Origin of the sequence: Turicibacter sp. GALT-G1 (genome assembly GCF_025594995.1) — a bacterium.
Taxonomy (GTDB): Bacteria; Bacillota_I; Bacilli_A; order MOL361; family Turicibacteraceae; genus Turicibacter; species Turicibacter bilis.
Genome location: NZ_JAMQUS010000056.1, coordinates 1 through 57,671 on the forward strand (window position 1 = coordinate 1; position 57,671 = coordinate 57,671).

The following is a 57,671-nucleotide window of genomic DNA, read 5'->3' on the forward strand; positions in this document are numbered from 1 at the left end:
CCATTTCTGGTGAAGACTCTTAATCATTTAAATGATTAAATATCTTTCGTTATAAACTGTAACTATATAGGAGGTTATTTATGACTCATGAACAAATCTTAGAAATCTTAAATTTCCGTCATGCCTGCAAAGAATTTGACTCGTCGAAAAAGATTTCAGACTCAGATTTTGAAATTATCTTAAAAGGTGGTCAATTATCACCAAGTTCAATGGGAATTGAACCATGGAAGTTTCTTGTCATTCAAAATGAATCGTTGCGAGAAGAGTTAGCTACTGTTTCATGGGGTGGAAAAAAACAAATCCCTTCATGTTCGCATTTAGTAATTTTATTAAGTCGTATGCCTAAAGAATTAAAACATGATTCTTCATACATCCATCATTTATTAACAGAAGTTAAACAAATGCCTCAGGAAGCTGTTGAAAACTTCAAAGGGGTTGTTAAAATGATTGAAGATACACGATTTCAAAATAATGAGAAAGCCCTCTTAAATTATTCATGTTTACAAACATATATAGCCGCAGCCAATATGATGACAGTATCAGCTATGCAACAAATTGATTCTTGTGCAATGGGGGGTTACGATCAAAAAGCCGTTGAAGAGATATTAATTAAGCATAACTTATTAAATAAAGACGAGTTTTATCTAACATTAATGATAGCCTTCGGTTATCGCATCAACGAGCCTACACCCAAAACACGTCAATCGCTAAATGATTTAGTAGTTTGGGTAAAATAAAAGGACTGATTATTCAGTCCTTTTATTTATAAGTAAATTGACATTAAGATAACAATCCCCAGATTTAAAAATGGAATCATATGATCCACAATATAATCAACCATAAAATATCCTTTTTTCTCACTACCCGCTAAAATTTGTTCTAAGCAGTAATTCCCAACTAAATAGGCCATCGATAATCCAAAGGCTACTAAAGTTAACAATGGTTTATGATAAACAAATGCCCCAACAACAGGATGAAAAACAAAAAGAACGCCTGTTAAGATTCTTAAATTATTAATTAAGACACTTGCATCAACCATCTTACCAGCTTCATCGTACATTTGAGTTACTTCTTGAACCATATCAACATTAATTTCATTCACAGCTTGCTTAACATGTCCTACATATTTTGAATAGGAAACAAATCGCTTACGCTTAATAATCGATTGAACATTTTGAACCATAAAAAAAATAAAACTAAATAAAATAATTGATTTTAAAATAAACATACGCTTCCCTTTTCCCTCTATCAGTCAAATTTCGATAATATACATCTATCATAAAAAATTAATTTCAGATAATCAAGTCTCAAGCTAATTTTTATTCATTATTTCATATAGAGTCCGACTAATTCCATCTGTGGATTATAACTTAACGTAAGTTGTAATGTCCCCTTTTCATATTTGGCTAATACAACAACTACAGCATACTCCTCTTTTCCAGAGATAATATAATTAGAAATAGCATCAAAAGTTCCTAACTTTTCATATAATGGTATCCATGCCTGTTTAATAACATCCGCACTTAAATCATTTTGTAAATCTAAACTTACCGAATCTGTGATTGCTTGATACTCGCCTGCATTTAACTGTTCTAGAACCTTCTGTGCTGATGATTTCAAAGTGGCTTCATCGTAATCGTCACTTAATACTGAATTAGAACACCCAACTACCCCTAGCACCAAAACAAATAAACAAAGGATTTTTTTCACCTTAATCCCCTCCCCCCTTCAATCTTATGATTAAAATGAAGATATAATTAAATAAATTTTATAATCTTTACAAACAAATCCATCATATTTATAACTATTTTCCAAGCTAAAATCTTAAAACATCCTAAATATAAGCCTCCTATAAAAGCCATAAAGTTTTTATGCTGTAAAAAATTGATTACTTCTTAGCTAATTTTGTCGAATTTATGATAAACTAGCGCTAGAAGTTATTTGGAGGAGATTATATGAGAAAGTTTATTATTGATACAGATACCGCATCAGATGATGTGATTGCAATTATTACTGCACTTCGTGAACCAAGTATTGAAGTTTTAGCGTTAACAGTTGTTGCTGGAAACGTTGGCTTAGAACAATCAATTCAAAACGCTCTAACAGCCATTAAGGTGGCTGATACTTATCAACCTGCTGTTTATGGTGGGATGAGCAAACCATTATTCCGTAATTTATTCACAGCAGCTGATGTTCACGGTGAAGATGGTCTTGGAAATATGTTTTTACCGAAATCAAATATTCCAATCGAATCTGAACATGCTATGGATGCCCTAATTCGTTTAATTGAAGAACATCCATATGAAATTGAATTAATTACGCTTGGCCCATTAACAAATATTGCAATGGCTGCATTAAAGGCACCAGAAACAATGAATAAATTAAAATCAATTACGTTAATGGCAGGAACAGGACTAGGACCTGGTAATACAACTGAAACTGCTGAATTCAATGTCTATGTCGATGCAGAGGCACTTTCAATTGTATTAGGAATAGATGTTCCAAAACTATTTGTTGGTTGGGATGTTATTGAAAAAAGAGCCTTCATTACTGAAGATGATTTAGCCCATTTAGATAATAGTGATTCTCCAATTGCGAAATTCGCTGTTCGCTGTACAAAATCACTTCATGACTTCTGTAAAGGACTTGGTCTAAATGGATTTGAATTAGCAGATCCAACCGCAATGATTTGTGCGATTTGGCCAGAGGTCATGACCAACTGTATTGAAGCTCACGCAACTGTGGAAACAAAAAAAGAAGAGAACTACGGACAAATTTTCTTAGACCAAGAATCAGCGACACCCAACTCTACTACTTGTATCGACCTTGATGGTGAGCTATTAAAAACATATCTATTTAATACTTTATTAATGAAGGAAAACAAATAAAGAAAAATTTAAAAGAATAGATTTTAATCAAAAGCTCAACCATTATGAGAGACTATTGTGTTTTTACAAAACATAGTTCCTCGCTTTTTTGATAATAAATTATATCAGTCCAGATAAGTTTTTTACATCGTAAAAACTTTTAGCTGGACTATAGTCTGCCTTGCACGGCATAGCCATTCCATATTTCGGTTGCTGTATTAAATGTAGAAAACATTTCTGTTTATATATAGATTTTTACTTTCATAAAAAGCGATAGCCTCATGACTATCGCTTTAATTTATGAACTGATAACTTACAAGGCAGAATATCTAAAAGGCCTTGTAACGAATCGAACTAACTTATAAATGATGTACGCTGGAACCCCATATTGAAGCCCAATCACTACAACAAAGAATGATAATTTAACAATAAAGATTAAAAGCATAAATAAGCTAACTAATAAGCTAATTAAAGCACTCATCATTGAGCCCTCCTATAATGAAGTTATATCCTATCTATACTATGCAGATAAATATGAACGTGTGCTATCTTTTTTTATATTACCCTCGCTTTTAAAATCACTAACTCTTTGTTAAAATGAATTGATAAACATTAGCGCATTAAAGAGAGGAAGTAGATTTTATGAAATATAGACACTTAAATAAATGGATTAAACAGCTACCAACGCCTGCTAAAGCTCTCGTTATTATCGGTTTAATTATTTTAACAATAGTATTCGGTGAACCTGCGATCGATAAAATCGAGCAACTATTTAATAATAGTAATATTCAATTAGAAACTGTGACATTAAAACGCGTTGTTGATGGTGATACAATTATCGTCACTAATCAAGCAGGCTCTGATCTTCGTGTAAGACTGATTGGTATAGATACGCCTGAGAGTGTTCATCCAGATGCAAATAAAAATACTGCTGAAGGTCAACTTGCGAGTGATTATACAAAAGAACAACTTAAAAAAAATCAAACATTATATTTAGAATATGATGAAGAACTTCATGATCAATATGGACGAACATTAGCTTATGTATGGTTAACTAATAACGTTGATTCAAATGATATTGAGGATATCTCAAATTATATGTATAATGCTAAATTAATCATTGATGGATACGCTGTTGCAAAGAAATTCCCACCAAATATAAAATATGCCGAAATCTTTAAGCAATTAGAAACTAAATAATAATAAAAGGACAGATTAAAATTGAGTCTGTCCTTTTACTTTCGATATTTTTTTAAAAACTGATCATTCCATTTCATATGATGGCGAATATAAGGACTCATACTTTTCCCTTTTAAATTAGCAATTAACATAGGTGTTAAAGAAACTAAAGCATCTCGGTACCCTGTTTGAATCTTTTCAGTGATAGAGGCTTGATTAAAATTCAATGTTCCCGATCCATTAATTAACTCAAGTGATGATGATGGATAGATTTCTATAATATTAAACTGTTGATATAAACGCTTATCAACTTGATCAGTATAGGTTAAGTGAACAACAATAATTAAATCCAAATCATGATTCATTAATGGAGAAATAGGAACATTATCAGCATTTGCAGAAGCATAAAGTGGATTATTAATTCCTCCATCAGCATATTGCTTGCCCTTGAACGAAACAGGTGGAAAAATATACGGAACTGCACATGAACCGAGCGTAATATCAATAATCTCCTCTTCAGAATAATCATTTAATCGGAAATATTCTGGATGCCCATCTGTCACATTATAAGCACAGCTATATACATCGATATTTGTTTTATGTAAGATGCCAACATCAACAAATTCCTTAATATAATCCCGAATTCCTTTTTGAGAGATAAGGCCTAATGCACCTAAATCAATACTATCAACAATTGGCTCTCCCTTATGAATTGTAATTTTTTTAATCAAATCACCAATATCACTAATTTTAAGTCCATCCCCTTGGGTTACAATTTTTGAATAAGAGAGCGACTTCCAACTTTGATCAATCAAATCGCGATTTTTCATGCATAAACAAAGAGCATTTAATGTTCCAATAGACACGCCTGATACGACATCAATATTATCAATTAAGTCTAAATCCCATAATGCACGAATTACCCCCGCTTGATAAGCTCCTTTAGCCCCTCCACCTGCTAGCACTAATCCAACCTTTAATCTAAACAACTGCCGCCCTCGAAATATCATTACTAACACCTCACATTTATTGTTATTATAGTGTATGTAGGTGTTTGCCATCTAATATATAAATTTGATGAATTGATAAAAAAAGTCTAACTAGTTGTTAGACTTTTTCATTTTATAATAAGTATATTTAATTAATCCACAGACTACAAATAAAAAGACAATAATAATGATACTTAACAGCATAAACAATTGTTCTGGTAATGCTAGGATAACAGGATCTGTTCGATAATCAAATACCCAGTAATCATTTCTAAAAAAAATCTTATGGAACATTGTAAATGTATTAGAGAAATTAAACGTAATTAAACAAATTAATACTCCAAAAACAATGAAGACTAGATTAGCTCCTTGATTGAAAATTGATAAAATACATTTATCTTTATGCTGATGCTTCATAACAATAAAGATTCCCAGGGCAACAATAAATAATAATACAATGATATATAAAGCTAGAAAAATATTTTTAACATCTGCGAAATGAATCATTCCCGCTTCACTCATTACGAAATCTGGTAATTCTAAATAACCTCCGCTTGGCCTTTGTAAGTAAGAAATAATACTTTTATAGTTTAACATTAACTTTTCTGCTGATAGACCTGTGATTAGCGATAATTGATACTTATCAATCACATATTGATAAATTGGAGTACAATTTAATACGATCAAAACAATTGTTGATACGAGCGCTAGAAAGAACCAAATGGCACCTACCCCTTCTACAACTATTTGTTTGATTGTCTTCCTCTTTAACATTTTTCAACGTCTCCCTTTTTTTAACAATAAAATTCCGATACATCACACAAGTGGAAAGATGATTGCTACTCCTCACCTAACCTTTAATCCAACTTGTTCTGATGTTAAGTTTACCATCTTTTTACTAATATCGTCTATACAGAAACAGATGAATAGCGTACATTGGCTACACCAGGTTTAAGCTTATTAAACAACTTTAATAAAGATTTCTACTTCTTATACAACATATTATTAATCACTTACTTTAATAATGCTTAATTTTTGTGATAGTTTTATTCAATAGATGATCGTGAGTATAGACACCCTATCGCTAATAAATCATTGGTTTATTCCTGAATCGTTCATCTAAATTAAGTAAACATTTATCAAAAATTAACTAACTGATATCCTAATATAGAGCAATCACTCATACAACTTCTCATTTGTATCTTTTATGTTTTACAGATAGTGTAAATATATGTCAATTAATGTAGAGTGGTATTCTATTAGAAAACATGTCAAATAGCTTGAAATATGATAAAATAATACTATTATCGCTAAATGCTTAAATTGTTTCAAAAGGGAGTGGTGAATTTGGATTTCAACCAACTAGCATCAACTTTGGATACCGATATCCGCATCAAGCGTGCTCAAGCAGTGAGTATTGAAATTGAAAGTTATATCGGTCATGGACCGCTTGAAGTGATGGAATTCGGATGTGGAACAGGTCTAATCTCCTTAAATCTAAAAAAGAAAATTTCAGAAGGGTTAATGGTGGATAGCTCTAGCAAAATGATTAAAGAGCTTGAACAAAAACTAGTCGACCAAAATATAACTAATATACAAACTTATACAGGGGATATCTTAGAATCAGACTTTGATCGAAAATTTGATATCATCTATAGTTCCATGGTGATGCATCATATCAAAGATTTTCAATCGGTCATTAAGAAATTAGTTAGCTATTTAAAAACAAATGGAAAGCTGATTATTGTCGATTTACTTCCTGATAACGGGGAATTTCATCGTGAGCATGAAAACTTTGAGGGACACCATGGATTTACGATTAATGAAATGGTTAGTGCCTTAACAGAAGCAGGACTAAAAGAAGTTAGTGGACGTAAATTCTATTCAAGTTATAAACCAGTTGAAAATAAAAAGCATCCCTATAGTTTATTCAGCGTTGTAGGCATTAACTAATCACATACAAAAGGCGTCGTTTTTAAAAACGACGCCTTTTGTATTTAGTTATCAACTTTAAACTGTGTTACAAACTTAAGAATGGCTTGTTCTAATGTTTGACTTTCATCTCCTCTATAATAGAAATGTCCTGATTTACAAAGTTCAATCAATTCATAATTATCGCCCGTTAATTTCTTTTTCAAAATTTTCGTTGTTCTATTTCTAACAAATTCATCACATTGACAGTGAATGAATAATAACGGCTTTTTAATCATAGGTAATTGTTTTTTCGTCTCATATATTAAGTGGAATAAATCTAAATATCTTGGAATCCATTTAAGATAATCCCCCCACGTTCCTTTTGAAATACTCCAAGCCCGATAACTGGCTAATACATATTCATCATCTTGACTATAATGTCCTGTTAATACCTTAAGTGAACAAACAAATCCTTTTAAGCTAACCTTAACCGATAACGGAGTTGCCAAACAGACAACCCCAACGACAGCCTCATGCTTTTCACATACTAATAATGATAATAACGTCCCCATTGAATGTCCCACAAGAATAATCTGTGGATATTTCTTTGAAATCTCTTCAATCTGGCAGTTAACGTACTTTATCCACTGCTTACGATGACTTTTAGCAAACTCTCGTGCACTGCCACCATGTCCAGGGAGTAAAATTCCGAAAGATGACATTCCTTGATCTAAAATCTTTTCAGCTAATCCATGAAATTGATACGGTCCTTCTAAAATCCCATGAATAAAAATCACTGCTGTTGTTGCTCCTTCTAATTCACATGAAAATGGTTGATGAGCTACCTTCTTTTTTAAATTCATAATATCATTCCCTCTTTAATCTACCCTTAGTCTTACAATTTTTCTCAATAATTATTCTTAATTTTGTTACATTATGAACAACATTACCACTTTAAAAAGAGCATAAGTGATATAACAAGGGGATTATATCACTTATGCTCTTTAAATCATTTGTAATTTCTTTGATACAATCTTCTGCTTGTGGATAAAGTCCTGACTTTTGAACTACTCACGACTAAGGTTACGGGTATATAGGGGCTATTTAATCAATTGATTCTCTAATTCAAAAAATAATCATAACCTTCTAACGCATCCAGCACGTGATATTGTGGTGTATACGGACTCCCATTAGCATGTGTTGTCACTAATGCATATTCGTTCTTGCCATCCGTAGCATAGCTAGCTAAACATAGCCCAGCTTCTTCCGTATAACCTGTTTTTCCACCTAAGACTTCTCCTCCATCAAAAACTGGATCCCCCATACGATCAAACATACGACTCGTAAAAGTTAATCGGCTCGAACTTGTAGTTGTATAGGATTTAGCAGAAAAAATTTCTCTAAACTCATCATTCTTTAAAGCGACTTTCTCTAAAATAGCTAAGTCCAATGGTGTTGAGTAATGATTATCGTCATGAAGGCCTACGACATTTGTGAAATGAGTATCTTCCATTCCCAATTCTTGAGCTTTCTCGTTCATCAGCGCGACGAATCCTTCCTCTGAACCAGCGACTACTTTTGCAATCATAAGTGCCGCGTCTGCTCCAGAAGGTAGCATCGTTCCATATAATAAATCGTCATACGAGACGCTTTCTCCATTTACGAATCCTGCAATCGCGGCTCCCTCTTCTGCAAGCGTATTATAATCGATATCAATAGTAATCGGTCCATCTAGTCTATGTTCGATACCCACTAATACGGTCATCATCTTCGTCAATGAAGCTGGGTAAGTTCTTTGGTAAGCATTTTTCTCATAGATAACCTCATTGGTCGTTAAATTAACAAGTAGCGCATAATCACTGACAAGATTTAAGTCAACATCTGAAGCGGTTAACACGTGATTAGTCTTAAATCCATACCCATGATGAAGCATAAATAATAGATCCTCATGATTGAGACCATAAAATAAATTATAATGATTATATAAATTAACGTCCTCTGCTATTGGGGCGGCACTTACTTTCAATAAGAAGCCCCCCACTAATAAACTGGCAATGACTAGCGTTTTTGATATAACTGATTTAAACATAAAAAAAAATCAACTCCTCTTATATGACTATTAAACCATATAATTGAAATTGATTCCTTATGAATTTTTTGTAATTATCTTACTTAATTCGCCAATAAAAGCGTTATTGATGCTTTTCTTGTAATTTTTTAAAGAAACGATAAATACTCTCTAAGGCTTGAACTAAATCTTCACGGAATTCTAAATCTTTTAACGCCGCGTTGACTAATTCCTCATGGAATTCTTCATGAATTTCAAAAACCTTTTGCCCTTTTTCAGTTAAATCTAGTAAAACAACACGACGATCATTGACATCACGCTTACGTGTGACATAACCTTTTTCAACTAAACGGTTAACTGAAGTTGTCAAAGTTCCCATCGTAATCATTAAACGTTTAGAAACTGTCCCCATTGTGGCTGGTTCACACTTACGAATCGCTTCAATAACATGAATCTCTGTCATTGTCACATCGACCGCATCGTGCTCAGTTAAGTTACGTTCTTCTAAAATTAAAATTTGGTTAAAAACATCTGTTAATAGATCATTAACTACTTTTCTTGAACGTTCCACCCTTGCACCTCCTAATTTAAAGTCAAGCGAAATCGCTCATATTTTTTTATATTTCCAAGTAAAACACAACCGCTTACATTATATCATCTATAAATTTAGATTGAGCGAAATTAAATGAATTATGACCGTTTTTTTATTTTGTTTAAAAAACTAGGAGAATGGGTTTAATCACTCTCCTAGTTAAGCTCAAATTATTGATGGCTTTCGATATATTCAACGATATTTTTTACGCTTTTCATTGATTTTGCATCTTCTTCAGCGATTTCTAAATCGTATTCTTCTTCTAATGCCATGATTAATTCTACAGCGTCTAATGAGTCAGCTCCTAAATCTTCTAACGTTGATTCAATTGATACTGCTGCCTCATCCACACTTAATTCATCTACAATAATTTCTTTAACGCGATCAAATACCATTTTAACTTCCTCCTTCATCTAACTATAGTATTATTATAAATAGTTTGAAAAACAAAGTAAATACTTTTTTAAGCTTTTTCTACTGTATATTTAGATTTTAATCCTTGAGTGAAGTTAGAGTACATTTCGTTTTGTTTTTTAGATGTTAAGTATTGTTGAATTTGACCTTTTACATCAGTGAATGGAACAACATCTTTTTTATCTAATAATTTGATTAAGTGGTAACCGAATTGTGTTTTAACCACTCCTGAGATTTCTCCGATATTTAAAGCGAATGCTGCTTGCTCGAATTCAGGAACCATTTGTCCACGACCGAAATCTCCTAAATCTCCACCACGTGATCCAGATGGACATTTAGAGTTTGCGCTTGCTAATTCATGGAAGTCTGCTCCACCTTCGATTGCTGCTAATAATTCATTAGCTTGCTCCTCTTCTTCAACTAAGATATGAGCCGCACGAATCATTTCTTCTTTGAATTGTTCTTTATTTTCGTTGTAGTATGCTTCACATTCTTCATCTGTTACATTGATTGTTTTAAACATTTGTCCAATGCTGTGTTGGAAAACAAATTCACGATATAATTTTTGGAATTCTTCTGTTTGTGTTAATCCTGACTCAATTGCATCTTCAACAACTAATTGGCGTGCAATTAATTCGTCTAATAAATCTTGTTTTTGTTCTTCTGATGTAATATTAATATTTTGTTGAGTACGTAATGCCTCAACTGTTTCATTTAACATTTCTTCAGTGATAGCATAATCTTTAACTTTGGCTAATACTTTTGACATGATCGTAACATCCTTTCGGGTTCTTTTTATAGACCTATTGTATTATTTATTTCAACTTTAGTAAATATATATACCAAATTATTCATCGGTATTTCAATATTATCCACAATTCCCTATATATAAATAGGTATAACACCTTTTTAACATCCAAACATTTCATAGCATTAGTGTAATACACTAATCCTGTCATGTTCGAACTTAATATTACAATTGGTGAATAAAAAAGAACGCTGGATTCTTTGGTCAAAATTATGAGAGATATAATAAAGATAAAAAACTTTCATCTATTGTACTTATACTCGATAATAACTATTATCTGTTTTTAGTTCTTTATAAATAAGGCACTCGTTTTATTTTGATGTTTTAGCATGGTATCCAGATGTTGAATCGTAAGATCTTGTAAATTGATAGTTTTTACAATCGGCTTTTCAGGTTCGCTCACTCAAATCTTCCAAAGCTCCACTGTTGTTCCAGGCTTCATATTTTCATAAAGATAACAAAGTAAGGCCTCATAGTGACACTTACATGACCCTAAATGAACATCATTCAGATAAGATTTTTTCGTATGAGTGCGAACTACTTTATCATTAATAAAATCACTAGAATGGATCATGAGCTCATCAAACTCTTCCTCTGTTTCATAGATTAAAACTTCTGAATCTAAGGGTAAATCATATTCATTCGTCATCAGCCCTCTATCAACTGCTTCTTTAACCGTCATTCGATGCTTATCTGTATTATCTACACCTGGCATTTCATAATCTGAAGCAATGAAGTTAAAATAACTCATCAAACTCTCCTCTCATGATTAAAAATCACCTTACCGTTACATCGATATTGTAACATTTTTTACCATATATAGTATACTACGCCTAAAGAAAGGAGCAGAATAACATGGAAATAGTAGGAGAAACAAACTTTATGATGAGTTTCTTTTCTTCCATCTTATTTAGATTACCTAATCTATTAAACTTGATTAGTTACTTCTTAGTTATTTATGCACTCATTCTATTGATTAAATGTTTAAAAATTTATATCAAAAATAATTCGAATTAATCTAAAGCCAAGGTGCAGTAAATAAACAAAGAGGGATTACGTCTAGTTAGACATAGTCCCTCTTTGTTTATCTAAAAATATTATTGTGCTTCTGGAGCAATCATAGTCAGAGCTAATCGTTTACGTTGTAAATCGACTGAGTCTACCCACACTTTAACGATATCTCCAACTGAAACAACATCCATTGGATGTTTAACGAATTGCTTGCGCATTTTTGATAAGTGAACGAGTCCATCTTCTTTTACTCCACAGTCAACAAAGACTCCAAAGTCTACGACGTTACGCACTGTTCCTTGTAATTCCATTCCTGGTTTTAAATCTTCTAATTTTAAAACATCAGAGCGTAAAAGTGGTGCTTCAATATCATCACGAGGATCACGGTTTGGTGCGACGAATGCATCTAAAATATCATTTAATGTATGCTCCCCTACTCCTAATGTTTGAACTAAATCCTGACGATCTGCTTTCTCAACCGCAGACTTTAATGCAGGAGTTCCTAAATCATCTTTCGTAAATCCTAACGTTTCAAGCACTTGTTCTGCTACTTTATAACTTTCAGGGTGAATTCCTGTTTTATCAAGTGGATTCACTCCATCAATGATACGTAAGAATCCAATCGCTTGCTCATACGTTTTCGCCCCTAAACGAGCTACTTTCTTTAATTCTTCACGCTTTGTAAACTTCCCAACCTCATCACGGTGTTTAACAATATTATTCGCGATAGTTGCTGAAAGTCCCGCTACATATTTTAATAACGCAGGTGATGCCGTATTAACATTAACCCCTACCTGGTTAACCGTTGTTTCAACGACGAAGTTTAACGAATCATTTAATTTTGATTGCGTCACATCATGCTGATACTGTCCAACCCCAATTGATTTTGGATCAATCTTAACAAGTTCGGCTAATGGATCTTGTAAACGACGTGCGATCGATACCGCTGAACGTTCTTCGACCTGTAAATCAGGAAACTCTTTTCGTGCCAATTCTGAAGCAGAATAAACCGATGCCCCCGCTTCATTTGTAATAATATAATAAATTGGATGTTTAATTTCTTTCAAAACATCAACGATAAAGCTTTCTGTCTCGCGTGAAGCTGTTCCATTTCCGATAGAAACAATCTCAACTTGATACTTATTAATTTTATCAATGACCTTCGCACGAGCTGCCGCCACTAACTTTGGATCAGCCGTTGAACCTTTAGATTTTTCATGTGGATAAATCACATCAATATCTAAAACTTTTCCTGTTTCATCAACAACAGCTAATTTACATCCGGTACGGAATGCAGGGTCCACTCCTAAAACCACTTTTCCTTTCATTGGTGGTTGTAATAATAATTGGCGCACGTTTTCTGAGAAGATATGAATCGCTTGGTTTTCAGCCACTTCTTTTAAATTGGCACGAATTTCACGTTCAATCGATGGTTTAATTAAACGCTTATAAGCATCTTCAATCGCTAATTTCACTTGTTTTGTTGATTCTGTCACTTCGCGAACAGGAATCACTTCTTTTACTAAGTAACGATGTACCCCTTCTGCATCATCTAAAATAGAGATACGTAAAATTTTCTCTGATTCTCCACGGTTCATCGCTAAAATACGGTGAGGAACAATACGTGAGATGGGTTCACTGTAATCATAATATTGTTCATAAACTTTACGCTCATCTAATGATTCATCGCGTACTTTCGATTGAATCTCACCTTTTTTCGTCATATACTCACGAATCCATTTACGATAATCAGCGTTATCGGCAATAATTTCAGCAATAATATCACGTGCCCCTTGTAAAGCCTCATCAACGCTTTTAATTTCTTCATTGATATATTTTTCAGCCTCAGCTTCAACACCGCTTGCTGGATATGTTAATAAATAGTGTGCTAATGGCTCTAACCCTTTTGCTTTCGCCATCGTTGCACGCGTTTTTTTCTTCTCTTTAAACGGACGGTATAGATCCTCAATTTCTGTTAACTTCTCTGCTTTTAAAATTTGTTTCTTTAATTCAGGTGTTAACATCCCTTTTTCATCAATTAAACGAATGACATCATCTTTACGTTGTTGTAAGTTTACCCCGTACTCATACGTTTTAGAAATTTCACGGATTTGTTCTTCATCAAGGGCCCCTGTTACCTCTTTACGATAACGAGCAATGAATGGAACCGTCGATCCCTCTTCTAATAATTTAAGTACTGCATTAATTTGGTTCGTTGTAATATTTAATTGTTTCGCAATTTGCTTATATAAATCATTCATAAATTGTTGTTCCATAGAAGAAAAGCCCCTCCTTTTTATATACGCATCAGTTGATAATTATTTAAAACTTTAAGCGTAATGCTATAAATATAAACTTTCATTTGTTTTCCTAAACAAGGACGTAAAATATTGTATCATAAAAATGAGACCTTCTTCACATTTTAAGAAAAATATTCCAAACATAGTAACGAAGAAAGACAAATCTACTATACGATAAAAACAATAATTAATAAATGACATACTACAAATAGTAAAGTTAACTTTAGATTTTTGATTGACCTGTTAAAAAGGAGTGCATTTCTATCAAGATTAATAAATAATGAAGAGCACCATATTGAAAAAATAGAAATAAATGACGAAATAAACACAATAGCAATTCTATTTGTAAACTTAATCGTATTAAAATATGTACACTATAAAATTGAAAAAGAAATGTAATATTTGAAATAAAGTGAGGGATTAAACGATGATTGAATACTGGGACATTTATGATGAAAACAGAAATAAAACAGGGCGAATTTACCGTCGAGGTGATGAGATGCAATCAGGTGATTATCATCTCGTTATCCATGTCTGCATTTTTAACAGTAAAAATGAACTCTTAATTCAAAGACGTCATCCTGATAAAATTGGTTGGCCGGGAATATGGGATATTTCTGCAGCAGGTTCAGCACTACAAGATGAGGATAGTCGCATGGCAGCCATCCGCGAAGTCAAAGAAGAACTAGGAATTGAGATTAATCTTGATGGCTTACGTCCTCATTTTACGATCAACTTTGACCAAGGATTTGATGATTATTGGTTCATTGAACAAGAGATTGATCTTAAAGATATCACACTCCAACCGGAAGAAGTAGTCGATGCTAAATGGGTTAAAGAAGATGAACTGATAAAGCTACTTAAAGATGGTCAATTCATCCCTTACTGGTTCGGAGCAAATATTTTCAAAATTAGAAAATTAAAAGGAGCATGCTAAAATTCAAGAGAAATTAATGATTAAAAAACCCTGATAAAATGAACTGACTTATCGCTCTTTTATCAGGGTTTTCTTTATGTATAATTTTTAAAATTTTAGTATCTTCGGAATAAATAATCTTTTACTATCTAAATAGTGTGATAATAAATGTACTCCCTTCATTTAATTGACTTCTCACTTCTATCGTTCCACCATGGGATTCAACGATGGACTTGGCAATCGTTAAACCAACACCAATTCCTCCTGTTTCTTTATGGCGCGACTTATCCACACGATAAAATCGTTCAAAGATATGATTTAAGTCAGCTTCTGGAATTCCAACTCCATTATCTGAAACGAAGATTTTAACTTCATGATCTGTCATGTCATTATAAACACAAACAATTCCACCTTCTGGTGTATATTTGATTGCATTCGATAATAAATTAATCATTACTTGAGAAAATTTTTTGACATCAATTTTAATCATCGTTTCGATTAGGTTCATTTCAATCCTAATCTTTTTATCATATGCCTGGGCTTGAAAGTTATAAATAATTGGTTCTAAAAATTCAGTGATTAAAATGTCTTCTTTGTTTAACTTTACTTGTTCCTGATCAAACTTAGCAAGCTTACGAAGTTCATCAACAAGTTGGCTAATTCTAGTGACTTCCTCACTAATACTTTGCAAGCGTTGTGGAGTTGGTTCCCAAATCCCAACGATAATTAAATCTAAATGACCTTTAATTGTTGTGAGTGGTGTTCTCAATTCATGAGCAATATCAGTTGTTAGCTGCTTTCTTAACCTTTCTTGTTCATTAAGTGCTATAGCTAATTTATTAATCGAAAAAATGAGTTCGTCGACTTCTTTAAGATGACTTTTATAACCAAGCTCCTTTTTATTTTGGCCTGTTGATAACTCCTTGGCCATCTTGGACACTTTAGCAATCGGATTAGAAATCGATTTAGCGATAAAGGCCGATAAGACTATAACACTTCCAATTGAAATCACACCAATAAATAAAATCATTTTATTGACCGAGTTAAAGAGTTCAATATCATTGTCCATATAATACGTTGAGGCATAGCGAGAAACGTGAGCCATCCCCACTTTCCCTTGTTGTGGATGAATAATAGGAACTTTATAATCCTCAATCGTATCCTTCCAACCTTTATCAATACTTTGCATATTCTTACTGATTTCATTTAAGGTGTAATCAGATAAGACCTTTTCATCTTGAAAGACATCCCACACATCATGACCTTGATCATCATAAACTTGAAGAACAATTCCTTTACGAATGGCATCGACCCCTAGGTCTTTAATTAATTGTAAGTCCCAATCATCAATATAAATATTATTTAAATCAAATTGAATAAGATGTTCAAACTCAACTTGATTAGATTCATCCACATATTGCTCAAACGCTTTTTGAAAGATATTCGTCACGAATAAATAAATAGCAAGCATCGTCAGTACTATGATAATGGAAAAAGTCATCATTAAATTTTGATTAATCGATAAACTTTTATTTTTGTAGTCCAAATCGATACCCCACTCCATAAACCGTTTTAATCATCTGTGGATGAGATGAATCTAGTTCAATCTTTTGACGAAGATTTTTGATATGACTATCAATCACACGGTCATATTTCTCATAATATCCTTCAATGACACAGGCTAATAATTCTTCTCTTGTATAAATCCGAGTAGGATTTGAACTTAAAGTCAGTAATAATTTATATTCGGTATTGGTTAGCGGAACTTCTTTTCCTCTAATTTTTAATTGATGAGAATCTATATTCAACTGAAACTCATGACCATACTCAATGATTCGAGTCGATGGAATACGCTTTAAGATAGCTTTCACTCGTAATAAAAGCTCCATGATATTGAATGGCTTACACACATAATCATCACACCCTAAATGAAATCCTTCAATACGGTCCTCTTCCTCAATCTTAGCTGTGAGCATAATGATTGGAATATCTGATGTTTCACGAATCATGCGACATACATCTTCTCCATTTATATCTGGAAGCATTCGATCTAAAATAATTAAATCAAATGTCATCGTTTGAAAATAATGAACAGCATCCTTTCCTGTATAAGCAACCTGTGTTTCATACCCCTCATTATCCAAACAAGCTTGAATAAACTCACAGATTTTTACCTCATCATCAACAATTAAAATACGATACATTTTGTTCAACTCCATTCTATGACTATTCTATCTATAATTTACATAGCTTATCAAATAAAAAAGGCCTCTAGGGCCATTTTTTATTAAATTCCAAGTAATAATTGAGCTAACATAAAGTAGATGAATAATGCAAAAGCATCGACGATAGTTGTAATCAATGGACTCGCCATAATAGCTGGATCGAATTTCAATTTCTTTGCGATAATCGGTAAAAGACCTCCGACCACTTTAGCAATAATGACAGTACAGAACAGACTTCCACAAACCGTTAAAGCCACCATCATATCCACTCTCTCAAATAAGATGATTCTTAAGAAGTTAACAAAAGCTAAAACAATTGCTACAATAAATCCAACTCGAAGCTCCTTAAACATGATTTTCAAGTAATCATTTGTTGTAATTTCGCCTAGAGCTAATCCTCTGATAATTAAAGTTGATGATTGAGACCCGGCATTTCCTCCTGTATCCATTAACATAGGAATAAATGACGCTAAAATAACAACTGATTGAATGACTTCCTCAAATCCTTGAATGATACGACCTGTAACCGTTGCTGAAATCATTAACACAAGTAGCCAAATAATTCGGTGCTTTGCTAGTGAGAAGATTGGCGTTTTTAAATAAGGTTCTTCATTCGGTTCCATAGCAGCCATTTTTTGAAAATCTTCTGTATTTTCTTGTTCAATAATATCAACGACATCATCAATCGTAATGATTCCAACTAAACGATTTTCCTTATCCACAACCGGCATCGAAACTAAATCATATGTTTTAAATAAGGGCGCCACCTGTTCTTGATCCTCATTTGTTTTAACTGAGATCACATTCGTCTCCATTAATTCATGAACAGAGCAAGATTCATCGTTCAAAATTAATTCTCTTAATCCGAGTGTCCCCTTTAGGTGACGCTCTTTATCAATAATAAAGCACGTTTCAATCGTCTCTTTATTCATTCCTGTTTTGCGAGTATGTTCAATCGCTTCTTTAACTGTCATTTCTTCCTTAAGATCAACAAATTCAATGGTCATCATTGAACCAGCAGAATCATCTTGATAATTTAAAAATTGATTAATGAGTTCACGCTTTTTAGGTGACGCATTACGAAGAACCTTTTTAACAATATTAGCAGGCATTTCTTCAATAAAATCAACAGTATCATCTAAAAATAACTTATCCACAATTTGCATGACTTCTCGATCATTAATGGATTCAATAATACGTTGTTGAAGCTCCTTGTTTAAATAAGAGAATACTTCTGCTGATAAATCCTTAGACAAAATACGGAATAATAAAACTAAATCACGATCATCAAGTTCAGTCATATTTGTTGCAATATCCACAGCATTCATTTCTTGTAAATATTCACTTAGTTCTAAAAGTTTATTTCTCTCAATTAATTTTTTGATTTCGACTAACATGGTTCCACCCTTTCATACTGGGCTACCATATCCACACAATCTACTAATAGTTAAAAGTAAAAGGTCAGAGGATATGGGCCCTCATCATTATCCTTAAACCTCTTCGGACTATCGTCCATATCCTCACTCCCTTTCTCGGCTAAGACAATCTACCTTATTATATGAAAAGACTATGGAGAAATTATGTGGATTTTATAATTAAACTCAAAAGATTGCTTTCTATCGTTTAGGTTGCTATAATGCAAACATACTTTGAATTAAGATGAGGGATAGAAATGAAAAAAGCTATTATTTTTGATATGGATGGATTAATGATTGATAGTGAACGAGTCACTTACGAAGAATACTGTCGTAAACTAGAACAATTAGAGTATAACTTTGATGAAAATATGTATCGTCGTTGTTTAGGCAAAAATAAACAAAGTGTCTATCAAGTATTTATCGATCACTACGGAAAAGACTTCCCAATCACTGAAGTTTGGGACGATGTTCATGTATCTTTAGATAGTCGACTACAACAAAATGTGCCACTTAAAACAGGAATCATTGAATTATTAACATTCTTAAAAGAAAATGGATATAAAACAATTGTTGCCACAAGTAGTTCTCGTGCACGTGCTGATATGATCTTACAAGTAGCTAACATTCGTCATTATTTTGATGATACAATCTGCGGAGATGAAGTCACTTGTGGAAAACCAAATCCAGAAATCTTCTTAACTGCTTGTAAAAAATTAGGCGTTACAACAGAAGAAGCCTTAGTTTTAGAAGATAGTGAGGCTGGGATCACAGCTGCTTATGCTGGAAATATCGATGTCATCTGTGTACCAGATATGAAATATCCAGAAGAAGAATTCGCCACTAAAACACTAAAAATCGTAGATTCATTATTAGACGTTATTGAACATTTAAAATAAATAATAAAAAAGCTGTTATCCTATCGGATAACAGCTTTTTTATAGTGATGGTTTAAACATACTCTCCCAATATAAATAAAGGCAACGAGTATTTGCCTAGTATTAAATTTAACACTCATCTATCATACAAAAATAGTTTGTAGAAATTATGTGGATAATGACGAATTACTGTAGAAAACTAAACTTACTAATACGGATACTCTGCTAATTCCATTCCACGTTCCCAAATCAATAAACAATCGTCTTCATTTCATCTTCATATGGATTTTTTTGAGTTTTAATATAAAGGGCCACTGAAATAAAAACGTCAGTGGCTTTCCTATTAAATTAACCCTAAATCTTTACAAGCGTGATAGACTCCATCTTCATACACTGGTTTTGCCACATAATCGGCATGTTTTTTTAATTCTTCATGGGCATTTCCCATTGCAACTCCACACCCAACTGTTTGTAACATTTCAATATCGTTTAATCCATCTCCAAAAGCAACCGCATTCTCCGGTTTTAATCCTAATTTGTCTAAAATAACTTCAATGGCTGTTGCTTTTGATCCAACATTTGGTAATAAGTCAATTCCATTTGGTTGCCAGCGAACAATACGAACCTCCTCAATCGGTTCAAAGATATGTTCATTTTCCTTTGTTACTCCCGCTACCATTTGATAAATTTTATAATCCGGTTTCTCTAAATTTGTTTCAATGATTGGATAAGGTAAATTCATATTATCAAGTGCCTCGAGTAATACTTCTTGATTTTCCCCGGATAACACATAATGATGAGTTGGCATCCATAGTAATGGCACATGATTTTCTTTTGCCACTGCTACAATTTCATCTAATAACGCTTGACTATATGGCGCTTCATACATGACACGGCCATTCATCACTGCATACTGACCATTTGTACAAATAAAACTATCAATCTCTAGTCCCTTTAATAATTCCTCAATCATGAATGGTGAACGTCCTGTTGCAATAAATGGTGTAATTCCATTCTCTTTTAATAAACGAATTGCCTCAACCGCTGAAGCTGGCACTAACTCCATATCAGACGACTGATTTTTCTTTGAATGATTATCCACAATTGTCCCATCTACATCAAAAAATGCAACCTTAATATCCATCTTCAAACCTCCTATGTCTCAATATCCATAGAATACTACAAAAACACACCGAAATCCACCAAATAAAATACAGAAACAACAGAATTCTTCCTTATTTTTAAGCTATTTTATTTAGTAAAATGAGAAAAATATCAGGCAGATGTATGAATGATCATCTGTTTACTTATACTGAATTGTAAAGGAGGAGAATATTATATGCCAGTAGAATCAGTGAATACGCCATTACAAGCACTTACCTATATTGCTAGCAATCTCGTTATCTTACTTTCCGTCGTATCAGTTTTGACATATCTCTTCTTAAAAGGATATGACTTCGTAATGAAAAACAATTCATCTAAATAAAAAAAGGCCTACGCTTAATTAACAATTAATTAAACGTAGGCCTTAAGTTTTTAAATTGTTCGTTCATAATTACTTACGATTACCTTCTTTATCAAATGACATATGAACACGCCATTCTGTCAATCCTACAACTAATAGCGCCATAACAATAATCTCAACTAAATTTATGATGATTAATTCCCAAATAGCTAATGTTCTAAAATAAGAGTTTAAAAACACACCAATAACTAATAAGATACCACCAACAATCAATAATAACTTTGCGGCAAACTTATTAGATACTCGCCATGTCTCAACTGTTTGTTTAACTGATAACACACGATAACCAAGCCTTCGATGCGGTAAATCAGATTCAAGATAAGTCACAAGGCCAAAGAACATAAACAACAACGGCGCAATAAATATACTAAACTCTTGCATTCTAACTCCCCCTTATAATTATAATTTCTCCTATATTATACCATATTTATATTATATTTAGGCAGAGCTCTAAAGTGCACAAAAAAATCCGACAAATTTGTCGGATTTTTTATTAAATCGTCTTAACAGTTTGATTCACTGAATCTTTTAATACTAACTGTGAAGAGTATCCTTGATATAAGATCGTTAACAGTAATGCACTCACAATATATGAAGCAATAATATAAGGAGCATTATAAACAATTGAATACACCCATGGATTTTGAGATCCTGCATATTCAGAGAAGAAGACTACACCAGAAATAACATGACATAAAAATCTAGCAAGTGAAGCAACACCAGTTGCTACCCAAATATAAGTCATACGTTTTGATCCTGTTGTGTGATTGACCTTTGAAGCAAAGAACCCAGCAAAACCTAACACGGCATATGGTAATGGATAATCAAATAATAATTGAACTGGGTGAATAATATAAGCACCCGTTAATAATTGCAATAATCCCATCACAAATCCACCTGTAAATCCTGCAATCCATCCATAACGGAATGCAATAATGGCGAGTGGAACTAATGAGATAGAAATTGAGCCTCCATTTGGCCAAAACCATCCCATAAAAAGATTAGCCAAGTAATCAAGAACAAAAGCTAAGGCTACTAGAATACTAATCTCTACTAATTTTTTTGTTTGTGAATTTCTCATAAAAAAATCCTCCCTATAATCAGGAGGCTTTACGGCATAATTTAAAGTATAAGAATATCCTTTTATCATCAAAAGGCTCGTCTACTTCCCTCCGCTAGTCCTAACTAGTTCAGGTTCAAAGGGTTATGCAATTTGCACTCTCAGCCGTAAGGCACCCCTAGTAATCTATTACATAATAAATTTAACATATTTTTCCTGAATAATCAAATAATTTACTTCTCATATTCCTTTAATATTTTTTGATGAGCAGCAACTAGTGGATATTCATATAGATTTTGCTCATTAATCCACAGATTTGGATCTTCAGCAATTTCATCACTATATCCTGTTTGTACATTCACACAGTAACTTTCCATTTCCCAAATACGATGAGAAAACACATGAGTAAAGGTTCCGATTGGTTCAATGCACTCGATTTCTTTACAAATTGGGGATAACTTTTCTAACAAAAATTCTCTTGGTTCTTTCTGCCCTGTATATTCAAAACTTAAAAACTCGTAGAAATTAGCAAGTAATCCCGTTTCAGGACGTTTATTCACTAAATATTCACCTTGTTGATTTTTAACGATTGCTACAACAAGTTTTGTTTTTGTTTGAGCATTTACTTTTGTTTTAACAGGTAATAAATCATCAATTCCCTGTTTAAATGCCTGACAATGTTTTTGTACAGGACAGTCTAAACATTTTGGAGATTTTGTTGTACAAATTGTTGCTCCTAATTCCATTAATCCTTGATTAAAAGCACTCGAATCTTCATGAGAAATAACGTCTGAAACAACAGCTTCAAAAATCTTTCTCGTTTTCGCTTTAGCGATATCTTCAAAAATACAACACACACGACTCATCACACGAAAGACATTTCCATCAACGGCTGGCGCTGGAATTCCAAAAGCAATACTGCTAACAGCACCTGCCGTATAAGGTCCAACCCCTTTTAACTTAAGTATTTCTTCATGAGTTGTAGGGAATCCTCCCATCTCTTCAATCATTCGTGCACTTTCTCGTAGATTGCGAGCACGCGAGTAATAACCAAGACCTTCCCATGCTTTTAATAACGTTTGATCATCAGCTTCAGCTAGTTCTTTTGTCGTTGGAAATAGCTTCATAAACCGTTCATAGTAAGGAATAACTGTCACAACTTGTGTTTGTTGTAACATAATTTCTGATACTAAAATACGATAAGGGTCACGATTGATACGCCAAGGCAAATCACGTTTAACTTTATAATACCAATTAATTAAATCATCTTGAAATGCTTTTATATTTAAATGCTCAGTATAATTCTCAACCAATATGTTCACCTACTTTTCTTCATAATCCTAGTCTAACAGATATCAGATTGAATTAAACGCAAAATACTACAAAATTCTTACGTTCAACAAAAATAAAAAGCACCCGCAGGACACATAGTACATTTCGGTGCTTTTCATTTAAAACTAACGTTTAATTGGTGAAATTATAGTTTTTAAACCCCTTCTATAATTTCATCTTAATAAGTATTATACTCGTCTATTCACTAAAATGCTAGTGGTATTATCAACCACACAATTGTTCGTTTAATACTTTTGCAAGTGGTCGAATATCAGTCCCTTTTAAAAACTGAAACTCAACCTGATTAATAGCAGATGCCCATACTTTTAGTTCCGCATCCATGTCAAAGGTTCCTGCACTTTCACAAGAAAAACCAGTTAACTTAGAATAAGGTAAAACCATGTACTCTTTCTTACGACCAGTTACACCTTGAACATCAATAATTAATAATTTCTTATTCGTTACAATTAATCGATCTCGAACTGATTTATAAGAAAGTAATACTTCCTCATTACTACCAATTAAAAACTCAAACATACCTAACCCATCATCTAATTTAGTAGACATAAGACCGACAATCTTAGGGGATAGTTCTGGCATCAATGATTCCTCCTTTATACTCGATAAATCAATAATTTATTAAATTACTCTACATCATTATATTGTATTTTAAATCTTTTTATTCAATAGACTATACATTAAAAGGTGCCTTATGGCACCTTTTTAATTATTCTTTAGATAAAACAACAGCATCTTGTTTATCTAATTCTGTTAAATAAACGTTAACAACTTCTTTTTGAGACGTTGGAATGTTCTTTCCAACATAATCCGCGCGAATTGGTAATTCACGATGACCGCGATCAATTAACGTGGCTAATTGAATGTTTTTGGGACGACCATACTCAAGTACTGCTTCTAAAGCGGCACGTACAGTACGTCCTGTATATAAAACATCATCAACCAAAATAACAGTCTTCCCGTTTAATGTCATCGGTACTGTACTCTGGTTTACAATAACTTCTTTCATTTCACGTGTAATATCATCTCGATATTTTGTAATATCTAACTCTCCTAACGGAACAGTAACACCTTCAAATACTTCAATTAAACGAACAAGACGTTCAGCTAAATATGAACCACGCGTCTTGATTCCAATAATAACAACATCATTTAAATTATCATTTTTCTCTAAAATTTCATGAGCAATCCTTTTTAATGAACGTGTAATCGTATCTTGGTCAAATAACACTTTTTCCATTTGAATTACAAGACCCCTTTCTTTTATGACATAGGTTGTCTTTAGAATATCACAAAACATATAGATTTTGAATATGAAATACAAACTAATACTTTAAAACCTCATGTAATGAAATTTTATCAAGCTGAACTTTTGAACACTTCATGGCAATCAAGTAAGTCATCATAACCGTAAGTCCCCCAATAATAGTTTGAGCCATTGTAAAATCCGTTGGAATTGCCATTGGAAGTTCGGAAGCAATCAGCGTCATAATATAATCGACTCCTGCTCTAGTTAGGGGAATACTCAATAAATAAGCTATCATCACAAAGGGGAAATAGATCGTTAACACCATTTTCGAAATCTCATTCTCACAGTATCCCATCACTTTAAGAATCGAAATCTGTTTCTGATTTTCATCAATAATAAATGTTGTAATCAATATCATCATAATGCTACCCAAAATAACAGCAACAACTACCATAATCATTAACGAGACTTGAATCATGTCCATTCCAACTTCTATATTTCTCGCTAGATCATCGATGGAAAAAATATAAGAAAGGTTTTTATCACTATCCGGTCGATCATTACTCCATTTTCCATTATAAACACCCGCTTCAAGATCTAGATTTCTAATTAAGCCATTAAGACTTGTATAGAGCATCGGACCATTGTAGTGATTAACAATCCCAACCACCGGATAACTGAGCACCTTTCCTTTAACTTGAAGAGACAGTTCATCACCTATTTGTAATGAATAGGCACGAGCAATAAACTCGTTAATAATCACACCATCTTTCGCCAAAGAGGTAATTTCTTCGCCCGCCGCATTATAAAGCGGATTGATAAAGTTATAAGGATCGATACCGTACAAACAGAAAGCTGTATTTTTCTCATCTAAAATCGGTTCTACCATATATTCTAAAAATGGAGTTTCTGTCTCAGTAAATGGTTTGTTAATTAACTTGTTGTACTTAATTTGATAACTGTAATTAACGTTTTTAAACGCCTTATCCACAATATTCTCTACTGACTTAAAAGCGATTGAGGAAAAAACAAGGAAACTACTTGCTACTAGCACAATACTAAACAATGAAAGTATTTTTCCAATATTCCTAAAAGCCAATGAATATTTAAATCTTGTTTCAAAATCAAATGGCTTTAAAAACTTCATTAACCATTTAGAAACTGTTGAAATTTTCAAGTAACTACTTTCTCTCATTAACTTCAATGGTTCATCTTTAAGTAAAACTAATAAGATTACAAAACTTGCAAATCCAACAACAATCATCGGATAGATAATACCGCCTAACACTAACTCTTTCTTAAAATAAAAGCGAATCAATGGAACAATATAACTTGTCATATAAGTATTGGTCAACATAGCTGCTACACCTATCCCCAAAAAGAAACCGATTAAACTACCAATGATGGTAGCAAGGAGCGGATAGGTGACATAACTGACTGCAATCTGAAATGAACTATATCCTATGGCTTTTAAAACACCAATTTGAACACGTTCTGCATTAATTCTCTTTTTCATGACTAGCACAATGACAATGACAGACATCATCAATAATAATCCTGTAAAGGTCATTGATAATAATTGATTACTACTTAAATGAGCATTAACGGTACTAATTCTAACATTAATATCTTTGCTCATCGCATACGACACTCCTTGAGTATCTGAAATTTGAGAGACAACAGATTCTAAGTCATCTACATCATGATTGAAATAACCACTATATAAGACCCATTGCTTTTCATTAAAGGCTTCATAAGCTGTTTCTGTCACAATAGCAATCGTCTCACGGGCTGGCTCATACAAAGGATTGTCATAATTAAAAATCGGATAAATATAATCTGGAACGGCAACAAAAGCTGAAATGACAAATGATTTATCATTTAATAAGATTGAATCACCAATACTTAATTCATTAGCATCCGCATACGTTTTAAAAATAGCTACTTCGTCGTTTTTGATTGGCAACTCTCCATCTAATATATACGTTAGATTAACTGAATCAGTCTGCTTAATGACACGATAATCATACGTTTGTCCATTGACCTCTGTTATCACATCACGATAAAATCGACCTTCAAAGGTCACATCAAACTCATTACTTAAAATCTCTAATTGATCATCATAATAATCAATTAACGTATATTCATATTCTTTCATTAACTGACTTTTGGATTGATCAGCTAAAGCAGAGACACTAATCCCCTTCCTTGAAATCATCTCTTTAATATCGTTAGTTGTTGGAGCAGATAAGACAACAAAGAAATCTTCCTGATTCATTTTCTGAGTATAGTCAGTTAAGAAATAACTAACTGATGAGATTGATCCCTGTAAAGCGACATAAATAAAAGAGGCCATCATAATTAAGGCAACAATAGATAAGAATTGAAAAGGTTTCTGACGAATAGTTCGTAATAGATTCTTTGATAACATTAAGCCCAACTCACTTCAGAGGCACGCTTTTTATGAGTATTATGTCTAACTTCAACAATCTCACCTGACTTCATGCGGACCACTTTATCTGCCATATCTGCAATTCCTAAATTATGAGTAATTAAAAAGATAGTCGTCTGAAACTCTTCATTAATACGCTGTAATACTTCAAGCACTGTTTTACCTGTTTCCTCATCTAATGCCCCAGTTGGCTCATCACAAAATAAAATCGATGGATTTTTAGCAATCGCTCGTGCAATTGCCACCCGTTGCTGCTGTCCCCCCGATAATTGATACGGAAACTGACTAAATAAATCATCAAGCATCACTTCTTGTAACACCTTTTCAACATCTAATGGATGATGACTTAAACGGGCTCCTACTTCTACATTCTCAAACACAGTCATATTTGGCATAAGATTATACTGTTGAAAAATAAACCCTAATTCTTTTCGTCGAAAATTTGTTAGTTGAGAGCCTTTCATCTTTGTAATCTCTTCTCCATTAACAATAATCGTCCCATCATTCACATCATCAAGACCTCCACTAACATGAAGAAGTGTTGATTTCCCTGAACCCGAAGGACCTAATACAACCACAAACTCCCCTTTATTAACTTCTAAATTGATATCTTTTAAAGCAGCTGTTTCAATATCACCTGCTCGATAGTTTTTGCATACGTTTTGAATAGAAATTAACATCATCTCACCTACCTCATCTAAAGACATTCTAGATTCAGTATTAACATAAAAAGGAATTTTATACCTTTTATAACCATAAATATTTTATTTTTCAATGATCATTTCATTCTTGTCTACCGCTCCATTTTAAAAGGCTATAAAAAGATATAGGTTTCTAAAGTTCGTTTATGCTAAAATGAAAAGGATAAAAAGATGAGGTGTTACATAATGTCCATTATATTAACTACGCTAAATTCAAAATATATTCATACTAACTTAGCCATTCGTTATTTAAAAGCAAATGCTCCAGAATTCGATATCACACTAAGAGAATATACACTGAAAGATACACTCGAAAATATTCTTGAAGATTTATTATCACGTAAACCAAAAATCATTGGATTCAGTGTTTATATTTGGAACGTAGAAAAAACGTTACAATTAATTAAGCTTTTAAAAGAAAAAGATCCCACGTTAACTATCTTCATGGGAGGTCCGGAAGTTTCTTATGATTTCGATGTTTGGTTCTCAAGAAGCCCAATTGATTACATTATTTATGGTGAAGGTGAGCTCTCATTTAAAGAATTAATGGAAGCTTTACACGGAAGACGTGAGGTGTCAGAGGTACGAGGAATTGTCTATCGTAATCTGGTGACAAATGAGCCTGTGCAAAACCCAGCTGCACCAATTCTTGATCCGAAAGAAATATTATCACCATTTTATTTTGAAGAAGATATCCCACACTTACCAAATCGTATTCAATATATTGAAACGTCTCGTGGATGTCCTTACTCATGTCAATATTGTTTAGCTTCTGTGGATAACAAAGTTCGTTATTTTGATATGGAAAAAGTCAAAGATGAAATCCGTTATTTAATGAAAAATGGCGCAAAAACATTCAAATTCTTAGATCGTACCTTCAATATTAATAAAAAATATGCACTAGAGATGTTTAATTTTATCATCGAAGAGCATTTACCAGGAACACAATTCCAATTCGAAATAACGGCTGATATCATGCCAACTGAATTAATTGACTATTTAAATGAGCATGCTCCTGCTGGATTATTCCGTTTTGAAATTGGAATTCAATCTACTTATGAACTCACGAACCAATTAGTTAAACGTCGCCAAAACTTCGATAAACTGACAACAAATATTTTACGTATTAAAGAAGGTGAAAAGATTATTCTTCACCTCGATTTAATCGCCGGATTACCAGAAGAGCCTTACGATCGTTTCGAACAATCATTTAACGATGTTTTCGACTTACGTCCAGAAGAATTACAACTTGGTTTCTTAAAAATGTTACGTGGAACAGGGCTTCGTAAACAGGCCAATGAATTTGGATATGAATATGATGAATTCGCTCCATATGAAATGAAACGAAATAATGCATTATCAGAAGAAGACGTCCATAACATACATTTAGCAGAAGAAATTTTAGAGCGATACTGGAATGCACATCGCATGGATTATACAATAGCTTACTTAGTAGATGGACCATTTAAGGCTTCGCCTTTTGCATTCATGCAACAATTTGGAGCCTATTGGGAAAATCGATATTCTTGGATTAAATATCAACTAAGTGATTTATTTATACGATTATACGATTACTTAGAAAGTATCTCTTACGAAGAGTTACAAACCGTTCTTTCATACATGAAACTTGATTATTTAGCACAAAGTAAAATCAAACCAAAAATTTGGTGGGAAGATCGTCTAAACAAACAAGAACGTCGTCAAATTGTTAATCGTCTAGCTGAAAAATCGGAAAAAATGATTGATTTACTTAAACATCACCAAATTAACTTACCGGATATGTTCAAATATGCCGTTGTTGAACCGATTTATTTAGATGAAACTTTAAAACCAACAGATGAACTTCACTATCTAATCGTCGTTTACTTACCAAATCATCCGACTTACTATTATATTATCAAAGAAGTAATTTAGATAGATTAATGCTCTTCATTAAACACAATAGACTTAAAATTATCCAACGTCCTTCATACAGGCTGATATAAACCTTAAATTTTTTACGATGGGCAAAAATGACAATTTCTTATATGGATAATAACGTTTTAAACCGCAATAATTGTTAAATTTTACACATCTTTAAATTTATTAATGATATAATCATGTTTGAATAAATTAATATCTCGTTATGCTTTTCAACTATTAAAGGGAGTGCAACCATGTTTATCTTTAAAAAGATTAGAAATCTACTTCATTCCACCCCGACACGTTTAATTGCTGGATACTATTTCTTATTCACGGTCGGGTTTGCCATCTTACTTTGGCTACCATTTAGTCTTCAAGAAGGAGCGTCAATATCCTTTCTCGATGCCCTCTTCGTTTCAACGAGTGGACTTAGCAATACTGGATTATCACCTATCTCTACAGTTGAAACATTTAGTCTTCCAGGAATCTTAATTCTTGCATTAAATCTCCAAATTGGAGGACTTGGACTTATGATGATTTCAACAGCTATTTGGTTATTAGCTGGTCATAAAATTTCAACTCGGGAACGAGCACTTATCATGACTGATCAAAATCAAATCAATCTAAGTGGTGTTGTCAAACTCGTTAAATCGGTTTTAATCTCATTCTTAGTGATTGAATTTATCTTTATGCTTATACTCGGAAATTACTTTTACTTTGCAGGATATTACCCCGTTTACTGGATAGCCATGCTTGAAGGATTCTTCACAACTGTTTCATCGATTACGAACTCAGGATTTGACATTACAGGAGCGTCATTAATTCCTTTCCAAAATGATTATTTTGTTCAAACTTTACTTATGTTTTTAATGTTCTTTGGCGCAATGGGATTCCCAGTTATTCTAGATATTCAAAAATACTTCAACTGTAAAAAAACAAAGCAACGATTTAAATTCTCAATTTATACTAAACTAACAATGATTACAACCATTATTTTATGGATTGTTGGAATTATCGGATTCTACATTTTTGAATACAATCATTTCTTGGCAGATAAGGGGCTTATTGAAGGATTCTTCTATGCGACATTCAATTCATTAAGTACTCGTAATGCTGGATTTGCAACGTTTGATATGAATGCTTTCTCAACTGCTACTTTAACAATGTTCTGTGGTTTAATGTTTATCGGTTCTTCTCCAAACTCATCAGGTGGGGGAATTCGTACCACAACATTCGCTTTAATGGTTTTAGCTATTTTATCATTTGCTCGCGGAAAACAATATGTTAATATATATGGAAGAGAAATTGAGACACAGACCGTTTATAAATCATTCATGATTTATATTGTTGCTACTTTAATTGTTTGTCTCTCGACACTTCTTATCTGTGCAAGTGATTCATTCTCATTAATGGAAATCTTCTTCGAAGTCTGCTCAGCCTTCGGTACAACAGGATTATCAATGGGAATCACAGGTAGCTTAACGGTATTTGCTAAAATTGTCCTTATCGCCACTATGTTCATCGGACGTATTGGAATCATTACTTTCTTAATGATCTTCCGTGCAAATGCTCATCCAGCTAAAGTTCGTTATCCAAAAGCAGACATAATAATTGGATAATTTATGAATTTGAACATTTTTGTACAATGAAAGTACTTTCATATGGTAAATTAAAGGTAGGAGCTCATTTGATTGAGTGACTACCTTTTTTTATTACTTCCATTATTCAAGTATGAAAAATTAACAGTGCTTATCTTTTTTTCTTTGAAGCAATATATAATTAGATTTAAAGTTAGGTTATACAGTAAATGATTAGATTAATTTATCCTAACCAGCTAAAATGAAGTTAGTAGGTTATTTCTTATCCTAATCTCCATGATTACGATTTATTTACCTAGTAGCATGATTAAAAAGTAAGCAAATTAGCTCATACTTTTAATAATAAATTATATTAAGTAGATTCATTTAGTAATACTTCAATCAAGTGATATAACATAGAGAAACATCCATCTGTTTTAATTTTAAGTTATTTAAATTATTGATAAATAACACTAAAAACATTATGATATTATTAAATGATACCGTTTTTACAAAAATAGGAGGAGATAACATGGTACTTGATCGTTCAAAAGATTCTAAACCATTGTACTTACAAATTAAAGATATCTTAAAACACAAGATTATCAATAATGAATATGCTGTCGGAAGTACAATTCCATCAGAGAATGAATTAGAGGATATGTTTGGGGTAAGCCGTATGACGATTCGTCAAGCTGTTAATGAATTAGTTAACGAAGGTCTTTTAAGAAAAGAACGCGGACGCGGAAAAGGAACCGTCGTACTATCAAATGCAATTGCTGATAAATTATCAACAGTAAAAAGTTTTACTCAAAAAATGCAAGAACAAGGATTAGTATTAAAAAATAAGCAAATTAATATTTCATTAGTCACACCAGATGAAACAGTTGCTGCTGCATTAAATATTGATCCGAGTGAACAAGTTTTACGATTAAGCCGTATTCGTATGGTTAATAACGATATTATTATGTTCTCCATCTCTTATATTCCAGGATTTTTAAATTTACCATTCGATGCTGAATTATATGGATCACTTTATCAATTACTATCGGCACAAAACATTCAAATTTCTCATGCTGAAGAATATATCGAGGCCATGCTTGCTGATGACTTAATTAGCCAAGCACTAGAAATTTCATTAAACGATGCAGTACTAAAACGCACTCGTATTAGCCAAGACCAATATAATCGTAATATCGAATACACAACAACATATTACCGCTCAGATAAATATAAATACGTCGTTGAATTAACAGTCTAACTAAAAGTCATCTCTGAAGAGATGACTTTTTTATTTGATTTAAAATCAGTCAATTACCCGCTTCACAATCATCGTGACCAATGAAGTCATATCCATATCCTTATACGTTTCATCAATACACTCTTTCTAAAATTGAACATGGATCTCGTGATCACACTCTCTTACTTCTATCCAACCTTCTCCTCTTGTCTGGAGAAGCAATATAAATACATCCTATCCCCTTCGACTCCTCCAAAGATATTTTCAGTATACATTTTTAACTTTCTATTGTCTCTAATCCCTCATCCATTCTTAGATTCAAAAGTTTCATCTACTCCTTGTCTTGATTCTCATCCCTTTTCTAACTCAAAAATGTGTTAACTCCACTTTCATACTATCACCTCTTAAAATACATTTTTCACCATACTTATGCCATATCTTCAGTTTGGTATACGATTTCCGAATGCAATCATACTAATAGTAGCAACTCAAATTAAAGAAGGTGTTAAAATTGGAAGAAACTCAAAAACTTAAAGTCATCCCACTGGGTGGTCTTGGTGAGATTGGTAAAAATATGACTGCCATTGAATATGATGACGAACTCATTGTCATTGATTGCGGAATAGCCTTTCCTGATGAAGATATGTATGGAGTTGATTTAATCATTCCAGATATCTCATACCTTATTGAAAATGAATCGAAACTTAAGGGAATCTTCATTACACATGGTCATGAAGATCATATTGGAGCTATTCCCTTCATCTTAAAACAAGTCAATATCCCCATCTATGGAACACGACTAACCATTGGTTTGATTGAAAATAAACTCAAAGAGCACGGCTTACTAGCTACAACCTCACTAAATATCATTAAACCTCGTGAAAGTGCTAAGTTTAATCATTTAGAAGTGGAATTTATTCGTAACACCCATAGTATCGCAGATTCTTGTTCACTAGCCATTCATACCCCTGTCGGAATCATCTTCCATACTGGGGATTTCAAAGTTGACTTAACTCCAATTGATAATGAGCCGATGGATTTTGAACGTATCTCTGAACTTGCTAAAGAAGGAATTCTTCTTCTGATGTCAGATAGTACAAACGTTGAGCGTAAAGGCTATACGATGTCCGAACGTGCAATCAGTGAGACTTTTACAAAACTCTTTGAACATGCCACAGGTCGTATTATTGTCGCCACGTTTGCATCAAATATTCATCGTATGCAACAAATCATTGATGCATCTAAACGATATAACCGTAAAGTCGCTTTTAGTGGACGTAGCATGGAAAATATCTCTAAAGTCGCGACTGAACTGGGCTATCTTCATATCGATGATGACCAACTTGTTAATATCCATAATATCAATAGTGTAGCAGATGATGAATTAACGTTAATTGTGACAGGTAGTCAAGGTGAACCAATGGGCGCTTTAGCACGTATTGCTTTCTCTAATCATCGCCACATTAAGTTAAAACCAAATGACCTATTTATTATTTCAGCTTCACCAATTCCGGGAAATGACAAATTAATTGGACGTGTCATCAATGAGCTCTATCGTAAAGGATGTAACGTCATCTATAAAGATTTAGAAGCTGTTCACGTATCAGGTCATGCCTGCCAAGAAGAGCTCAAACTAATACTTAGACTAACCCATCCGAAATTCTTTATGCCCGTTCACGGAGAATACCGACATCTTGTTCATCATAAAAACCTTGCTGAAAAGGTTGGAATTCCGAAAGACAACATTGTTGTCTTATCCACAGGTCAAGTTCTTGAGCTAACACCTCACAGTGCTGAAGTTAATGGGCGTGTTCGCACAGGAGCTATCTTCGTTGATGGAATCGGTGTTGGAGATGTTGGAAATGTTGTCTTACGCGACCGCCGAATGCTTGCCGAAGGTGGAATGTTAATCGTTGTCGCCACAATTGATAAAGAATCAAAAACATTAGTCAGTGAGCCTTATATTGTAACACGTGGATTTGTTTATGTTAAAGAATCAGAAGATTTAATGAACGAAGTCAAACAAATTACTCAAACCGAAATTGAAATGCTTCTTGAAAATGAAACAAATGAAATTCTCGTGATGAAAAACCGTATTAAAAAAGCACTCGAACGTTACTTGTATGAAAAAACAAAACGTCGTCCAAGTATCTTCCCAATTATCATGGAAGTCTGACATAAAAAAGGTATCTGAATTTATTATCAGATACCTTTTTCTATGATTTCTAGTAAAGCATTAGGTCCTTTATCGAGTAATTCTTCAAGTTTTCCGCCTTGTTCACAATATGAAATTACAGCGAACATTCCTGAAATCGAGGCATACTTGTCCCAGAATGAACCTGTATTTGCTTTCGAGAATGCTTCAGGAGTTAAGGCATATTCTTGTGTTAAGTAATAACGTAATTTTTGATACACTGACTCACGTCTATTGTTCATTTTGTCTGTATGCCAATCTAATGATAACACATCCTCTTTATATGATAGGAAATGCGCAATTCCTTCATCAAAGACAAGTTGTTTTAAAACATTAACCTTTGGTAAATGCTTAGAGTATGGATATCTTTGGCTCATTAAGACATGTGAAAGCTCATGCGTTAGAAAATCAGCTGCAATGAAATCAAGTTCCTCTAAACTGTCAGCATACGTACATAAACGAACTAAATCTAAAATAATGCAACGCATTCCAGACTGATCTTCCCTGACCACCCCATCATAAGGTTTCGGTGATCCAGCAATTAAATAAATTGCAGTTGTATCTGGAATTTGCATATCACCAAATACTTGGTGCCATAATGCTTCATTTAATGGTTTGAAATTATATAATCTATTTTGAATAGTCTCATATAAATGAACTAATAGCTCTTTATTCACATATGATGGTTCTTCAAATGTATATTGTCCAGGTACAATTGTATGATAAATCCAATGTTCCTTTACTGCATCTAAATTTCCATGTTCTAAAAATGAATCAATAATCTCAGTTTTAATAATCATTAAGGCTCCACCCCCTCTATTATTTTACCATAATTTTATACCTAACAGAGTCCACTCGATAAACCTCTACAAAATTTATCCAAAATTATTAGTACATAGGGAATCATGTTCCTAAATACCTATCATAAATAAAGTTTAAAGTAATACTACATAAAAAATTTTTACTACTAAAATCACAACTAGCATTTAACATAATAAAAAAAGGACCCCTGAAATCAATTCAAGAATCCTTCCTACTTCTTAAGAATTTTTATTAAGATTAACACAGATGGCTATGACACTGAGGATAGCTATTGTACCAATCGCAATTAGCTCGATCCAATTTTTTGAATACTCTAACCGTAAATAATCAATCTTCACTTCAGAACCATACTCACCATTTGAGATAATCCAAAACTGAAGATTTAACTTACTTTCTAATTCTTCTTTTGATAATGCCTTCTCTAAAGCTTTATTAATATCGTAAGTAAATGTACCTGTCTTATTTGTTGGATATTGTAAATAATAACCTCGATCACGACTTTCAACATAAACAAGCAATGACCATAATTGATCGGCTTCTTCGACCTTAATTTTGAACTGAGGTTTTTTGCTTAAATCAACTTCAAAGTAGCTCGTCTGCATTCCTCCGTTACCATTAGGATTTAAATTAAGCACATTAGCTGTTCCTTGATAATAATTAATTTTTGCTAGCGCATTAAGTCGTGATTGCCAATGTGTAATTTTTTGAGTCGTAAATGATGATTTCCATTCACGTTCTTTAAGAGGTTGTAATCCCTGATTAAAAATACGAATACTATTAACTGTAACATCTGAATCATCGCTATCTGCAACAATCGCTAACTGCACCTCATGTTTCCCTAATAAACTAAACCTTCCTGAATTTAATTTATTTAAAGCGTAGCTCATACTTGTAATAATATGTCCAGATTCAGTACTATCCTTTAACAAATAAAACTCTTGATCTGTGGATACATCTTTCAAAATCAATGACCATGTTCCTGTGAATCCTTCAACTTGTAAATCTAGCATTGGGACTTGGCTAAAGTCAATCTCAAATGGTTCGCTAATTGCACCACCATTACTTTTACGACCAATTACAACCTCTTTATATTCCTCACGTAATTGAATAGACCCCTCTTTATAAGATGTCCAATTTGCAAGATCGTGAGCATGAGCATTAATTAAATAGGGATTTTCCTCTTTCTGAATAAAGATTCGAGCATATGAATAATCTTTAACACCTGTATTCGTTGTTACCTCTGCTTCAAGTAAATGATAACCATTAACTAATTCATCGACTTTAACTACATAAGGTTGTGTATAAGTCACATTTTTAAAGACAGGTCGACCATCAATATAAATCGTAATATCCGAAACAGCTGCATCATCCGTTGATTTAATTTCTAAATCAATTGGATAATTATCAGAAATCGGTTCGTACTGTGAGATTCCCACAATATTTGTTGCTACAGGCACATTAGCAGTGACACTATGTTCGACTTTACGATCAATTTTGTACTGATTATCTCCTTCGTCTACTGGAATTTCAAGCACAATAACTGCTTCAGTTGACTTAATTTGAATCTCTGTTTCTTTCGTTACATTTTGTTCAATAAATGTATGACTGACTAAATCATATAAATCAACAGTTCCGTCAGTTGTAACTCGGTAATTAACGACCTTTTCTTCATCATGAGGGTTAAATAATAAAAATAGTGGATTTTGTTTTTCCTTATCGACATAATACTCATTTGTATTTAAATCGGTCTTTAAAATTCCTTCTACATTTGTCGGTTCAATCATCGCAGCTAATAGCCCTAAATAAGCACCACTTAAAACAGATAATCTTTGATTGGCTGTTTCATTATCTTTTTGTACTTTTTCCATCGGAATTAAATTACCGTAAACGGGATCATCTACATCATAAAAAAGGTTTAGATTTTGAGTCACTTGTAATAAGTAACGACCAACTTCAACAGCGTAGCGTTGATCATACTTTAACATAGGTACTAAGGCTGTTGCTCCGACAATACTTTGAAACGAATATGGTGTTCCTCCATACTGTGTACGCTCCCCGATTAATCCTGTTGCAAAATCTCCATTAAATGTTCCATATTCATGGCGATAGTCACTTTCAGTGAAGAAAAATTCCATATATTTCGCGGTATTAAAATGATATTCTTCAACTGAATTCAAACGTGCTGATAAATATGGAAGATATAAATAAAGCAGTTCATAGCCAGGATTTCGTTGGAATTCGTCCATATAATTCATACACAGCGTTGCTGCTTTAATATACTTTCGATCATTAAACTTCTCAAATGCATAATATTGAAGTAAAGCAATTCCTGCTGCAGCATCCGGTTCTATCCATTCACCGTTATCAAAAGGACATTTATTTTTAAAGTCATATCCCGTATATCCAAAATCAACAATTCCATCTGAGCCACCTAAATCCATCACGACTTCATACCATGTATCCGCAATATTTCGAAGCATTGCATCGGAATCTACAGTCGCCTCATAACGATCCATTAACATGAAGTAAGCTAGGGCAGGATAGATTTGTTGCCAAAAACTCAACTCCGTACTATCCATATTTTGATAATTCAATAGAGTTCCTTCACCATTTTCAATATTGTAGTAAGACTCAACAAACTGAACTAAATTATTTAATTGCTCCTCACCAATTCTCTCCTTATTAAGCTTCTCTGCTGATAATAAAGCACCTATTAAGGTTAAAGCTTGTGTATATTCACCTTTTCTTTCTTCATCTGTGTAACTCACAATCCCAATGGATTCTCGCCCCGTATTCTTAGATTCTTTTTCAAGAAACATCAGATTATAGTCCTTCATATTAAATAACATCTCGTTAAACTTTGTCGCTCGTTCACGCCAATCTGTATACTGATAGCTAACTGGTAGATATGGAATATCATGTGTTGCCTGAATATATTTATAAAGAGTTTCTGACTTTGTTTCTTGTGCACTTACGGTTTGAGATCCAAAAGCAACCGTCATTATAAAACAAATAGCAGATAATCCAAATAAAAAAAGTCGCTTCAACTTCATCCCAATCACCTCAAATAATTGTTAATTTACTTCAATTAGTATTTACGATTATAAACTAATTATGTAGAAATTGGGCGAACTAACAAATCAAGAAATCAAAAAAGCCATCTTCTAAAAGAAGATGACTTTTATCTATCAAGTTAATATTAGAATTCTAATAATCCTAAGAATGATTCAACATCTAAAGAAGCTCCACCAACTAAAGCTCCATCGATTTCTGGTTGAGCCATTAAACCAGCAACTGTGCTAGGTTTAACTGATCCACCGTATTGGATACGGATAGCATCAGCAGCTTCTTGACCATGTTCGCGAGCTACAACTGAACGGATGTATCCGATAGTTTCGTTAGCTTGCTCGTTAGTAGCAGTTAATCCAGTTCCGATAGCCCAGATTGGTTCGTATGCGATAACTGTTTCTTTAACTTGCTCTAATGATAATCCTTCTAAAGCACGTTTGATTTGAGAATCAACTACTTGGTTAGTTGTTCCATTTTCACGCTCTTCTAAAGATTCCCCACAGCAAACGATTGGAACTAATCCGTTAGCAAATGCTGCATGAGTTTTTTTGTTAACTGTTTCATCAGTTTCGTTGAACATTTCACGACGCTCACTGTGTCCTAAGATAACATAAGTTACTCCTAAGTCTTTTAACATACCTGGAGCGATTTCTCCAGTGAATGCACCGTTAGCTTCGAAGTGCATATTTTGAGCACCAATACGTAAGTTTTCTCCTTGATGTTCAACTAATGAACGTAAGTATAATGCTGGCGCACAGATAGCAGTTTCTACTTTATCTGAGCTCGGCACTTTGTCTGCTACAGCTTTGATGAATTCTACAGCTTCATCATAGTTTTTGTTCATTTTCCAGTTTCCTGCGATGATTGGTTTTCTCATGAAACTCACCTCTATTAAATATTTTAGTATGTATCTTGTCGGAAAAAAGGAATTCACAAAAAGGTGAATTCCTTTGAGTTTAGCTTAAAAAATTATTTGCATCCGCATCCACAGCATTTATCGCTTAATGAAGCAACACCTGGTAATTCTTTACCTTCTAAATACTCTAAAGAAGCTCCTCCACCTGTTGAGATGTGAGAGAATTTGTCAGCGTATCCTAATTGCATTGCAGCAGCAGCTGAATCTCCACCACCGATGATTGTGATAGCACCTTCTAAGTTAGCGATAGCTTCACATACACCGATAGTTCCTTTAGCGAAGTTAGACATTTCGAATACACCCATTGGTCCATTCCATACAACTGTTTTAGCATCTTTTAATACATTAGAGAATAACTCAACAGTAGCAGGTCCAACATCTAATCCCATTTCGTCATCAGCTAATGCATCAACTGAAACTACGCGGAACTCAGTATCGTTAGAGAATTCTTTAGCAGCAACTGTATCGATAGGTAAAACTAATTTGTCTCCACCTTTTTCTAGTAAAGCTTTTGCTAATTCTAATTTATCTTCTTCACATAAAGATTTACCAATGTTTTTACCTTGAGCTTTAAGGAATGTGAACATCATTCCTCCACCAACTAATACTTTGTCAGCTTTATCTAATAAGTTTTCGATAACTCCGATTTTATCAGATACTTTAGCTCCACCTAAGATAGCAACCATTGGACGTTGAGGCGCATCAACAGCTCCACCGATAAATTCGATTTCTTTTTCTAATAAGAATCCAGCTACAGCTTCTAAGTTAGCAGAGATTCCAACGTTTGATGCATGAGCACGGTGTGCAGTACCGAATGCGTCATTTACGAAGATATCTCCTAAAGAAGCCCAGTATTTACCTAACTCAGGATCATTTTTAGATTCTTTTTTACCATCTAAATCTTCGAAACGAGTGTTTTCGAACATTAAAACTTCTCCATCTTTTAACTCAGCGATAGCAGCCTCTAATTCAGCTCCACGAGTTTCAGGGATGAATTTAACGTCTTGTCCTAATAACTCAGCTAAACGCTCAGCAGCTGGACGTAATGATTTAGATGCTTTATCTTCTTCAGATTTGATTTTTCCTAAGTGAGAGAATAAAATAGCACGTCCACCATTTTCTAAGATGTATTTGATTGTAGGTAATGCAGCTACGATACGGTTGTCATTTGTAATTTTTCCGTCTTTCATTGGTACGTTGAAGTCTACACGTACAAGGACTTTCTTTCCATTTAACTCAACATCTTTAACAGTTTTTTTGTTCATGTGATGAGTCCTCCTTAAATTATTTTTCACAATATTATTTTAACGCTTTTTTACATATAATTCAAACATTACCTTCTATTAAAGCGCTTTTATATAATGGTGAAGCCAATATAAAGCTTCCGCTACTGTGAGCTGTCTTATTTTTTCACGATTTCCATTAAAAATGTATGATTTTAAGAAAATTTGACCGCATATATTAATCGCGATATAAACTAGACCCACTGGTTTTAACTCACTTCCACCACCTGGTCCTGCAATTCCAGTTACACCAACTGTGATATCAGCACCCGTTAACTTTTCTAAATTGAATGCCATATCGCGTGCAATCTCTTCAGAAACTGCTCCAAACTCCATTAAACGATTCACATCAATGTTTAAACGATTTAATTTTGACTCATAACTATATGTCACGATTCCTTCTAAAAAGACGCTAGATGCTCCTGAAACGTTCACAAGAGTTGATGAAAGGAGACCACCACTGCAACTTTCAGCCGTTGCTATTTTCAATTGCTTTTCGTTCAGCAAGCTCACAATTTCTGTTGCAAGATCTGTATTTTGATCTCCAATATAGTAATCTTTCATAATTTCTTTAAACTCTTCATCAAAGGCTCTTAAATCCTCTTCATAAGCATCCACTGTAGAAACAATATAATCTACTTTATCAGGAGCACAATAAGGTGCAATATTTAGATGAGGGTAACGTTCATATAAGTGTAAAATCATTTCTTCTGCATAAGACTCTCCAATTCCACATAAACGATAGCTATTACTAATCTTACGCTCCTTAATCTGATCAATAAAATAAGGTCTTACACTCTCTGAAAACATTAATTCAAGCTCTGCTGGAGGTCCAGGTAATAAGAAAACTGATTTATTATCCCGCTTTAAAAATAATCCCGGTGCTGTTCCATTATTATTGGGTAAAACTAGTCCTTCTTTAAACTTATAAGCTTGACGATGATTATTATTTGGAATTTCTCTATTGCTACGTCTGAAATACTCACAAATACCTTTATAAATCTCATCATCATAAACTAGTTCTGTTTTAAAATACTTTGCAACCCCTTCACGTGATAAATCATCTACCGTTGGTCCTAATCCACCAATAGTAATCACTAAATCCGCATAGGTATATGCAATCTCTAACCCTCGAACAATTTCATCCTCTAGATCAGGAACTACTTGTTGATGAGTTACTTTTCCACCTAACTGTTCTACTTGTTTTGCAATAAAAGCACTATTCGTATTAATCGTTTTACCAGACAGCACTTCATTACCAATCGCTAAAATCGCAACATTCACACCGCTCACCTCTTGTTTAACATGAACTATTTCAGTTTTTTTATTCTAACTTAGAAAAATCCATCTAACTCTATTCTAATGAAAATAATAAAAAAAGCTATCCCGAAATGGGATAGCTTTCCAAAAATATCGCTTAACTAAAATTATTTAATTAAAGAAGCGAAGTATCCTAAAGTACGGATTAATTGGTTAGTGTAAGACATTTCGTTGTCATACCAAGCAGCAACTTTAACTAATTGCTCTCCGTTAACTTCCATAACTTTAGTTTGAGTAGCATCGAATAATGATCCGTAAGAAATTCCGATTACGTCAGCTGAAACGATTTCATCTTCAGTGTATCCGAATGATTCGTTAGCAGCAGCTTTCATTGCTTCGTTGATTTCAGCAGCAGTTACTTTAGTGTTTAAAGTACATACTAACTCAGTTAATGAACCAGTGATTACTGGAACACGTTGAGCTCCACCGTCTAATTTTCCGTTTAATTCAGGAATTACTAAACCGATAGCTTTAGCAGCTCCTGTTGAGTTTGGAACGATTGATGCAGCAGCTGCACGTCCACGACGTAAGTCACCTTTTCCGTGAGGAGCATCTAATGTATTTTGGTCATTAGTGTAAGCATGGATTGTAGTCATGAATCCTTTTTGTACACCATATTTGTCGTTTAATACTTTAGCCATTGGAGCTAAACAGTTAGTTGTACAAGAAGCTCCTGAGATAACTGTTTCAGTTCCGTCTAAGATATCTTGGTTTACATTGTAAACTACAGTTTTGATATCTCCTGTAGCTGGTGCAGAGATAACTACTTTTTTAGCTCCTGCTTCTAAGTGTAATCCAGCTTTTTCTTGAGAAGTGAAGAATCCAGTACATTCTAATACTACGTCTACTCCTAATTCTCCCCAAGGTAAGTCTGCAGGGTTACGCTCAGCAGTTACTTTGATTTCTTTACCGTTAACAACGAAAGCACCTTCTTTAACTTCGATTTCTCCGTTGAAACGTCCTTGAGCTGAATCATATTTGAATAAATGAGCTAATGTTTTAGCATCAGTTAAGTCGTTGATTGCAACTACTTCGAAGTCATTGTTTTCGATCATTAAACGTAAAGCTAAGCGTCCGATACGCCCGAATCCATTAATCGCTACTTTAACAGCCATGTGAAGATTCCTCCTAAGATATTATAAAATTGGTCATTTTTCACATTACGTGTATTTTAACACACATAATATATTGTGAAAAATTACTACATTTTTATTCTAACAATTTGTACCATGATAATCAAGTTATAAACTAATGTAAGCGTTTATAATAACAAATACTTAACAAAAATGTTTAAGAATTTTTACTTAAAAATGAATATATTACCACTCACAACATTAAAATAGAGTATGGCCGACGCAATGCTATATTTTTTTGTCCAGTTGTGGTAAAATGTGCTATAGAAATTTTTATAAAAAGAGGGGTGCCTTATGAGTAGTTATTTAGTACCGACAGTCATTGAACAAACAGCTCACGGTGAGCGTGCATATGATATTTATTCTCGCTTATTAAAAGATCGTATCATCATGTTAAGTGGTGAAATTAACGATTATACAGCAAACATCGTTGTTGCTCAACTTTTATTCTTAGCTGCAGAAGATCCAGATAAAGATATCAACCTTTATATTAATAGTCCTGGTGGATCAGTTACAGCAGGATTTGCTATCTTTGATACAATGAACTACATCAAATGTGATGTATCAACAATCTGCGTTGGGATGGCAGCGTCAATGGGTGCTTTCTTACTTTCAGCGGGTGCTAAAGGTAAACGCTATGCTTTACCTAACAGCGAAGTCATGATTCATCAACCACTTGGTGGAGCACAAGGACAAGCCACTGAAATTGCCATTGCTGCAAAACACATTTTAAAAACTCGTGATAAATTAAATAACATCTTATCTGCTCAAACAGGTCAACCACTTGAAAAAATCGAGCAAGATACTGAACGAGATAACTTCATGTCAGCTGAAGAAGCTGTAGCTTACGGTTTAGTTGACCAAGTTGTTGTTCGTCCAGTGGACATTTCAGCAGATAATAAATAATTCAAAAAGTAGAGATTAAATTCTCTACTTTTTTTGCTAGAAAGCTAAAATATAGACTCTAAACAAGATAAAATAAATCTAAGTAATAATAACCCAATCATAACATCAAAAAATATACTAAACATATCTATTTTCTTCAATTTTTTCATTCTATCTCTTAACTGATTAAAGTTGACTTTAAGCAATTTTAAAGATGAGATATTACACTTTGTTCTCCTTTCATGAATCCATCTAATGAAACATTAAAGAAATCACTGAAAAGAATTAAACGATGAAAATCAGGATAAGAAATGCTATTTTCCCACTTAGAAATAGTTTGTCTCGATGTATTTAAAAGTTCCCCTAATTCATCCTACGATAATCCTCTTCACTTCGTTAAATCCAATAACCTATCATTAAACTTCAATAGGAATCCCTCATTTCTAAAAATTGTTGATACAGCAATAACATTCATCTTAGCTCCCCCTCCATCAATAGTTATTTACAATCTTTCAATTTTTTAACCATTATATATTTTCCATCTAAAAAAAGAGATTTCATAAGTGAAATCTCTTTTTCATGGCTATATTTTAAGAAGTATTGTCATTAAACAAGGAAATCCAAACGTTAACTAGCGTAAGGAATTCTTAATCTATTAAGTTGTTTAAACAACCTCTGTCTCCAAATCAACATTTGTCTAAAACATAGCTTTTTCATTTTTAATAGTTAAGTTACCGCTTAGGCTTTTGTTCAATCTGGCTTCGACGAGCAAAATCTCTATGAAGTCTTCAAATACCTTTATGACTCAAAAAATAAGTCATAGGTATTTGTTGCGACCCCTACGAGATTTTAACCACTCGTCTTAGCTTTTTACTTAATCTACCTTCACTTGGCAACACGCTAGTAAAGTTCAATATCTTTCCGTGTCTATTAGACACTTCAAGCTCTCCTCACTTTCTGCACGTGTTAAACGCCACGCTTAGGCTTTTGTTCCTTTCGCTCCTTTTGTTCCTGCACCCTGTAAAGCAAGAACGTTAGATTCGAATGAGAATGTTAAGCTTTCACGTTCACGTTGACGTTTTAATGCTAATTCCACTAAGCTAGTCATTAATTCTGTGAAGTTACGGTCTGTTTTTTCCCATAAGTAGAATGATAATGATCCTGGAATTGTATTAATTTCGTTAACATATACTTCATTATTTTCAGCATTGATTAAGAAGTCGATACGAGCAACCCCTGCACTTCCTAACACGCGGAATGTTTGTACCGCAAGATCTTGAACGTATTTTGTTCCTTCATCCGTTAAACGAGCAGGGATAATACGATTTGTACTTGCCATCCCTTGAGATTTAGTTCCTCCAGTTTTAGCACCTTTAGAACCTCCTCCCCCCTCATATTTATCACGGAAGCTTAAAAATTCATCAGAACCCATAACTTCTTCTAAAACAGAAGGTTTAGCAGAAGAGAAATCTCCGATAACCGAACAGTTAACCTCAACTAATTGAGTAACCATTTCTTCAACGATGAATTTTTTATCATAGCTAATTGCTTCTGTAATTCCTTCTTCTAATGACGCACGGTCATTTGCTTTAGAAATTCCAACACTTGAACCTAAGCTAGCAGGTTTAATCATAACTGGATATGTTAATTTTTCTTCAATAGCATCTAAACAAGCTTCTTGGTCAGCAAACCAATCTGATGAATAATACCACACATAGTTTGTAATCGGTAATCCTGAATCACGTAAAATGTTTTTCATAAACACTTTATCTTGACCAACAGCAGCGGCAGCTACCTCACATCCCGAATAAGGAATTCCGTTTAATTCAAAGAATCCTTGTAAGGCTCCATCCTCACCATTTGTTCCGTGAATAACTGGAATCGCAACATCGATTGTATTTACAACATTGTTTCCGAATTTTTTAGCAGGATAACGTTCAATTTGAATTTTACCATTATTAGGAACAATGACAATACGTTGACATTTTTTTAATAATGCATCCAAATTTTTATATTCTTTCACATCAAATAATGCTTCACCTGTGTACCATTCGCGTTTTTTAGATAAATAAACTGGTACGACATCATATTTTGTTTTATCGATGGCATGCATTGCTTGGTTAGCAGAAATAATTGAAATTTCGTGCTCTACCGATTCACCACCGAAAAATACACCAACTTTTAACTTCATGAGGAAGCCCCCTTTAATCTAAGTTTAGTATCTTCTTCAAGTATACCGTATCTGAACGCAAATACATACGTCTATTTTATCAAGAAATCACTGTCATAAGAAACAATTTTTTGCTTTAATTACTCAAAATATGTTTCTAAATCTTCCGTATAAACTTTATACGCCTTTTCAATCTCTTCGATTGAATTCTTTCGAGACAATGGCGGTAGTTCTGAAATATCAAACCATCCAATATCCTCCGTCTCATGATTACATTTTGCCTCTCCCGCTACGACATTCCCCAGGAAATATAGACAATATACATCATATAATGATTTTTTAATATAATGTCGTCTGTCAAACACCGCTAACAGTTTCGTACAATCAATTACATAACCAGATTCCTCGAACGTTTCCTTAATAGCTGTTTCCTTCGGTGTGCAATCAATATCACACCATCCACCTGGTAGTGACCAAAGACCACTATCTTTCTCTTTAACGAGTAATAGCTGATGATTTTTAATAACCATTGAACGAACGGCAGGTTGTGGGGTTGGATATATGAAATCTTTATATAAGTTGCATTCATTCATTGGTAATGATGTATAATCGTGTAACATCTTCACACTAATCTTCTTTAACTCTTCATAATTATCCACTGCATACGGATCTGTTGAAAATGATAATCCAATTTGTGCAATTGACTGAACTTTTTTAATAAACTCTAAAAATTGATTATCCATCCCGCTTCCCTACTTTCTATATGAAAATAAATAACGAACTGACTATTCAGCGAATAATTCAGGCAAATCATTTTCAATTAAGACAAACGCTCCTGGTTCAACGACTTCATACATTACTTTGAATGCTTCTGTTAAATTCTCAGCTACTGTTACACGCTCTTCTGGGAATCCAACTTCTTTTAAACCTTCTTGAATTGGTTCTGTTTGTTTTTTACCAACTAGAATAACATGATCACATGTATCTTTCATATATGTTCCAAAAGCTTTATTTAACTCATATTGTGCTGTTCCTAAATCGACCATCCCTGGTGTTAGCACAATGCGTTTACCATTCATTTGTCCTAACACTTCAAGTGCCATCTTAGATCCAACTGGATTTGAATTAAAAGCATCATCAATAATCGTAAAGTTCCCATTACGACGTAACTCTAAACGATGAGTCACAGGTTTCATTTTACGAACAGCGACTTTCATTTTTTCAACTGGAATTCCCAACTCATTCCCTAAAGCAATACTCGCTACCGTATTATAAATATTATGACGACCTAATAATTTCGTTTGGAACTGATGAACACTTCCATCACGGAATGTCACATTAAACGTGGTTCCTTTTTCACTAACAACAATATCACCTGCTCGATAATCTGCTTCACGTTCGATTCCATAAGTGTAGACCGTACATTTTCCCGAAAACTTATTCTCATAGTAATCACGAATATTTTCATCATCAATATTAATAAATCCAATTCCGTCCTCAGGTAAGTACTCAATTAACTCAAACTTAGTTTGTTTCACATTATCAATTGTTTTAAATGTTTCTAAGTGTTGTGGACCTACTGATGTTAAAACTCCATACTTAGGATATGCAATTTCACATAACTCGTTAATCTCTCCGACTTTGTAAGCACCCATTTCGGCAATGAACTTACTATGAATTGGTTTTAAATAATTACGAATTGTAATCGTAATTCCCATTGGAGTATTATAACTTTCAGGCGTCATTAACGTATTAAATTGCTCTGATAAAATCGCATTTAATGCATGTTTTGTACTTGTTTTACCATAGCTTCCTGTTACACCAATCACATCTAATGAAGGAGACTCTTTCACAATACGACGCGCATCATTAATAAATCCTAAACGGATACTATTCTCCATTGGCTTATTAATCTCATTCGCAAGTAGCATTACTACATAAGCGAATAAATTAAACGTTAATAACCAGCCAGCGATTTGTGAAAGTAGCATTAAGCCATTCGCTCCAAGGAAGAATGAACCTAAGCCAGCGATTAATAACATTAAAATAGATCCCGTTGCAATAATACGCCAAACACGAGCTGTAATTTTCAACGGTTTTTTTGATTCTTTTGAAACACCACTACTAATCTTAATAATTCCAAGACCTAAGACTCCAATCACAACTGTGCCAATTGTTAAAATAGAACCTGGCATTGGGAATAAAAAGCTCACCACTACTAAAACCCAATATGCAATAACTAACACAGATAACGGGACAGGTAACGCCACTAAACGATGCCCGGCAATCCAAGTTGTAAAGCGATCATTCATATAATGACATTGTTGTAACATCTGAAGGGCATGAGCCATACGCCCCCATAACGTCCAAAGTAAAAATAAACTTAAAACTCCTAATAAAACTGCCATAATAATACCCATCTTATTCACCTCTCTCTTTCTCTAAGAAGACATCAATCACACGTAAAAATTGTCCTAAACAATCTAAATAAGAGTAGTGTCCCGCTCCAGGGAAAACAACAAGTCCCGCTCCAGGAATCTTTTTCTCCATAATCTTCGCATCACTTAATGGCGTTGCATCGTCTAAATCGCCCCAAACAAGTAATGTTTCTACTTGGATTGAAGGCATTAAATGTTGTAAATCTTCATTAACTACCTTACTCATGATTTGACGCATCATAGGGGTTGCATTCTTATAATCCGATGATCCCGCATTCTCCATCATTTTCTCTTTATAAGCACGTAATCCCGGTAAGCTTAAAACCTTTTTACCTAACTTATACGTATAAACACGAGCATAATAGTCGAATCCACGCTTTGGTTTAATTCCAGCACTATCAACTAAAACTAACTTATTTAAATCATTTTGGCGCCCAGCATAAATAATCCCAACACGTCCACCAAAAGAATGTCCGAAAATTGTTGGGCTCTTAATCTCAAGCTGTTTTATAAATTTCTCTACCATATCGGCATAATCATAGACAGACCATACAGTTTTTGGTTCATCACTTTGACCAAAACCAGGAAAATCTAAACTATATACCTGAAAATTTTGTTTCAAATAATCAAATACTGGCTTAAATGCAGCAACACTTTGCCCCCATCCATGTAATAACAAAATCGGGTGGCCCTGCCCCTCTACTTCATAATAAATATTTAAATCATCTATCTTAATGAACATGGTTCATCACTCCTCAACTATAGTCTTTACTATTATATGACAATCGTCCATAAAATTTAAGGGTATATCAAAAAAAAACTAAGATTTACATTTATTAATAAGATCTTACAAGATTTGTGCTAATACTAGACACTTTTTTTGCTAAATTTAACTTAATTTCCTCAAAGTTATCATACGCAATTAAAAAGGAAGAATCGTACCATTCTTCCTTTTATTCAGTATCTTTATCTGATTCATTAATTGAATTCAAAATAACGGTTAAAAACAATGTCTGCTCAACGGGTAAAACATTTGGATTATAAACCGTAATTTCATAAGTTGTTCTAAATAATGAGAACTTTTTCTTTACCTTATACAACTTTTCACCCGTCAAATCCTCAATCACATACTCAGGGAAAATATGAAAAATTTTCTGCTTTGATACTGCAATCTCTCCACGATTAACATCATAAAAATGAAACGTCTTTCCAAAGCGAAAGAGGTCACGAACAACCTGTTCCCCTATAAAGCCAACCGTTTCATCCGCTCCATTATAGACTTGCGCCAAGCGATTCAACCTGACATTCCACCGCTTAATCTGTTGTTCTGACGCATACACCTCACCATCAAGGTCTTTAAGTATGAGTCGCTCACCTAAAATATTGAAATAAAGCCCCTGAATTTCGCCTACTTTTTCACCATCGATATAAACCTGATAATTTTTATTAAATGAAAACCAACTCTTTTTCACCATAATGGTTGATGCCTCGTTTAACTGGACGAGTAAATCTGTAGAGATATCACTACTTTCGGCTCGACAGTTTAAAATACTTCCACAAAACAGAAGTACCATGATTAAACAACTAATCCACTTACGACTTAATTTCATAATATTCACCCTTATTTTTCAAACTACTTTTAGTATACACACTCTTTTATAAAAAATTGCCTCAAATTACTTTGAGGCAACTTTGCGACGAACTTCATAACTACGATAAAAACTTGATACAATAATTAAACTTGTAATAGCTGAAACCGAGAATCCAAGATCAAAGCCTGGCGAACGATACGTTAATTCAATCTCATACTTACCAGCTGTTTCAATCCCCACACCAATAAAACCATCATTCACTTCATAAATTGGAACTTCTTTGCCATTAGCATAGGCCCTCCACCCTTTATTATAAGGAATGGCATACGTAATCAATTGTGGTGAGCTAGTCACGTATTGGTGTGTAATCGTATTCTGAGCATATTCAACCGCTTCAACACCAAAACTTTGACGTAACTGAGCGGCTTCAAAATATTGAATTTCACCCGGTTGCTCAGGAAGCTCTGTTGTATTAAACGGCTGCAGATGATAAATATCCGCCAAACTTTCGTTCTCTAAAACAATACATTTTAAAAACACGTAATGTTGCTGTGCTCGATTAAGTTTTTTAAAATCTGACTCAAGTATATAATACGGACTACTCGTTCCAACAGGAACAAAATAATTATTCTTAAAAATCGTGATTCCCTCAATTCGATCATAATATTGATAGCCTGGAAGCGGCACCTCATAATCCGGTGTAAAATAATACTTTGCAGATAATGCTGTCGTTAACATATAATCAGTGGTTGCAATAGATAAACTATTCTCAACCTGTTCATTCAGCATCCATGATACATCTTGCGAAGATAAAACGAGATATGGATTCGCAATTGAGAATCCATTATAACCTTGATACAATGGCTCATTGTATTGAATTTCATAACTATTAATAATTCGATAAAACTCTGGATCCATCGTTTGCAAATAATCCGCCACTGCACCAGTGTTATTACTAATCGATTCTTGATCTATCATATAGTTTTCCACTAAGATAGAGCGTTCACTATTCGTTGCAAAATAGATGTAAGACACTATCATGCACTCTAACATTAAGATGAAAAAAATTGTCTTTGAACTAAGTGATTCATCTTCTTTAGCTATTCGAATTAAAAGAAAGCGATAAAAAGATATCGTCAAAATCATTATTAAATAAAGCATCAAATAAGGCGATAAGATAATCAGCTCATCCACTACTTTCGCTACGGTCCATTGCGAAATTTCCCCATATTTCATATGTAACTCAAAAAGTAATACGAAGCCTAATACCGAAAATAATAAACATTTAAACGTGATACAAGTTTGTTTTAATAACTTCGTATCCATTAAGCGGACATCATTTAAGGAATAAGCCGTCATTAACGCATTAAATAAAATTAATAAGATGGAAATAACATTCGTATTTAATGGTGCTAGTGAGGTAATATTGACAAGTTCAAGTGACTGAGTGATAAACACAGTAAACAGGATGACACTATAAGAAAAAATGATTAATTTTCTTTCCTTCTTACCTATCAATTTCACAAACTGTGGAAGCATTAATACAACTAGTACTGATTGATAAAGCGCCACAACACTCACATTCTTTGGAAATAACTGTAGTGATCCTAGAAAATTTTCATGAAGAGGTGGGAATAATCCTTTAAGACAAAGGGCTAATAAAGAGGATAGCGTCATTCCCTCCTGCAGTTCAATCGACATAGCATTTGACGCGAATAAAAGCGGTAAAATGAAGACCATATTAATGCCGATAATCAATACAATTGAAACTAAAAACTTCTTTGTATCATCGATAAAGCACGCTCGATTCTCCTGTCGAACTCTATAAAGTCGAATCATAATATAAGCCACCAAAAAGCCTAAGAATAACACGGTAAACGTAAAATGCGAAATAAGCAGCAATGAAAAAGTTGCTACAAAGTATCGTTTCCGTCCTGATGAAAGAAGCTTCTCGACGCCATAAAGTACAAGAGGAACAAAAAATAGAAGCTCAATCGTGACAAACTCACTGAGGTTACTCAGATACCATCCATTAAAGAGATATAAAATACTTGCGATAATAAGAGTATGAGATTTAAACCACTTCGTCTCTTTCATATAGAGATAGAGTGCCCCAGTAGCTAACATTGTCTTTAAAAATAGGAGGGGAAAGTATAATTTAGGAAGCAAACTACTTGGAAACAATAACGTTAATAAAAAAAATGGATTATATAAAGAGTAAACATTTTGTGCTCCTAAAAAGTTGCCTCCTAAGAAGAAGTTAAAAGACCACATGGGGATTTCTTTTTGTAACAACAAATCATGAGCATTTGCATAAATAGACAAATAATTCTCAACGTACTGCCCTGTCACAGAATAAATAAAGTTACCTGAAAAAATAAAGCCAAAGAACACAATGATAAAAATTAAAGCTATATATTGAAACGTTTTCCGTCTATATTCTGAATGATTTAACACTAACATCCCACCTTACTATCAATGAATAATTTCATTTTACCATAAAAATAAATAGTACTTGCCAAAAAATAACTATAAAATTAAGACACATTACAAGCCAGCATTCCCTATATTTGATATACTAAGGACAGGTGATAGTAATGGAAAGATATAATATTATAACAGAAAAATTTCCTCGCGAAATCGTTCTTTTAAAAAGTCGTCCATGTGCATATGGTAAATGCACATTCTGTGATTACATTGGTGACAACTCAACAAATATTGCAGAAATGAATCAATTAAATAAAGAAGTCTTATCAAATGTTAAAGGATTATATGACACATTTGAAGTCATCAACTCTGGAAACATCTTTGATTTACCAAAAGAAACATTAGAAATGATCAAATTAAAACTTAGTGAACATGAGTTTAAAAAACTATTTGCCGAAGCTCATTGGATCTTCCGTGACCACCTAGATAAGATGCGTCAACGTCTAGACATTGATATTATGTTCAAAACAGGGGTAGAATCATTCGATTATGACTTCCGTGAAAAAGTTTTAAAAAAGGGGGCGCCGTTCCAAAGTGTTGAAGAATTAAAAAAATACTTTGATTCACCATGTATCATGGTTGGAATTAAGGGACAAACAAAAGATATGATCAGACGTGACATCGATATCGTCCTTAATCAATTCAATCATGCCACAGTCAATGTCTACTGTGAAAATACAACCATCATCAAACCAGATGGACAGCTAAAAGAATGGTTCTACGATGAATACAAATGGCTAGACGATGTCAAGCATTTAGAAGTCTTATGGAATAAAACTGACTTTGGAGTCGGAGATTAAAAAAGCAAGAACTGAACCAGTTCTTGCTTTTTCTATGTCAGTAATAAAACTAATTTGGTAAAAATGAGAAGGTTAACTTAGCTATTTCAAAAAAATTAAAAATAAAGGTATCTATTGATTTAATATTCTTTCTTTAACTTCGTCTGTACACCCTATTTTATATCTGATTGTTATTTTACTAAGTTTCACTAATGAGTCCGACACATTAATTCCTCTTTTTTCGTCTGTATAGGCTAATGTATATCTAAACTTACACTAGCCCGCTAATTTACTCGTTTTAAGTCGATAACCTCTCTCTCCCCATTCCACTCAATTGTTAGTTGTACCTTTTTATCCTCCATTTGCTCAAATACTTCAGCACTAAATCGAGTCGTTATATGAAAAGACCCATCGCCTTGTAAATTTTAAGGGAACGAGCTAAAAATTGTAAATAATCGACCTTCCAAACGATAATCTAATATTGGAAACTCATGACCATATAAATATTAAATCATAAACCCTATCTTCAATTAATGAAGGTGAATAAGTAGCTAACCATGATTCATCGTAACCCGTATACACAATAATATCCTCTCTTTTAGAGCATCTTCCCAACGCAAAAACGATTAAAACACTACTAAAAAGCTTACATTATTTTCTCATAAGTGCCTCCGTCTAAGCTTCGTGTTAAATAATTAAAATCAAATAAATCACGACGAAGCGTCACATAATCTTGAAAACTAATATGAGCTTTTAAAACCTCATTTACTTCACGCTCACTATAAAAACGTCCCGCTTCAAAAAACTGAGACAAATAGTTTAAAACAATCTGTTTCTCACTCACTTTAATTGGATATCGCTCAACTAAGCCTGATTCATCTAAAAACGAATCCTCTAAATGCTCACTTCGTACATATCTCCCCTCTACAAAACCAAATCCCCGCAAATCAATTCCATCGACCTCACAAATAAGATCTTTATTTTTATACTTCTGCTTCACTAAACGAATAACGATTGGTAATAAATTTTCATCTTTAATGGCTAACGCCTTAATCACAACAACTTTTGTAATATCTAAAACAACCATGGCTTTCAACGTATCTTCTTTCACCTGTGCAAAAATGATATGCTTCCCTAAACAAGTACTAATGGCTTTAAGAACCTCCTCATAATTCTTTTCATCTGAAAACCAATGCTTTTGAATCTCTTCTGCTTTTATAAATTTCATCCCTATCATCTCCTTTTATTTTCTATTATAGCAAAAAAGACCAGCTTGTATAGCCGGTCTATATTCTATAAATCCATTGGATTGACTTTCTTTAATAAATAAACAAATGGTGTATCTGAAATACTTAAAATGACTTTAAATAAATAAGTTACGAAGAAAATGTCTACTGCAATCTCCATCTCCCATAATCCAAACATCACAACAACTGCCGTGAAGATGAACGTATCAACAAATTGGCTAATTAATGTACTTCCATTATTACGCAACCATAACCACTTATCTTCTGGAAATCTCTTTTTAATGAAGTGGAAAACAAACACGTCAATATTTTGTGACACCATGAACGAGATTAACCCCGCAATCGTGAACACAGGTAAAGCTAGACTAAATAAACCTTCCATATGTGGTTGTGCCCAATCTGATGCATCTGGTTTAAACCATAATGAAAATTGAGTCACAATTAAAAAAGATAACTGCGTAAAGAAGCCGATAAATACTGCTGTCATCGCAGCCTTCTTCCCATACTTTTCACTTAATAAATCGGTCGCTAAGAAGATTCCACTAAACATCGTATTCCCAAGCGTTGTAACAATACCGAAAATCGTCGTTGTTTTAGCAACTTGGATATTCGCTGCGATTACACTCATCGTGATGTATGCGTATAATCCCTTTCGACCAAATAATTTATAACTTAAGACAACTAATCCAAAGTTAACAATAATGAATAATACTGCAATTAATTCATTTGCCACAATAATCACCCTTATCTTCTAATTTATAACAATAAAAAAACTCCTAATAAAAACAGGAGCAGATAAGATCATGATTAAACAAACGCATAACAAAATAAGCCTACGTTTGCTAAACTAGACCTCCTATTTTTGATAACGCTGGATTCTGCCAACAGCATGAGGATTTTATTCATGTTATAATACAGTATTATATCATGAAAATATGCGAAAAAATACCCTATTTTTCTCAGTGGTTATAGCAAAAAAACTCCTTAATCTTGAATTGATAAACTATGGGATGTTTTTATAACCAAGAGGTTTAATAACTTTATTTAGCAAAATTCTATCTTGAAAACAAAAGCTATAAATAGTGCCTTGAGATTACATGGAAAGGACTAGAACTATCTCATTATAAATTTATTTATATATATGCCCGTGACTTACATGCAACAAAAAAGGGAACAGGCCTTTATCATCTAGGCAATGAAAATGAGGTAACCTTCCATTTCAAACACGCCTATGAATTTTACTGTCTTCTTCGTTGTCTGCGCACTACAAAAGCATTAGATGAACACATAATCAGACTGAGTATCAATCTTCATACAATTACCTCCGATGTGAATTAAACGTAATTTTAGAAAAAGAAAAAACATCTTTAAAAAAGAAAGATGTTTTTTCAGTCCCTGTTTTATAAGATAAGTCATCCCAAACAACCTTATCCTCACTTAAATTATAGATAATTTTGAAAAAAATAAAAGTGTGCAATTGCACACTTTTTTATAATTGAACATCAAATCCTTGATCTTCAATACATTCTACTATTAATAATTCATTCGTAAATGATTGATCAAATTCAACTTCAACTAATTTTGATTTTAAATCAACCTTAACTTGCTTAACCCCAACAATTTGGGCCACTGCATCATGAATTGAATTGACACAATGTTGACAGCTCATCCCATTAACTTTTAATACAATAGATTTCATTTCATTTTCGCCCCTTTCAATCCTATCGTAGCACACGAGATTAGACTTTTAAAGGACTTTCTTGATGAAGAGAAGTCATTTCTTTATCACAATCATTAACCTTATCTTCTTTTAATTTTCGAAGTGAACCAAAGAAAACTACTCCAGTAATAATTGAAGCTAATCCATCAGCAACTGGTCCTGCTAACCAAACTCCCATTAATCCCAATCCACCGACACGTGGTAAAACAATTAAACAAGGAATTAATAAAATAACCTGACGTAATAAACTTAAGAACATTGAGACTTTAGCTTGTCCAATTGATTGGAAGTAGTTAGAACTAATTGTTTGGAAACCAAGAACAGGTAACATAAATAAGAATGTACGTAATCCTGTTTTAGCCATTTCAAGTAATGACTCATCACTACTAAATGCTCGAATTAAAAGCTCTGGTGCAAATTGAATTAATAACCATCCTACTGAAACAATAAGTGTTGCGACAATAACAGGGATTTTAACCGCATCTTTAACACGATGATACTTTTTAGCTCCATAATTATAACCAATGATTGGCTGTGATCCTTGGTTTAGACCAAACAGTGGCATCATAAAAATCATCGAAATACTACTGATAATTGTCATTGCGCCAATCGCTAAATCTCCGCCATATTCTTTTAAAGCATTATTCGCTAATACTTGTACGAGACTTTGAGCAATCTGCATAGCAAAGGGGCTCATCCCGATAGAGAAAATACTGATGATGACTGCTTTTTTTAATTTAACATTATGACGTGAAATCTTAATTGAACCCTTACCTTTTGTAAAGTAATATAAAATCCAAATGGTCGATGCAATTTGAGAAATTACAGTAGCAATCGCTGCCCCTCGAACCCCAAGACCTAGTGCAAAAATAAAGATTGGGTCTAAAAGAATATTTGTTCCTGCACCAATTAACATAGAGAACATCGCAATTTTAGGATTTCCATCACTACGAATAGAATGATTCAATCCAAAGCTAAGCATAT

Annotated in this window: 53 protein-coding genes, 1 pseudogene and 1 riboswitch (1 of these 55 running past the window's edge); of the genes and pseudogenes, 14 read left to right on the plus strand and 40 right to left on the minus strand. The window is 33.5% G+C overall.

Annotation, left to right across the window (positions count from 1 at the left end; translation table 11 throughout):
- Positions 1 to 80: 80 nt before the first annotated feature.
- Positions 81 to 737: an NAD(P)H-dependent oxidoreductase gene (locus tag NEH74_RS10000; protein WP_055244209.1), complete on the plus strand. Its 657-nt coding sequence runs from the start codon at positions 81 to 83 to the stop codon at positions 735 to 737.
- Between the two features lie 26 nt (positions 738 to 763).
- Here NEH74_RS10000 and NEH74_RS10005 read toward each other — a convergent pair whose 3' ends face one another.
- Complete coding sequence (locus NEH74_RS10005; protein WP_055275585.1) at positions 764 to 1,228, minus strand: hypothetical protein; 465 nt, start codon at positions 1,226 to 1,228, stop codon at positions 764 to 766.
- A gap of 98 nt (positions 1,229 to 1,326) precedes the next feature.
- Entirely contained in the window at positions 1,327 to 1,710 is a 384-nt protein-coding gene (locus NEH74_RS10010) for a DUF3887 domain-containing protein (protein WP_055305380.1), read from the minus strand.
- Positions 1,711 to 1,955: 245 nt separating this feature from the next.
- On the opposite strand from NEH74_RS10010, the gene NEH74_RS10015 reads away from it, so the two are divergent.
- Positions 1,956 to 2,888, plus strand: coding sequence for a nucleoside hydrolase (locus tag NEH74_RS10015; protein ID WP_055305379.1), 933 nt, complete (start codon positions 1,956 to 1,958; stop codon positions 2,886 to 2,888).
- Positions 2,889 to 3,180: 292 nt separating this feature from the next.
- On the opposite strand, the gene NEH74_RS10020 is transcribed toward NEH74_RS10015, so the two are convergent.
- A complete protein-coding gene (locus NEH74_RS10020; protein WP_156344108.1) occupies positions 3,181 to 3,348 on the minus strand; it encodes a hypothetical protein in 168 nt (55 codons plus the stop codon).
- 161 nt (positions 3,349 to 3,509) lie between these two features.
- Between NEH74_RS10020 and NEH74_RS10025 the strand changes: the two genes are divergently transcribed.
- The gene (locus tag NEH74_RS10025; RefSeq protein WP_055244216.1) at positions 3,510 to 4,067 is read left to right on the plus strand and encodes a thermonuclease family protein; all 558 of its coding nucleotides are present in this window, start codon (positions 3,510 to 3,512) and stop codon (positions 4,065 to 4,067) included.
- 35 nt (positions 4,068 to 4,102) lie between these two features.
- Here the strand turns inward: NEH74_RS10025 and NEH74_RS10030 are convergent, their stop codons facing one another.
- Positions 4,103 to 5,035, minus strand: a complete 933-nt coding sequence (locus tag NEH74_RS10030; RefSeq protein WP_238581282.1) for a patatin-like phospholipase family protein — start codon at positions 5,033 to 5,035, stop codon at positions 4,103 to 4,105.
- Between the two features lie 111 nt (positions 5,036 to 5,146).
- Entirely contained in the window at positions 5,147 to 5,809 is a 663-nt protein-coding gene (locus NEH74_RS10035; RefSeq protein ID WP_055305377.1) for a TIGR01906 family membrane protein, read from the minus strand.
- A gap of 573 nt (positions 5,810 to 6,382) precedes the next feature.
- On the opposite strand from NEH74_RS10035, the gene NEH74_RS10040 reads away from it, so the two are divergent.
- Positions 6,383 to 6,988 (plus strand): class I SAM-dependent DNA methyltransferase, encoded by a 606-nt coding sequence (locus tag NEH74_RS10040; protein ID WP_055305376.1) that lies wholly within the window; start codon positions 6,383 to 6,385, stop codon positions 6,986 to 6,988.
- 44 nt (positions 6,989 to 7,032) lie between these two features.
- Here NEH74_RS10040 and NEH74_RS10045 read toward each other — a convergent pair whose 3' ends face one another.
- The 6 genes from NEH74_RS10045 to NEH74_RS10070 form a co-directional block, all read right to left on the minus strand.
- Positions 7,033 to 7,812 carry an alpha/beta hydrolase gene (locus NEH74_RS10045; RefSeq protein WP_055244226.1) on the minus strand — a complete coding sequence of 260 codons (780 nt, stop codon included), beginning with the start codon at positions 7,810 to 7,812 and terminating at the stop codon, positions 7,033 to 7,035.
- Between the two features lie 257 nt (positions 7,813 to 8,069).
- Entirely contained in the window at positions 8,070 to 9,038 is a 969-nt protein-coding gene (locus tag NEH74_RS10050; RefSeq protein ID WP_055275574.1) for a D-alanyl-D-alanine carboxypeptidase family protein, read from the minus strand.
- A gap of 103 nt (positions 9,039 to 9,141) precedes the next feature.
- Complete coding sequence (locus NEH74_RS10055) at positions 9,142 to 9,588, minus strand: MarR family winged helix-turn-helix transcriptional regulator (protein WP_055244234.1); 447 nt, start codon at positions 9,586 to 9,588, stop codon at positions 9,142 to 9,144.
- Positions 9,589 to 9,779: 191 nt separating this feature from the next.
- Positions 9,780 to 10,004 carry an acyl carrier protein gene (gene acpP, locus NEH74_RS10060; RefSeq protein ID WP_055244236.1) on the minus strand — a complete coding sequence of 75 codons (225 nt, stop codon included), beginning with the start codon at positions 10,002 to 10,004 and terminating at the stop codon, positions 9,780 to 9,782.
- Positions 10,005 to 10,072: 68 nt separating this feature from the next.
- Positions 10,073 to 10,792 carry a peptidylprolyl isomerase gene (locus NEH74_RS10065; RefSeq protein ID WP_055275570.1) on the minus strand — a complete coding sequence of 240 codons (720 nt, stop codon included), beginning with the start codon at positions 10,790 to 10,792 and terminating at the stop codon, positions 10,073 to 10,075.
- A 442-nt stretch (positions 10,793 to 11,234) separates the two neighbouring features.
- A complete protein-coding gene (locus NEH74_RS10070) occupies positions 11,235 to 11,582 on the minus strand; it encodes a hypothetical protein (RefSeq protein ID WP_262941339.1) in 348 nt (115 codons plus the stop codon).
- Between the two features lie 104 nt (positions 11,583 to 11,686).
- Between NEH74_RS10070 and NEH74_RS10075 the strand changes: the two genes are divergently transcribed.
- Entirely contained in the window at positions 11,687 to 11,848 is a 162-nt protein-coding gene (locus tag NEH74_RS10075) for a hypothetical protein (protein WP_156344107.1), read from the plus strand.
- 80 nt (positions 11,849 to 11,928) lie between these two features.
- Here the strand turns inward: NEH74_RS10075 and NEH74_RS10080 are convergent, their stop codons facing one another.
- Positions 11,929 to 14,118 carry a Tex family protein gene (locus NEH74_RS10080; RefSeq protein WP_055305374.1) on the minus strand — a complete coding sequence of 730 codons (2,190 nt, stop codon included), beginning with the start codon at positions 14,116 to 14,118 and terminating at the stop codon, positions 11,929 to 11,931.
- Positions 14,119 to 14,569: 451 nt separating this feature from the next.
- Between NEH74_RS10080 and NEH74_RS10085 the strand changes: the two genes are divergently transcribed.
- Positions 14,570 to 15,079 carry an NUDIX hydrolase gene (locus NEH74_RS10085; RefSeq protein ID WP_055305373.1) on the plus strand — a complete coding sequence of 170 codons (510 nt, stop codon included), beginning with the start codon at positions 14,570 to 14,572 and terminating at the stop codon, positions 15,077 to 15,079.
- Between the two features lie 124 nt (positions 15,080 to 15,203).
- Here the strand turns inward: NEH74_RS10085 and NEH74_RS10090 are convergent, their stop codons facing one another.
- From NEH74_RS10090 to mgtE, 3 genes are all read right to left on the minus strand, one after another.
- Entirely contained in the window at positions 15,204 to 16,604 is a 1,401-nt protein-coding gene (locus NEH74_RS10090; RefSeq protein ID WP_238581281.1) for an ATP-binding protein, read from the minus strand.
- A complete protein-coding gene (locus NEH74_RS10095) occupies positions 16,588 to 17,262 on the minus strand; it encodes a response regulator transcription factor (protein ID WP_055305371.1) in 675 nt (224 codons plus the stop codon). The genes NEH74_RS10090 and NEH74_RS10095 overlap by 17 nt, the downstream gene beginning before the upstream one ends.
- A gap of 83 nt (positions 17,263 to 17,345) precedes the next feature.
- Positions 17,346 to 18,680 (minus strand): magnesium transporter, encoded by a 1,335-nt coding sequence (gene mgtE, locus NEH74_RS10100; RefSeq protein WP_055305370.1) that lies wholly within the window; start codon positions 18,678 to 18,680, stop codon positions 17,346 to 17,348.
- A gap of 275 nt (positions 18,681 to 18,955) precedes the next feature.
- Between mgtE and NEH74_RS10105 the strand changes: the two genes are divergently transcribed.
- Complete coding sequence (locus NEH74_RS10105) at positions 18,956 to 19,597, plus strand: HAD family hydrolase (protein WP_055305369.1); 642 nt, start codon at positions 18,956 to 18,958, stop codon at positions 19,595 to 19,597.
- Positions 19,598 to 19,919: 322 nt separating this feature from the next.
- On the opposite strand, the gene NEH74_RS10110 is transcribed toward NEH74_RS10105, so the two are convergent.
- Positions 19,920 to 20,720 carry a Cof-type HAD-IIB family hydrolase gene (locus tag NEH74_RS10110; protein WP_055305368.1) on the minus strand — a complete coding sequence of 267 codons (801 nt, stop codon included), beginning with the start codon at positions 20,718 to 20,720 and terminating at the stop codon, positions 19,920 to 19,922.
- A gap of 195 nt (positions 20,721 to 20,915) precedes the next feature.
- On the opposite strand from NEH74_RS10110, the gene NEH74_RS10115 reads away from it, so the two are divergent.
- The gene (locus NEH74_RS10115; RefSeq protein ID WP_172676264.1) at positions 20,916 to 21,062 is read left to right on the plus strand and encodes a hypothetical protein; all 147 of its coding nucleotides are present in this window, start codon (positions 20,916 to 20,918) and stop codon (positions 21,060 to 21,062) included.
- A 69-nt stretch (positions 21,063 to 21,131) separates the two neighbouring features.
- Here NEH74_RS10115 and NEH74_RS10120 read toward each other — a convergent pair whose 3' ends face one another.
- The 7 genes from NEH74_RS10120 to NEH74_RS10150 all read right to left on the minus strand — a co-directional run bounded on the left by NEH74_RS10120 (position 21,132) and on the right by NEH74_RS10150 (position 27,895).
- Positions 21,132 to 21,482: an SdpI family protein gene (locus tag NEH74_RS10120; protein WP_055243376.1), complete on the minus strand. Its 351-nt coding sequence runs from the start codon at positions 21,480 to 21,482 to the stop codon at positions 21,132 to 21,134.
- A 112-nt stretch (positions 21,483 to 21,594) separates the two neighbouring features.
- On the minus strand, positions 21,595 to 22,182 hold the full coding sequence (gene thiT, locus NEH74_RS10125) for an energy-coupled thiamine transporter ThiT (protein WP_055243375.1): 588 nt from the start codon (positions 22,180 to 22,182) through the stop codon (positions 21,595 to 21,597).
- Positions 22,183 to 22,251: 69 nt separating this feature from the next.
- Positions 22,252 to 22,351, minus strand: a riboswitch (TPP riboswitch).
- 43 nt (positions 22,352 to 22,394) lie between these two features.
- Complete coding sequence (mutY, locus tag NEH74_RS10130; protein ID WP_262941340.1) at positions 22,395 to 23,483, minus strand: A/G-specific adenine glycosylase; 1,089 nt, start codon at positions 23,481 to 23,483, stop codon at positions 22,395 to 22,397.
- Between the two features lie 235 nt (positions 23,484 to 23,718).
- Positions 23,719 to 24,093: a PH domain-containing protein gene (locus NEH74_RS10135; protein ID WP_055243373.1), complete on the minus strand. Its 375-nt coding sequence runs from the start codon at positions 24,091 to 24,093 to the stop codon at positions 23,719 to 23,721.
- A gap of 127 nt (positions 24,094 to 24,220) precedes the next feature.
- Positions 24,221 to 24,751, minus strand: coding sequence for a bifunctional pyr operon transcriptional regulator/uracil phosphoribosyltransferase PyrR (pyrR, locus tag NEH74_RS10140; RefSeq protein ID WP_055243372.1), 531 nt, complete (start codon positions 24,749 to 24,751; stop codon positions 24,221 to 24,223).
- Between the two features lie 85 nt (positions 24,752 to 24,836).
- Positions 24,837 to 27,191: an ABC transporter permease gene (locus tag NEH74_RS10145; protein WP_055305366.1), complete on the minus strand. Its 2,355-nt coding sequence runs from the start codon at positions 27,189 to 27,191 to the stop codon at positions 24,837 to 24,839.
- On the minus strand, positions 27,191 to 27,895 hold the full coding sequence (locus NEH74_RS10150) for an ABC transporter ATP-binding protein (RefSeq protein ID WP_370456856.1): 705 nt from the start codon (positions 27,893 to 27,895) through the stop codon (positions 27,191 to 27,193). Before NEH74_RS10150 ends, NEH74_RS10145 begins: the two co-directional genes overlap by 1 nt.
- A gap of 204 nt (positions 27,896 to 28,099) precedes the next feature.
- Between NEH74_RS10150 and NEH74_RS10155 the strand changes: the two genes are divergently transcribed.
- The 4 genes from NEH74_RS10155 to NEH74_RS10170 all read left to right on the plus strand — a co-directional run bounded on the left by NEH74_RS10155 (position 28,100) and on the right by NEH74_RS10170 (position 34,808).
- The gene (locus NEH74_RS10155) at positions 28,100 to 29,827 is read left to right on the plus strand and encodes a B12-binding domain-containing radical SAM protein (protein ID WP_055305365.1); all 1,728 of its coding nucleotides are present in this window, start codon (positions 28,100 to 28,102) and stop codon (positions 29,825 to 29,827) included.
- Positions 29,828 to 30,069: 242 nt separating this feature from the next.
- Positions 30,070 to 31,434, plus strand: a complete 1,365-nt coding sequence (locus NEH74_RS10160) for a TrkH family potassium uptake protein (protein WP_055305364.1) — start codon at positions 30,070 to 30,072, stop codon at positions 31,432 to 31,434.
- 490 nt (positions 31,435 to 31,924) lie between these two features.
- The gene (locus NEH74_RS10165) at positions 31,925 to 32,653 is read left to right on the plus strand and encodes a GntR family transcriptional regulator (protein WP_055243367.1); all 729 of its coding nucleotides are present in this window, start codon (positions 31,925 to 31,927) and stop codon (positions 32,651 to 32,653) included.
- Positions 32,654 to 33,134: 481 nt separating this feature from the next.
- On the plus strand, positions 33,135 to 34,808 hold the full coding sequence (locus NEH74_RS10170) for a ribonuclease J (protein WP_256656463.1): 1,674 nt from the start codon (positions 33,135 to 33,137) through the stop codon (positions 34,806 to 34,808).
- Between the two features lie 26 nt (positions 34,809 to 34,834).
- Here NEH74_RS10170 and NEH74_RS10175 read toward each other — a convergent pair whose 3' ends face one another.
- The 6 genes from NEH74_RS10175 to gap form a co-directional block, all read right to left on the minus strand.
- A complete protein-coding gene (locus NEH74_RS10175) occupies positions 34,835 to 35,626 on the minus strand; it encodes a hypothetical protein (RefSeq protein ID WP_055243365.1) in 792 nt (263 codons plus the stop codon).
- Between the two features lie 240 nt (positions 35,627 to 35,866).
- Entirely contained in the window at positions 35,867 to 38,701 is a 2,835-nt protein-coding gene (locus NEH74_RS10180) for a hypothetical protein (RefSeq protein ID WP_055305362.1), read from the minus strand.
- 146 nt (positions 38,702 to 38,847) lie between these two features.
- Positions 38,848 to 39,594, minus strand: a complete 747-nt coding sequence (gene tpiA / locus NEH74_RS10185) for a triose-phosphate isomerase (protein WP_055243363.1) — start codon at positions 39,592 to 39,594, stop codon at positions 38,848 to 38,850.
- Positions 39,595 to 39,686: 92 nt separating this feature from the next.
- Positions 39,687 to 40,898, minus strand: coding sequence for a phosphoglycerate kinase (locus NEH74_RS10190; protein ID WP_055243362.1), 1,212 nt, complete (start codon positions 40,896 to 40,898; stop codon positions 39,687 to 39,689).
- A gap of 78 nt (positions 40,899 to 40,976) precedes the next feature.
- Positions 40,977 to 42,200: a competence/damage-inducible protein A gene (locus NEH74_RS10195; RefSeq protein ID WP_055305361.1), complete on the minus strand. Its 1,224-nt coding sequence runs from the start codon at positions 42,198 to 42,200 to the stop codon at positions 40,977 to 40,979.
- Between the two features lie 143 nt (positions 42,201 to 42,343).
- Entirely contained in the window at positions 42,344 to 43,351 is a 1,008-nt protein-coding gene (gene gap / locus NEH74_RS10200) for a type I glyceraldehyde-3-phosphate dehydrogenase (RefSeq protein ID WP_055243360.1), read from the minus strand.
- Positions 43,352 to 43,663: 312 nt separating this feature from the next.
- On the opposite strand from gap, the gene clpP reads away from it, so the two are divergent.
- Entirely contained in the window at positions 43,664 to 44,275 is a 612-nt protein-coding gene (clpP, locus tag NEH74_RS10205; RefSeq protein ID WP_055243359.1) for an ATP-dependent Clp endopeptidase proteolytic subunit ClpP, read from the plus strand.
- A gap of 187 nt (positions 44,276 to 44,462) precedes the next feature.
- Here the strand turns inward: clpP and NEH74_RS13725 are convergent.
- From NEH74_RS13725 to NEH74_RS10235, 7 genes and pseudogenes are all read right to left on the minus strand, one after another.
- Positions 44,463 to 44,612 (minus strand): annotated as a pseudogene (locus tag NEH74_RS13725) (helix-turn-helix domain-containing protein); the annotation flags it as partial.
- Positions 44,613 to 45,233: 621 nt separating this feature from the next.
- A complete protein-coding gene (locus tag NEH74_RS10210) occupies positions 45,234 to 46,445 on the minus strand; it encodes a D-alanine--D-alanine ligase family protein (RefSeq protein WP_055275553.1) in 1,212 nt (403 codons plus the stop codon).
- 119 nt (positions 46,446 to 46,564) lie between these two features.
- Positions 46,565 to 47,167, minus strand: coding sequence for an NUDIX hydrolase (locus tag NEH74_RS10215; protein WP_055243357.1), 603 nt, complete (start codon positions 47,165 to 47,167; stop codon positions 46,565 to 46,567).
- Positions 47,168 to 47,209: 42 nt separating this feature from the next.
- Positions 47,210 to 48,844, minus strand: a complete 1,635-nt coding sequence (locus NEH74_RS10220; protein WP_068759276.1) for a UDP-N-acetylmuramoyl-tripeptide--D-alanyl-D-alanine ligase — start codon at positions 48,842 to 48,844, stop codon at positions 47,210 to 47,212.
- Position 48,845: 1 nt separating this feature from the next.
- Positions 48,846 to 49,604 carry an alpha/beta fold hydrolase gene (locus NEH74_RS10225; RefSeq protein WP_055243355.1) on the minus strand — a complete coding sequence of 253 codons (759 nt, stop codon included), beginning with the start codon at positions 49,602 to 49,604 and terminating at the stop codon, positions 48,846 to 48,848.
- Positions 49,605 to 49,815: 211 nt separating this feature from the next.
- On the minus strand, positions 49,816 to 50,472 hold the full coding sequence (locus NEH74_RS10230; RefSeq protein ID WP_055305359.1) for a hypothetical protein: 657 nt from the start codon (positions 50,470 to 50,472) through the stop codon (positions 49,816 to 49,818).
- A gap of 66 nt (positions 50,473 to 50,538) precedes the next feature.
- A complete protein-coding gene (locus NEH74_RS10235) occupies positions 50,539 to 52,911 on the minus strand; it encodes a YfhO family protein (RefSeq protein ID WP_055305358.1) in 2,373 nt (790 codons plus the stop codon).
- Positions 52,912 to 53,051: 140 nt separating this feature from the next.
- On the opposite strand from NEH74_RS10235, the gene NEH74_RS10240 reads away from it, so the two are divergent.
- Positions 53,052 to 53,741, plus strand: coding sequence for a hypothetical protein (locus NEH74_RS10240; RefSeq protein WP_055243351.1), 690 nt, complete (start codon positions 53,052 to 53,054; stop codon positions 53,739 to 53,741).
- Positions 53,742 to 54,366: 625 nt separating this feature from the next.
- Here NEH74_RS10240 and NEH74_RS10245 read toward each other — a convergent pair.
- The 4 genes from NEH74_RS10245 to NEH74_RS10260 form a co-directional block, all read right to left on the minus strand.
- The gene (locus tag NEH74_RS10245) at positions 54,367 to 54,948 is read right to left on the minus strand and encodes a DUF2087 domain-containing protein (protein WP_055305357.1); all 582 of its coding nucleotides are present in this window, start codon (positions 54,946 to 54,948) and stop codon (positions 54,367 to 54,369) included.
- A gap of 65 nt (positions 54,949 to 55,013) precedes the next feature.
- Complete coding sequence (locus NEH74_RS10250; RefSeq protein ID WP_055275591.1) at positions 55,014 to 55,700, minus strand: queuosine precursor transporter; 687 nt, start codon at positions 55,698 to 55,700, stop codon at positions 55,014 to 55,016.
- 756 nt (positions 55,701 to 56,456) lie between these two features.
- Positions 56,457 to 56,666 carry a heavy-metal-associated domain-containing protein gene (locus tag NEH74_RS10255; protein WP_055245283.1) on the minus strand — a complete coding sequence of 70 codons (210 nt, stop codon included), beginning with the start codon at positions 56,664 to 56,666 and terminating at the stop codon, positions 56,457 to 56,459.
- Positions 56,667 to 56,706: 40 nt separating this feature from the next.
- Positions 56,707 to 57,671: the 3' portion of an MATE family efflux transporter gene (locus NEH74_RS10260; protein ID WP_055305356.1), read on the minus strand. It continues 445 nt past the right edge of the window; 965 of the gene's 1,410 nt are visible here — the last part of the coding sequence; its start codon lies off the right edge, out of view; it ends in the stop codon at positions 56,707 to 56,709.

Excerpts from the sequence above, each read along its gene's own strand:
- NEH74_RS10000 (WP_055244209.1), top strand. The coding sequence starts at position 81 with ATGACTCATGAACAAATCTTAGAAATCTTAAATTTCCGTCATGCCTGC.
- NEH74_RS10005 (WP_055275585.1), bottom strand. The coding sequence starts at position 1,228 with ATGTTTATTTTAAAATCAATTATTTTATTTAGTTTTATTTTTTTTATG.
- NEH74_RS10015 (WP_055305379.1), top strand. The coding sequence starts at position 1,956 with ATGAGAAAGTTTATTATTGATACAGATACCGCATCAGATGATGTGATT.
- NEH74_RS10020 (WP_156344108.1), bottom strand. The coding sequence starts at position 3,348 with ATGAGTGCTTTAATTAGCTTATTAGTTAGCTTATTTATGCTTTTAATC.
- NEH74_RS10025 (WP_055244216.1), top strand. The coding sequence starts at position 3,510 with ATGAAATATAGACACTTAAATAAATGGATTAAACAGCTACCAACGCCT.
- NEH74_RS10035 (WP_055305377.1), bottom strand. The coding sequence starts at position 5,809 with ATGTTAAAGAGGAAGACAATCAAACAAATAGTTGTAGAAGGGGTAGGT.
- NEH74_RS10045 (WP_055244226.1), bottom strand. The coding sequence starts at position 7,812 with ATGAATTTAAAAAAGAAGGTAGCTCATCAACCATTTTCATGTGAATTA.
- NEH74_RS10050 (WP_055275574.1), bottom strand. The coding sequence starts at position 9,038 with ATGTTTAAATCAGTTATATCAAAAACGCTAGTCATTGCCAGTTTATTA.
- acpP (WP_055244236.1), bottom strand. The coding sequence starts at position 10,004 with ATGGTATTTGATCGCGTTAAAGAAATTATTGTAGATGAATTAAGTGTG.
- NEH74_RS10065 (WP_055275570.1), bottom strand. The coding sequence starts at position 10,792 with ATGTCAAAAGTATTAGCCAAAGTTAAAGATTATGCTATCACTGAAGAA.
- NEH74_RS10070 (WP_262941339.1), bottom strand. The coding sequence starts at position 11,582 with ATGAGTTATTTTAACTTCATTGCTTCAGATTATGAAATGCCAGGTGTA.
- NEH74_RS10075 (WP_156344107.1), top strand. The coding sequence starts at position 11,687 with ATGGAAATAGTAGGAGAAACAAACTTTATGATGAGTTTCTTTTCTTCC.
- NEH74_RS10080 (WP_055305374.1), bottom strand. The coding sequence starts at position 14,118 with ATGGAACAACAATTTATGAATGATTTATATAAGCAAATTGCGAAACAA.
- NEH74_RS10085 (WP_055305373.1), top strand. The coding sequence starts at position 14,570 with ATGATTGAATACTGGGACATTTATGATGAAAACAGAAATAAAACAGGG.
- NEH74_RS10095 (WP_055305371.1), bottom strand. The coding sequence starts at position 17,262 with ATGTATCGTATTTTAATTGTTGATGATGAGGTAAAAATCTGTGAGTTT.
- mgtE (WP_055305370.1), bottom strand. The coding sequence starts at position 18,680 with ATGTTAGTCGAAATCAAAAAATTAATTGAGAGAAATAAACTTTTAGAA.
- NEH74_RS10105 (WP_055305369.1), top strand. The coding sequence starts at position 18,956 with ATGAAAAAAGCTATTATTTTTGATATGGATGGATTAATGATTGATAGT.
- NEH74_RS10110 (WP_055305368.1), bottom strand. The coding sequence starts at position 20,720 with ATGGATATTAAGGTTGCATTTTTTGATGTAGATGGGACAATTGTGGAT.
- NEH74_RS10115 (WP_172676264.1), top strand. The coding sequence starts at position 20,916 with ATGCCAGTAGAATCAGTGAATACGCCATTACAAGCACTTACCTATATT.
- NEH74_RS10120 (WP_055243376.1), bottom strand. The coding sequence starts at position 21,482 with ATGCAAGAGTTTAGTATATTTATTGCGCCGTTGTTGTTTATGTTCTTT.
- thiT (WP_055243375.1), bottom strand. The coding sequence starts at position 22,182 with ATGAGAAATTCACAAACAAAAAAATTAGTAGAGATTAGTATTCTAGTA.
- NEH74_RS10135 (WP_055243373.1), bottom strand. The coding sequence starts at position 24,093 with ATGCCAGAACTATCCCCTAAGATTGTCGGTCTTATGTCTACTAAATTA.
- pyrR (WP_055243372.1), bottom strand. The coding sequence starts at position 24,751 with ATGGAAAAAGTGTTATTTGACCAAGATACGATTACACGTTCATTAAAA.
- NEH74_RS10145 (WP_055305366.1), bottom strand. The coding sequence starts at position 27,191 with ATGTTATCAAAGAATCTATTACGAACTATTCGTCAGAAACCTTTTCAA.
- NEH74_RS10150 (WP_370456856.1), bottom strand. The coding sequence starts at position 27,895 with ATGATGTTAATTTCTATTCAAAACGTATGCAAAAACTATCGAGCAGGT.
- NEH74_RS10155 (WP_055305365.1), top strand. The coding sequence starts at position 28,100 with ATGTCCATTATATTAACTACGCTAAATTCAAAATATATTCATACTAAC.
- NEH74_RS10160 (WP_055305364.1), top strand. The coding sequence starts at position 30,070 with ATGTTTATCTTTAAAAAGATTAGAAATCTACTTCATTCCACCCCGACA.
- NEH74_RS10165 (WP_055243367.1), top strand. The coding sequence starts at position 31,925 with ATGGTACTTGATCGTTCAAAAGATTCTAAACCATTGTACTTACAAATT.
- NEH74_RS10175 (WP_055243365.1), bottom strand. The coding sequence starts at position 35,626 with ATGATTATTAAAACTGAGATTATTGATTCATTTTTAGAACATGGAAAT.
- NEH74_RS10180 (WP_055305362.1), bottom strand. The coding sequence starts at position 38,701 with ATGAAGTTGAAGCGACTTTTTTTATTTGGATTATCTGCTATTTGTTTT.
- tpiA (WP_055243363.1), bottom strand. The coding sequence starts at position 39,594 with ATGAGAAAACCAATCATCGCAGGAAACTGGAAAATGAACAAAAACTAT.
- NEH74_RS10190 (WP_055243362.1), bottom strand. The coding sequence starts at position 40,898 with ATGAACAAAAAAACTGTTAAAGATGTTGAGTTAAATGGAAAGAAAGTC.
- gap (WP_055243360.1), bottom strand. The coding sequence starts at position 43,351 with ATGGCTGTTAAAGTAGCGATTAATGGATTCGGGCGTATCGGACGCTTA.
- clpP (WP_055243359.1), top strand. The coding sequence starts at position 43,664 with ATGAGTAGTTATTTAGTACCGACAGTCATTGAACAAACAGCTCACGGT.
- NEH74_RS10210 (WP_055275553.1), bottom strand. The coding sequence starts at position 46,445 with ATGAAGTTAAAAGTTGGTGTATTTTTCGGTGGTGAATCGGTAGAGCAC.
- NEH74_RS10215 (WP_055243357.1), bottom strand. The coding sequence starts at position 47,167 with ATGGATAATCAATTTTTAGAGTTTATTAAAAAAGTTCAGTCAATTGCA.
- NEH74_RS10220 (WP_068759276.1), bottom strand. The coding sequence starts at position 48,844 with ATGGGTATTATTATGGCAGTTTTATTAGGAGTTTTAAGTTTATTTTTA.
- NEH74_RS10225 (WP_055243355.1), bottom strand. The coding sequence starts at position 49,604 with ATGTTCATTAAGATAGATGATTTAAATATTTATTATGAAGTAGAGGGG.
- NEH74_RS10230 (WP_055305359.1), bottom strand. The coding sequence starts at position 50,472 with ATGAAATTAAGTCGTAAGTGGATTAGTTGTTTAATCATGGTACTTCTG.
- NEH74_RS10240 (WP_055243351.1), top strand. The coding sequence starts at position 53,052 with ATGGAAAGATATAATATTATAACAGAAAAATTTCCTCGCGAAATCGTT.
- NEH74_RS10245 (WP_055305357.1), bottom strand. The coding sequence starts at position 54,948 with ATGAAATTTATAAAAGCAGAAGAGATTCAAAAGCATTGGTTTTCAGAT.
- NEH74_RS10255 (WP_055245283.1), bottom strand. The coding sequence starts at position 56,666 with ATGAAATCTATTGTATTAAAAGTTAATGGGATGAGCTGTCAACATTGT.